The 57,001-nt window shown below is 63.2% G+C and carries 50 protein-coding genes and 3 pseudogenes (2 of these 53 running past the window's edge); 27 read left to right on the top strand and 26 right to left on the bottom strand.

What is annotated here, in order from left to right; translation table 11 throughout:
• Both IPM06_09825 and IPM06_09820 read left to right on the top strand, forming a co-directional pair.
• Positions 1-702, top strand: partial view of an ABC transporter ATP-binding protein gene (locus IPM06_09825; GenBank protein ID MBK8770712.1) — the 3' portion only. 231 nt of this gene lie to the left of the window's left edge; the window shows 702 of its 933 coding nt (coding positions 232-933); the start codon falls outside the window, past its left edge; its stop codon occupies positions 700-702.
• A gap of 10 nt (positions 703-712) precedes the next feature.
• The gene (locus IPM06_09820) at positions 713-1,840 is read left to right on the top strand and encodes an ABC transporter permease (protein MBK8770711.1); all 1,128 of its coding nucleotides are present in this window, start codon (positions 713-715) and stop codon (positions 1,838-1,840) included.
• A 10-nt stretch (positions 1,841-1,850) separates the two neighbouring features.
• Here the strand turns inward: IPM06_09820 and IPM06_09815 are convergent, their stop codons facing one another.
• Positions 1,851-2,921 (bottom strand): radical SAM protein, encoded by a 1,071-nt coding sequence (locus tag IPM06_09815; GenBank protein ID MBK8770710.1) that lies wholly within the window; start codon positions 2,919-2,921, stop codon positions 1,851-1,853.
• A gap of 104 nt (positions 2,922-3,025) precedes the next feature.
• Between IPM06_09815 and IPM06_09810 the strand changes: the two genes are divergently transcribed.
• The 5 genes from IPM06_09810 (at position 3,026) to IPM06_09790 (ending at position 7,152) form a co-directional block, all read left to right on the top strand.
• Entirely contained in the window at positions 3,026-3,478 is a 453-nt protein-coding gene (locus tag IPM06_09810; protein ID MBK8770709.1) for an Rrf2 family transcriptional regulator, read from the top strand.
• 111 nt (positions 3,479-3,589) lie between these two features.
• On the top strand, positions 3,590-4,621 hold the full coding sequence (locus IPM06_09805) for a sulfate ABC transporter substrate-binding protein (protein ID MBK8770708.1): 1,032 nt from the start codon (positions 3,590-3,592) through the stop codon (positions 4,619-4,621).
• Positions 4,536-5,489: a sulfate ABC transporter permease subunit CysT gene (cysT, locus tag IPM06_09800; protein MBK8770707.1), complete on the top strand. Its 954-nt coding sequence runs from the start codon at positions 4,536-4,538 to the stop codon at positions 5,487-5,489. Before IPM06_09805 ends, cysT begins: the two co-directional genes overlap by 86 nt.
• Positions 5,482-6,348 carry a sulfate ABC transporter permease subunit CysW gene (cysW, locus tag IPM06_09795; GenBank protein ID MBK8770706.1) on the top strand — a complete coding sequence of 289 codons (867 nt, stop codon included), beginning with the start codon at positions 5,482-5,484 and terminating at the stop codon, positions 6,346-6,348. The genes cysT and cysW overlap by 8 nt, the downstream gene beginning before the upstream one ends.
• Before the next feature lie 9 nt (positions 6,349-6,357).
• Complete coding sequence (locus tag IPM06_09790) at positions 6,358-7,152, top strand: ATP-binding cassette domain-containing protein (protein MBK8770705.1); 795 nt, start codon at positions 6,358-6,360, stop codon at positions 7,150-7,152.
• Positions 7,153-7,154: 2 nt separating this feature from the next.
• Here IPM06_09790 and IPM06_09785 read toward each other — a convergent pair whose 3' ends face one another.
• Positions 7,155-8,429 (bottom strand): DUF2130 domain-containing protein, encoded by a 1,275-nt coding sequence (locus tag IPM06_09785; GenBank protein MBK8770704.1) that lies wholly within the window; start codon positions 8,427-8,429, stop codon positions 7,155-7,157.
• 150 nt (positions 8,430-8,579) lie between these two features.
• Here IPM06_09785 and cadA point away from each other — a divergent pair, with 150 nt between their 5' ends.
• Positions 8,580-10,790 (top strand): cadmium-translocating P-type ATPase, encoded by a 2,211-nt coding sequence (gene cadA / locus IPM06_09780; protein ID MBK8770703.1) that lies wholly within the window; start codon positions 8,580-8,582, stop codon positions 10,788-10,790.
• Positions 10,791-10,867: 77 nt separating this feature from the next.
• Here the strand turns inward: cadA and groL are convergent.
• From groL to IPM06_09760, 4 genes and pseudogenes are all read right to left on the bottom strand, one after another.
• A pseudogene (groL, locus tag IPM06_09775) lies at positions 10,868-12,511 on the bottom strand (chaperonin GroEL).
• An 85-nt stretch (positions 12,512-12,596) separates the two neighbouring features.
• Positions 12,597-12,887, bottom strand: coding sequence for a co-chaperone GroES (locus IPM06_09770; protein ID MBK8770702.1), 291 nt, complete (start codon positions 12,885-12,887; stop codon positions 12,597-12,599).
• A gap of 338 nt (positions 12,888-13,225) precedes the next feature.
• Positions 13,226-13,393 (bottom strand): hypothetical protein, encoded by a 168-nt coding sequence (locus tag IPM06_09765; protein MBK8770701.1) that lies wholly within the window; start codon positions 13,391-13,393, stop codon positions 13,226-13,228.
• A gap of 10 nt (positions 13,394-13,403) precedes the next feature.
• On the bottom strand, positions 13,404-14,069 hold the full coding sequence (locus IPM06_09760) for a hypothetical protein (protein MBK8770700.1): 666 nt from the start codon (positions 14,067-14,069) through the stop codon (positions 13,404-13,406).
• A 142-nt stretch (positions 14,070-14,211) separates the two neighbouring features.
• Here IPM06_09760 and IPM06_09755 point away from each other — a divergent pair, with 142 nt between their 5' ends.
• From IPM06_09755 to IPM06_09740, 4 genes and pseudogenes are all read left to right on the top strand, one after another.
• Positions 14,212-14,907, top strand: coding sequence for a M15 family metallopeptidase (locus IPM06_09755; protein MBK8770699.1), 696 nt, complete (start codon positions 14,212-14,214; stop codon positions 14,905-14,907).
• Positions 14,908-14,943: 36 nt separating this feature from the next.
• Positions 14,944-15,483, top strand: a pseudogene (locus IPM06_09750) (biotin/lipoyl-binding protein).
• Between the two features lie 211 nt (positions 15,484-15,694).
• Positions 15,695-16,198: an efflux RND transporter periplasmic adaptor subunit gene (locus IPM06_09745; GenBank protein MBK8770698.1), complete on the top strand. Its 504-nt coding sequence runs from the start codon at positions 15,695-15,697 to the stop codon at positions 16,196-16,198.
• Positions 16,199-16,202: 4 nt separating this feature from the next.
• Positions 16,203-19,197, top strand: a pseudogene (locus tag IPM06_09740) (efflux RND transporter permease subunit).
• A 62-nt stretch (positions 19,198-19,259) separates the two neighbouring features.
• On the opposite strand, the gene IPM06_09735 reads toward IPM06_09740, so the two are convergent.
• From IPM06_09735 to IPM06_09720, 4 genes are all read right to left on the bottom strand, one after another.
• Positions 19,260-20,120: a CarD family transcriptional regulator gene (locus IPM06_09735; GenBank protein MBK8770697.1), complete on the bottom strand. Its 861-nt coding sequence runs from the start codon at positions 20,118-20,120 to the stop codon at positions 19,260-19,262.
• Positions 20,121-20,397: 277 nt separating this feature from the next.
• Complete coding sequence (locus IPM06_09730; protein ID MBK8770696.1) at positions 20,398-20,733, bottom strand: ferredoxin family protein; 336 nt, start codon at positions 20,731-20,733, stop codon at positions 20,398-20,400.
• Positions 20,734-20,774: 41 nt separating this feature from the next.
• Positions 20,775-21,044 (bottom strand): RNA-binding S4 domain-containing protein, encoded by a 270-nt coding sequence (locus tag IPM06_09725; GenBank protein MBK8770695.1) that lies wholly within the window; start codon positions 21,042-21,044, stop codon positions 20,775-20,777.
• Between the two features lie 38 nt (positions 21,045-21,082).
• Positions 21,083-24,145, bottom strand: coding sequence for a hypothetical protein (locus IPM06_09720; protein MBK8770694.1), 3,063 nt, complete (start codon positions 24,143-24,145; stop codon positions 21,083-21,085).
• 651 nt (positions 24,146-24,796) lie between these two features.
• Between IPM06_09720 and rpmB the strand changes: the two genes are divergently transcribed.
• The 3 genes from rpmB (at position 24,797) to IPM06_09705 (ending at position 26,264) form a co-directional block, all read left to right on the top strand.
• Entirely contained in the window at positions 24,797-25,093 is a 297-nt protein-coding gene (gene rpmB / locus IPM06_09715) for a 50S ribosomal protein L28 (protein ID MBK8770693.1), read from the top strand.
• 66 nt (positions 25,094-25,159) lie between these two features.
• Complete coding sequence (locus tag IPM06_09710) at positions 25,160-25,810, top strand: antibiotic acetyltransferase (protein ID MBK8770692.1); 651 nt, start codon at positions 25,160-25,162, stop codon at positions 25,808-25,810.
• Positions 25,800-26,264, top strand: a complete 465-nt coding sequence (locus IPM06_09705; GenBank protein ID MBK8770691.1) for an MmcB family DNA repair protein — start codon at positions 25,800-25,802, stop codon at positions 26,262-26,264. Before IPM06_09710 ends, IPM06_09705 begins: the two co-directional genes overlap by 11 nt.
• Before the next feature lie 2 nt (positions 26,265-26,266).
• Here the strand turns inward: IPM06_09705 and IPM06_09700 are convergent, their stop codons facing one another.
• Genes IPM06_09700 through IPM06_09690 form a run of 3 tightly spaced genes read right to left on the bottom strand, consistent with a single transcriptional unit; the run spans position 26,267 to position 28,978 of the window.
• Positions 26,267-26,818 carry an ActR/PrrA/RegA family redox response regulator transcription factor gene (locus IPM06_09700; GenBank protein MBK8770690.1) on the bottom strand — a complete coding sequence of 184 codons (552 nt, stop codon included), beginning with the start codon at positions 26,816-26,818 and terminating at the stop codon, positions 26,267-26,269.
• Between the two features lie 37 nt (positions 26,819-26,855).
• The gene (locus IPM06_09695) at positions 26,856-28,202 is read right to left on the bottom strand and encodes an ActS/PrrB/RegB family redox-sensitive histidine kinase (protein ID MBK8770689.1); all 1,347 of its coding nucleotides are present in this window, start codon (positions 28,200-28,202) and stop codon (positions 26,856-26,858) included.
• Between the two features lie 20 nt (positions 28,203-28,222).
• The gene (locus IPM06_09690) at positions 28,223-28,978 is read right to left on the bottom strand and encodes a type 1 glutamine amidotransferase (protein MBK8770688.1); all 756 of its coding nucleotides are present in this window, start codon (positions 28,976-28,978) and stop codon (positions 28,223-28,225) included.
• 105 nt (positions 28,979-29,083) lie between these two features.
• Between IPM06_09690 and IPM06_09685 the strand changes: the two genes are divergently transcribed.
• Genes IPM06_09685 through IPM06_09670 form a run of 4 tightly spaced genes read left to right on the top strand, consistent with a single transcriptional unit; the run spans position 29,084 to position 32,915 of the window.
• Positions 29,084-29,932: a sugar phosphate isomerase/epimerase gene (locus IPM06_09685; GenBank protein MBK8770687.1), complete on the top strand. Its 849-nt coding sequence runs from the start codon at positions 29,084-29,086 to the stop codon at positions 29,930-29,932.
• Positions 29,848-31,143, top strand: coding sequence for a Tm-1-like ATP-binding domain-containing protein (locus tag IPM06_09680; GenBank protein MBK8770686.1), 1,296 nt, complete (start codon positions 29,848-29,850; stop codon positions 31,141-31,143). The genes IPM06_09685 and IPM06_09680 overlap by 85 nt, the downstream gene beginning before the upstream one ends.
• Positions 31,140-31,970, top strand: coding sequence for a phosphoenolpyruvate hydrolase family protein (locus IPM06_09675; protein MBK8770685.1), 831 nt, complete (start codon positions 31,140-31,142; stop codon positions 31,968-31,970). The genes IPM06_09680 and IPM06_09675 overlap by 4 nt, the downstream gene beginning before the upstream one ends.
• Positions 31,971-31,979: 9 nt before the next feature.
• The gene (locus tag IPM06_09670) at positions 31,980-32,915 is read left to right on the top strand and encodes an SRPBCC family protein (protein MBK8770684.1); all 936 of its coding nucleotides are present in this window, start codon (positions 31,980-31,982) and stop codon (positions 32,913-32,915) included.
• On the opposite strand, the gene IPM06_09665 is transcribed toward IPM06_09670, so the two are convergent.
• Together IPM06_09665 and IPM06_09660 are read right to left on the bottom strand one after the other, a co-directional pair.
• Positions 32,907-34,514, bottom strand: a complete 1,608-nt coding sequence (locus IPM06_09665; GenBank protein MBK8770683.1) for a L,D-transpeptidase family protein — start codon at positions 34,512-34,514, stop codon at positions 32,907-32,909. The genes IPM06_09670 and IPM06_09665 overlap by 9 nt on opposite strands.
• Before the next feature lie 48 nt (positions 34,515-34,562).
• Positions 34,563-35,912: a glutamine synthetase gene (locus IPM06_09660; GenBank protein ID MBK8770682.1), complete on the bottom strand. Its 1,350-nt coding sequence runs from the start codon at positions 35,910-35,912 to the stop codon at positions 34,563-34,565.
• Between the two features lie 84 nt (positions 35,913-35,996).
• On the opposite strand from IPM06_09660, the gene IPM06_09655 reads away from it, so the two are divergent.
• Together IPM06_09655 and IPM06_09650 are read left to right on the top strand one after the other, a co-directional pair.
• The gene (locus tag IPM06_09655) at positions 35,997-37,274 is read left to right on the top strand and encodes an FAD-binding oxidoreductase (protein MBK8770681.1); all 1,278 of its coding nucleotides are present in this window, start codon (positions 35,997-35,999) and stop codon (positions 37,272-37,274) included.
• Between the two features lie 168 nt (positions 37,275-37,442).
• Positions 37,443-40,409, top strand: a complete 2,967-nt coding sequence (locus tag IPM06_09650; GenBank protein MBK8770680.1) for a phosphoglycerate dehydrogenase — start codon at positions 37,443-37,445, stop codon at positions 40,407-40,409.
• Positions 40,410-40,459: 50 nt separating this feature from the next.
• Here the strand turns inward: IPM06_09650 and IPM06_09645 are convergent, their stop codons facing one another.
• Positions 40,460-41,416 carry a rubrerythrin gene (locus IPM06_09645; GenBank protein MBK8770679.1) on the bottom strand — a complete coding sequence of 319 codons (957 nt, stop codon included), beginning with the start codon at positions 41,414-41,416 and terminating at the stop codon, positions 40,460-40,462.
• 86 nt (positions 41,417-41,502) lie between these two features.
• Here IPM06_09645 and IPM06_09640 point away from each other — a divergent pair, with 86 nt between their 5' ends.
• Entirely contained in the window at positions 41,503-42,591 is a 1,089-nt protein-coding gene (locus tag IPM06_09640) for a phosphatase PAP2 family protein (protein MBK8770678.1), read from the top strand.
• Between the two features lie 3 nt (positions 42,592-42,594).
• Here IPM06_09640 and secA read toward each other — a convergent pair whose 3' ends face one another.
• Positions 42,595-45,333, bottom strand: a complete 2,739-nt coding sequence (gene secA, locus IPM06_09635; protein MBK8770677.1) for a preprotein translocase subunit SecA — start codon at positions 45,331-45,333, stop codon at positions 42,595-42,597.
• A 57-nt stretch (positions 45,334-45,390) separates the two neighbouring features.
• On the opposite strand from secA, the gene IPM06_09630 reads away from it, so the two are divergent.
• The 4 genes from IPM06_09630 to mutT are packed head-to-tail and all read left to right on the top strand — an operon-like array spanning position 45,391 to position 48,328.
• Entirely contained in the window at positions 45,391-45,636 is a 246-nt protein-coding gene (locus IPM06_09630; GenBank protein ID MBK8770676.1) for a hypothetical protein, read from the top strand.
• Positions 45,637-45,651: 15 nt separating this feature from the next.
• A complete protein-coding gene (locus IPM06_09625; protein ID MBK8770675.1) occupies positions 45,652-46,665 on the top strand; it encodes a peptidylprolyl isomerase in 1,014 nt (337 codons plus the stop codon).
• 29 nt (positions 46,666-46,694) lie between these two features.
• Positions 46,695-47,930, top strand: a complete 1,236-nt coding sequence (gene argJ / locus IPM06_09620) for a bifunctional glutamate N-acetyltransferase/amino-acid acetyltransferase ArgJ (GenBank protein ID MBK8770674.1) — start codon at positions 46,695-46,697, stop codon at positions 47,928-47,930.
• Positions 47,930-48,328, top strand: coding sequence for an 8-oxo-dGTP diphosphatase MutT (mutT, locus tag IPM06_09615; protein MBK8770673.1), 399 nt, complete (start codon positions 47,930-47,932; stop codon positions 48,326-48,328). The genes argJ and mutT overlap by 1 nt, the downstream gene beginning before the upstream one ends.
• 32 nt (positions 48,329-48,360) lie before the next feature.
• Here the strand turns inward: mutT and IPM06_09610 are convergent, their stop codons facing one another.
• Together IPM06_09610 and IPM06_09605 are read right to left on the bottom strand one after the other, a co-directional pair.
• Entirely contained in the window at positions 48,361-49,278 is a 918-nt protein-coding gene (locus IPM06_09610) for a c-type cytochrome (protein ID MBK8770672.1), read from the bottom strand.
• 1 nt (position 49,279) lies between these two features.
• On the bottom strand, positions 49,280-49,729 hold the full coding sequence (locus IPM06_09605; GenBank protein MBK8770671.1) for a cytochrome c: 450 nt from the start codon (positions 49,727-49,729) through the stop codon (positions 49,280-49,282).
• Positions 49,730-49,967: 238 nt separating this feature from the next.
• Here IPM06_09605 and IPM06_09600 point away from each other — a divergent pair, with 238 nt between their 5' ends.
• Positions 49,968-50,126: a hypothetical protein gene (locus tag IPM06_09600; protein ID MBK8770670.1), complete on the top strand. Its 159-nt coding sequence runs from the start codon at positions 49,968-49,970 to the stop codon at positions 50,124-50,126.
• A gap of 96 nt (positions 50,127-50,222) precedes the next feature.
• Here the strand turns inward: IPM06_09600 and IPM06_09595 are convergent, their stop codons facing one another.
• From IPM06_09595 to ffh, 7 genes are all read right to left on the bottom strand, one after another.
• Positions 50,223-51,014, bottom strand: a complete 792-nt coding sequence (locus IPM06_09595) for a response regulator (GenBank protein ID MBK8770669.1) — start codon at positions 51,012-51,014, stop codon at positions 50,223-50,225.
• Positions 51,015-51,117: 103 nt separating this feature from the next.
• Positions 51,118-51,765, bottom strand: coding sequence for a uracil phosphoribosyltransferase (gene upp / locus IPM06_09590; protein MBK8770668.1), 648 nt, complete (start codon positions 51,763-51,765; stop codon positions 51,118-51,120).
• A gap of 140 nt (positions 51,766-51,905) precedes the next feature.
• A complete protein-coding gene (locus tag IPM06_09585; GenBank protein MBK8770667.1) occupies positions 51,906-53,132 on the bottom strand; it encodes an EAL domain-containing protein in 1,227 nt (408 codons plus the stop codon).
• On the bottom strand, positions 53,029-53,868 hold the full coding sequence (locus IPM06_09580; protein MBK8770666.1) for a hypothetical protein: 840 nt from the start codon (positions 53,866-53,868) through the stop codon (positions 53,029-53,031). Before IPM06_09580 ends, IPM06_09585 begins: the two co-directional genes overlap by 104 nt.
• Before the next feature lie 100 nt (positions 53,869-53,968).
• Positions 53,969-55,066 (bottom strand): pyridoxal phosphate-dependent aminotransferase, encoded by a 1,098-nt coding sequence (locus IPM06_09575; GenBank protein MBK8770665.1) that lies wholly within the window; start codon positions 55,064-55,066, stop codon positions 53,969-53,971.
• A 114-nt stretch (positions 55,067-55,180) separates the two neighbouring features.
• The gene (rpsP, locus tag IPM06_09570; GenBank protein ID MBK8770664.1) at positions 55,181-55,561 is read right to left on the bottom strand and encodes a 30S ribosomal protein S16; all 381 of its coding nucleotides are present in this window, start codon (positions 55,559-55,561) and stop codon (positions 55,181-55,183) included.
• Between the two features lie 34 nt (positions 55,562-55,595).
• A protein-coding gene (gene ffh, locus IPM06_09565) for a signal recognition particle protein (protein MBK8770663.1) crosses the window boundary here: on the bottom strand, positions 55,596-57,001 show its 3' portion. Its footprint extends 193 nt past the window's final position; the window shows 1,406 of its 1,599 coding nt (coding positions 194-1,599); the start codon falls outside the window, past its right edge — the gene reads right to left on this strand; it ends in the stop codon at positions 55,596-55,598.

Raw genomic sequence — 57,001 nt, 5'->3', positions numbered from 1 at the left:
CGGCAAACGGGCTACATGACGCAGCGCTTCGGACTCTACGAAGACCTCACCATCCGCGAGAACCTGGAATTCGTGGCGCAGGTCTATGGCCTTCCCCGCGTTGCGGAGAAGGTGACGGAGGCCCTTGCGCGCCTTGGCCTGGAGAGCCGCCAGCACCAACTCACCGGGTCACTCTCCGGCGGATGGAAGCAACGTCTGGCGCTGGCGGCCTGTGTGCTGCACACGCCGAAAATCCTGCTGCTCGATGAACCGACGGCGGGTGTCGATCCCAAGGCGCGGCGCGGCTTCTGGGACGAAATCCATGCGCTTGCGGCGGAGGGCATCACGGTGCTGGTCTCGACGCACTACATGGACGAGGCCGAGCGCTGTCACGAGATTGCCTACATCGCCTATGGCAAGCTGATGGCGCGCGGCACCGCCCGTGACATCATCACCCAATCCGGTCTTCATGCCATGGTGGTGACAGGCCCCGGTGCCGACAGGTTGGCGCCCGCGCTGCGCGATGCCGAGGGCATCACCGCTGCGGCGGCCTTCGGCACGGCGCTGCATGTGTGCAGCCCCGACGAGGCAGCGCTGCGCCAGGCGGTCTCTGGCATCGTCTCGGCGCATGAGGGATTGGCCGCCGCACCGGCCGAGCCAACGCTGGAGGATGTGTTCATCCACCTGATGGGCCAGGCCACCGACAATGCGGAAGCGGCGTGAGGTGACATCAATGGGATTCTTCCGCCGCTTGTGGGCCATCATGGTGAAGGAGGCGCGGCAGTTGCGGCGCGACCGCCTGACCTTCGCCATGATGTTTGTGATCCCCATCGCACAGCTCATCCTCTTTGGCTTCGCCATCAACACCGATCCCAAGGGGTTGCCCGCGGCCATTCTTGCCTATGACCATTCGCCCCTGTCGCGCGCCCTCATCAGCGGCATTGGACAGACCGGCTATTTCGCTTTCGTTGCCGAACCCCGGACGGAGGCGGAGTCAGATGCCCTGCTGCAGCGGGGCGAGGTCCAGTTTGTCATCACCATCCCCGACCGCCTGACACGGCGCGTGGTGCGGGGCGAAACGGCTGCCGTGCTGGTGGAGGCTGATGCCACCGACCCCGCGACCATCGCCCCCGCGCTGGCCGCGGTGAATGGCGCGGTGTCACAGACGCTGGCGCGTGAACTGAACGGCGTGCTGTCGCGGCATCAGGCCAACACACCTGCGGTCGATGTGCGGCTGCACCGCCGCTACAATCCCGAGGGCATCACCCGCTACAACATCGTGCCAGGGCTTCTGGGCATCATCCTCACCATGACCATGGTGATGATGACGGCACTTGCCGTCACGCGCGAATATGAGCGCGGCACCATGGAAAACCTGCTCGCCATGCCGGTGCGGCCCTTGGAGGTGATGGCGGGCAAGATCGCGCCCTACATCATCATCGGCACCATGCAGGTGATCGTCGTGCTGGTGGCGGCGCGCATCCTGTTCGACGTTCCCTTCGAGGGAAGCCCGGTGCTGTTCACGCTTTCGACGATGCTGTTCATCACCGTCAACCTCGCCATCGGCTTCACCTTCTCGACGGTGGCGCGCAACCAGTTGCAGGCGGTGCAGATGTCGTTCTTCTTCCTCATGCCGGCGATCCTGCTCACCGGCTTCGCCTTCCCATTCCGCGGCATGCCCGGCTGGGCGCAGGCCATCGGTGAGGCGCTGCCCGCGACACATTTCATCCGCATCGTGCGTGGTGTCATGCTCAAGGGCGCGACACCTGCGCAAGTCGCGGGCGAAATCGCGGTGCTCGCATTCATGCTGGTGCTGGTGGCGACACTTGCGGTGAGCCGTTACCGCGTGACACTGGACTGACTCTGGTGGTTCAAACCGGTGCCCAGGATTGCGCTGAGGCCTTTTCAAAATCGAGGCGGAAGTCATTGCCGGCGATGGTGCTGGCTTCGCGGCGCACGCTGTGGCTGATGCCGCAGACCTGATTGCAGTGGCGCATGCGCTCCCGCACATCATCCGAGCCGGTCCACAGGGCGGCGAGGTCGCCCGTTTTCTGCCAGACCTTGCCGGGGAACTGCGAGGAAAAACACAGCCGCGCCATGCCGAAATTGTCGACCATGATGTTGCGGTCGTGGCTGTTGCAGATGTGCTCGTCGGTGCCCGCCTTCATGCCCCAGCCGCGGCCCCGGTCCTCGCGCGCCCGCAGCGAACGAAAATACATGCCGACCTGCTCCATCCACACGGGGCTCAGTCCCAGTCCAAAGCGTGCGTCGCTGCTCTTCAGTTGCGCCAGCAGCACATCCGGATCGACGTTGCCCTCGGCGGCATAGAAATCGTCCACTTCCCCGGCCTGACCGAAGGAGGGCTGGATGAAGTTGAGCTTCAGTTTGTCGGCGCCCACGTCGTTCAGGACGAAGTCGTAGAACGCCTCGATCATGGTGTGGTTCGAACCGAAGACCAGCCCCATGACGATGATCTTTGTATCGGGTGTGCCCCACTTGTCGCGCGCCGCGATGAGGAGGCGGAGCGCCCGCACAGCCTTCGCATGCGATCCCACAACGCCGCGCGTCTTGTCGTGCAGCGCCGGGTCGTGGCTGTTGAGGGAAATCGAGATTTCGTGCGGGCCTTCAAGAATCATCCGCTTCGCCATCTCGGCGCTGCGGATCCGGGTGCCATTGACCACGGAAAGGCAACGGAGGCCCTGGGCGCGCGCTGCTTGGGCGACGCCGAAATAGGTATCCAGTGCCAACATCGGCTCACCACCGCAGATCACCAGGCGGCCCTGCGGGCTGAGGCGGGCATATTCCTCGATCAGCTCCACACGCTGCGGAAGCGTCAGGTAGCGCTCGGTGGCCTCGTCGCGCTTCCAGAAGAAACAATGGGCACAGCGGAGATTGCAGGCGAGGTTCACGTCCATGAACAGGAAACGCGGGGGCATGAGCATGCTGCCATCATATGCCCCTGCTTGCGCACTGCAACACGCGCTGCAGTTGATTTCTCCCGGCCTGCCCATTGCAAGGGAAGCTCTTCAAATCTACATACTTACTCATGATTTCCCAGCGCGCCCGTTACGCCTTCAAGGCGCTCGTCGCCCTCGCCAGGGCCGAGCCGGGCCGGGGAATGAACATCCGCGAACTCTGTGAACAGGAGAAACTGCCGCGCAAGTTCATCGAGCAGATCCTGTCCACGCTGCGCAGTGCCGGATATATTTCCAGCCGCCGGGGGCGCGATGGCGGTTATGAATTGCTTCGGCCCGCAGACGACATCCATATCGGCGCCCTGTTGCGCCTGCTGGATGGACCGATTGCGCCGCTCTCCTGCCTGTCGCGCACGGCCTACCGCAAATGCAGCGACTGCCGGTCCGAATCGGAGTGTGAATTGCGCCGCGCCTTCGACCGTCCCTATGCCGAATATCTCGAGCGGCTTGAGGGGACGACACTCGCAGACATCCTCTCCCCACAGGGCCAGGGCCCCGCGGCCCAGATGAAGATCAACCTGTAAGCTATTGAAATAGCATGAAACAAACAGGATGTTCGCTAAACAGAACACTTTCTGCTTGAATCCATACTAATCCTGTGTAGATTTAGGTTATTCAATCGAAAGGAGCTTCCCATGACCCACACTGCCCGCCGTACTTTCCTTGGAGCCGCGACCGGCATCGCCGTCGCCCTGGCCCTGGGTGTCACGCCCGCGTTGGCTGACAAGACCCTGCTCAACGTCAGCTATGACCCGACTCGCGAACTCTACAAAGAGATCAACGAGGCCTTTGCTGCCGACTGGGCGGCCAGGCACGGGGGTGAGGTCATCACCATCAACCAGTCGCACGGCGGTTCGGGCAAGCAAGCCCGCGCGGTGATCGACGGTCTCAAGGCCGATGTGGTGACGCTGGCACTGGCCGGCGACATCGATGCCATCGCCAGCAAGAGCAAGCTGCTGCCGGCCGACTGGGCCACGCGCCTGCCGCACAACGCGGTCCCCTACTCATCGACCATCGTGTTTCTGGTGAAGAAGGGAAACCCCAAGGGCATCAAGGATTGGGGCGACCTCGCCCAATCCGGCTTGCAAGTGATCACGCCCAATCCGAAGACCTCCGGCGGTGCCCGCTGGAACTACCTCGCGGCCTGGGCCTGGGCGAACAAGAGCTTCGGCGGTGACGAGGCCAAGGTGAAGGACTTCATCGCCGACCTCTATCGCAACGTTCCGGTGCTCGATACGGGAGCGCGCGGCTCCACGACAACCTTCGCCGAACGCGGCATCGGCGACGTGCTGATCTCGTGGGAAAGCGATGCCTTCCTGGCGCTCGATGAATTCGGCGCGGACAAGTTCGACATCGTCGTGCCGTCGCTCTCCATTGCCGCTGCAACGCCTGTCGCCCTCGTCGATGAAAATGCCAAGGCCAACGGCAACGAAGAGGTGGCCAAGGCCTATCTCGATTTCCTCTATGGTCCGGTGGCGCAGAAGATTGCGGCGCATCACCACTACCGCCCGAGTGATCCATCCGCTGCCGATCCGGCAGATCTCGCCAAGTTGCCGACGCTTGAACTCGTGAGCATCGACGATGCCTTTGGCGGATGGAAGACGGCGCAGGCCACGCATTTTGCCGAGGGCGCGCTGTTCGACCAACTTTACAAGCCCACCAACTGAGGCATGCGGCGTGGCTTATTCCTTCCTGGCCCACGCCCGTGCCTTGCGGCAGCCAAGCGTCATCCCTGGATTGGGGTTGACGCTTGGCGTTGCCGTTGCGGTGCTGGGCCTCGTGGTGCTGCTGCCGCTGGCCGCCCTGATGCTGAAGGCGATGAGCATCGGCCCTGCGGGCTTCATCGCGGTCATGACGGACGCGCGCGTCCTCGCCGCACTGCGCCTCTCATTCGGTGCGGCCTTCATTGCGGCACTTGTGAACGCTGTGTTCGGTCTCCTGGTGGCGTGGGTTCTGGTGCGCTATGACTTTCCGGGCCGGCGCGTGCTGGATGCGGTGGTGGATCTGCCCTTCGCCCTTCCCACGGCCGTGGCCGGCATTGCCCTTGCCGCCATCTACGCGCCGAATGGACCGATGGGCGCGCTTGCGGCCCGCTTCGGCCTCAAGATTGCCTTCACGCCACTCGGTGTCGTGCTCGCACTTGTGTTTATCGGTCTTCCCTTCGTGGTGCGCACGGTGCAGCCTGTTCTCGCAGATGTGGAGCGTGACGTCGAAGAGGCTGCAACGCTACTCGGTGCGTCGCGCCTGCGCATCGTTTTCCAGGTCATCCTGCCCCATGTCTTCCCCGCCCTGCTCACGGGCGTTGCGCTCGCCTTCGCGCGGGCGGTCGGCGAATACGGGTCGGTCATCTTCATCGCCGGAAACATTCCGATGGTCTCGGAAATCGCGCCACTTCTCATCGTCATCAAGCTGGAGGAGTTCGACTATGCCGGCGCCACCGTGGTGGCGACACTCATGCTGGCCCTCTCGTTCGGACTGCTCCTCGTCATCAACACGCTGCAATCGTGGCAGCAACGGAGGCACGGCCATGGCTGATGCTGTGCAGGCATTTCCCCAATCCCGTCCCCGCATCGGCGAGACATCGCTGGTGCGGGGCGCGCTGATCCTCGTGGCAACCATGTTTCTCGCGGCGGTCCTGCTGTTTCCGCTGGCGATCGTCTTCCTTGAAGCCTTCGGCAAGGGATGGCGTGTCTTTGTGGACGCCTTCCTGCAGCCCGACACGCTTGCCGCCATCCGCCTCACCCTGCTGGTGGCGGCCTTCACGGTGCCGTTCAATGTTGTCTTCGGCCTGTGCGCCAGCTGGGCCATCAGCAAGTTCAACTTTGCCGGAAAGAACCTGCTTCTTTCGCTGATCGACTTGCCATTTTCCGTATCGCCGGTGATTGCGGGCCTCATCTATGTGTTGCTGTTCGGTGCGCAAGGGTGGTTTGGCCCCATGCTCAAGGACTGGAATGTGCAGGTGATCTTTGCCGTGCCCGGCATCGTGCTCGCCTCCGTATTCGTCACCTTCCCCTTTGTTGCGCGCGAACTCATTCCGCTCATGCAGTCGCAAGGCACGTCCGAGGAGGAAGCGGCGCTGTCGCTTGGTGCTTCCGGCTGGCACACATTCACGCGGGTGACCCTGCCCAACGTGAAGTGGGCGTTGCTCTACGGCGTGCTCCTTTGCAACGCCCGCACCATGGGCGAATTCGGCGCCGTCTCGGTGGTGTCCGGACATATTCGCGGCCTCACCAACACGATGCCGCTGCACATCGAGATTCTCTACAACGAGTACGATTTCACCGGTGCCTTCGCCGTCGCCACACTGCTCGCCGGCCTTGCCCTCATCACCCTCCTGCTCAAGTCGCTGCTGGAATGGCGTCATGCCGGCGAACTTGCGGCAGGGCGCAACTAGGAGAGTGCCATGACTGTTTCTGTTTCCATCCGCGCTGCTGCCAAGAGCTTCAGCACCTATCCGGCCCTGAAAGGCGTTTCGCTGGAGGTCGCTCCGGGAGAACTGGTGGCACTGCTCGGCCCTTCGGGTTCCGGCAAGACGACGCTGCTCCGGGCGGTGGCGGGACTCGAATGTCTCGATGCGGGCGATGTCTTCTTCGGCGATGCCAATGCTTCGGGACTGTCGCTGCGCGAGCGACGCATCGGCTTTGTCTTCCAGCACTACGCGCTGTTCCGGCACATGAGCGTGATGGACAACATCGCCTTCGGCCTCCGCGCCCGGCCGCGCGGGTCACGGCCGGGGGAAGGTGACATTCGTGCGCGCGTGTTTGAACTGTTGTCGCTGGTGCAGCTGGCGGGACTCGAGTCGCGCTACCCGGCGCAACTCTCCGGCGGCCAGCGGCAGCGGGTGGCACTGGCCCGCGCGCTTGCCATCGAACCGCGCGTGCTCCTGCTGGACGAACCCTTCGGGGCGCTCGATGCCAAGGTACGAAAGGATCTGCGCCGCTGGTTGCGGAGCCTGCATGAGAAGACCGGCCACACCACCCTTTTCGTCACCCACGACCAGGACGAGGCCTTCGAACTCGCCGACCGCATCGCCATCCTCAACAGGGGTGCTATCGAACAAGTGGGAACGCCGGCCGATATTCTCTCACGCCCGGCCACGCCCTTCGTGCGTGACTTCATCGCCGATGTCAGCCCCGCCGCGTTACGAAAACCCAATCTCACCTGGCTGCGGGACGTGCGGGCATCAGCGGCGCAGTAATCTCAGAGCGCGTCTTCCTCGTCATCGAGGTGATCGAGTGCCGCGATCGCGGCCATGCCGCTTCCGGCAATCCCCTGCATGTCGCCATACATGCCGGATGTTGCTTCCAGCACGTTGAAGATGTGTTTCTCGCGCTTTGCCCATTGCCGCAGCATGAAGGTCTTTTCCTTTTCCAGGTCTTTCTGCTGGGCGCGGAAGTTTTCGATGATGGCATCGACCCGGTGTTTGAAGTGCGGCCCGGTGAGGTAGTCGTACATCTGCTCCATCTTGCCCGATTGACCGGCCTGCTGCTGGCGCACACGGGCGATGTCGAGCAGGTGGGCGCGCAGCACGGTGGCCAGCGCCAGTGCCTCGCGGGGATGGACGACATGCACCGTCTCAACCACGTCGAGGCGTTCGACGCCCTTGGGCAAGGCCGCCGACACCAGCACCGCCATGTCGGCGGGCAGGTTGCGCTGGTCATCGCGCAACTTGGGCAGCCAGCCATCGCTCCAGTTCCGGGCGCGCTTCAGTTCCCAGATGATGACACCGGCGACCTGCCCGCTTTGCGTCGTCACCTCCTGCACCAGGTCGGCGCCGATCTCGCCCTTGGGCACGGGGGCCACGCGGTCCATGGGGAAGCGGTGCTGCAGTTGCTGCTCGAAATCGAGTTCGAGCACTTCACCCTGCAACTGTTGCGAACCCTGCTCGGCGCGGCGCTTCAGGTCTTCGATCTGGCGTTGCATGCCGGCGATTGTTTCTTCCTTTTCGGAAACCTTGAGGCGCATGGCCTGCTCGGCCTCGGCCTGGGCCTTGGCGCGGATCGCCGCACTGTCGGCCTCGACGCGCCGGGCCACCGTCAGTTCCAGTTCGCGCTTCTGATCTTCCAGGGCGCGCTCCTTCGCCATGAATGCGGCCTGCTGTTTCTGCGCCTCTGCGAGCTTCTGCTCGCGCAGTTGCAAAAGGCCTTTCAGTTCCGCCATCGCTTCGGCCTGCTGCTTCATCTCGAAGTCGAGGGTGGAGCGGATGCGCTTCTGCTCCATCGCCACCAGCGCCGCCTTCTGCTCCTCCAGGCGCGCGGCCACCTGCTCCTCCACATGGGCCTGGGCATGGGCGAGCTTCGATTGCTGCTGCTGCAACTCGGCCTTGTCCCGCGCCAGCATGTCGGCCTGTGCCTGCATGCGCTTTTCATAGTCAGCCCGCGTGGCGGCCAGCAGAGGCGCTGCCAACGACTCCGTGAGCTTCACCTCGGACTTGCAATTGGGACAAATGATCTGCGGTTCATTGTGCTGGGTCATGGTGCGAGGATAGCTGATTCGCCGTGCCGCCTCATGGCCGCCACCGTCCACCCTGAGCTTGCAGCGCCCGCCCCTCCTGAAAAATTCCATGGATGGGGTGCGGATTTGCTAGAGTGTCCCCACATGGCAAATTCTGGATGAGGACCTGGAATGGCAGAGGCACCCGTGACGACGCGCTTCTTCGTGAAGGGCATGGATTGCGCGTCCTGCGTGAGCAAGATCGAGACGGCGGTGCGCCGCATTCCCGGCGCTTCCGATGTGCGTGTGGGTTTACAATCTGAAACGCTCAGCGTGCAGCTGCAGTCGGAAGAGGCGAAGCAGGCGGTGAGGGCAGCGGTGCGTTCACTGGGCTATGATGTCTCCGACGTAAGCCCCGGTGGAGTGCCGCCCGCGCCATCGGCTCATCACCACCCTGACGGCGATGGCCATGACCATCGCGATCACGACCATGGCGCTGCTGATCATGCCGATGATGCTGCTGGGCATTCCGATCATGGTGAGGCCATCGAAGGGGCGTGGTGGAGATCGCAGCGGGGGCTGCTCGTTCTCGCTACGGGGGCGTTGATCGGTTTGGCTTATGCGGCGAACACCGCCGCACCGCGCGCGGGCATGGCGCTCTTCCTGCTGGCGTGTGCCGTGGGCACGGCGCCGGTGGCACTGCGCGCTCTCACCGCGCTCCGCTATGGTTCCGTCTTCACCATCGAGATGCTGATGACCATCGCCGTGGCGGGCGCCCTGTGGCTTGGGGCGGTGGAGGAAGCGGCAATCGTCGTGGCGCTGTTCGCAGTGGGTGAATTGCTGGAGGGCGTTGCCGCAGGCCGGGCCCGCTCCGGCATCAAGGCGCTGGCTACCCTGGCACCGAACACGGCGCTGGTGGAAACGGTACAAGGTGTCACGGAACAGCCGATCTCCGGGATTGCCATCGGCAGCATCATTGTCGTGCGACCCGGAGACCGGATTGCGGCGGACGGCACCATTGTGTCGGGTACGTCTTCCGTCGATCAATCTGCGCTGACGGGTGAATCGCTTCCGCTCACCCGCGGGCCGGGCGAAGCTGTCTTCGCGGGCTCGATCAATGCCGAGGCCGTCCTGCGGGTGCGTGTGGACAAGCCGGCGCAGGACACACTCATCGCGCGGGTTGCGCGCCTTGTCGAGGAAGCCGCCGATGCCAAGGCGCCATCGCAGCGCTTCATCGACCAGTTTGCCAAATGGTACATGCCGCTCATCTGTATCCTGGCGCTCGCCGTGGCGGTGCTGCCGCCGCTGGGCTGGGGCGAGGCCTGGCCCACGTGGATCTATCGCGGCCTCACGCTCCTTCTCATCGGCTGTCCTTGCGCGCTGGTGATCTCCACGCCTGCCTCGATTGCGTCCTCCCTTGCGGCTGGGGCGCGGCGGGGCCTGCTGGTGAAGGGTGGTGGCGTGCTGGAGGCCATCGGCAAAGTTCAGCAGATTGCCTTCGACAAGACCGGCACGTTGACGCGCGGCACGCCGGTCGTGACAGACGTCGTGACCCTCGCAGGTGACAGCGAGAAGGACATCCTGCGCCTCGCCGCCACGGTGGAATCCGCCTCGTCGCATCCGCTTGCGGTGGCGATCGTGGCTCGGGCCCGGGACACAGGCATTGTGTTTGACACCATCCCGTCCGTTGCCGTTCCCGGCAAGGGCATTTCCGCAACGGTTGAGGGCAAGAACGTGATGATCGGCGCAGCCGCCCGCATCGGCATCACGGCTCCGGACATCCTCGCGCGCGCCGCCGCGCTGGAAGCCGGGGGCAAGAGTGTTTCCGCAATTCTCGTGAACGGCACGGCCGTGGGCTTGATTGCGCTGCGCGATGAGCCACGGGAGGATGCTGTGGAGGGCATCCGCCGGATCAGGGCGCTGGGCCTTCGCCCTGTCATGCTCACCGGTGACAATCGCGCCAATGCAGAGGCCGTCGGCGCCCTGCTCGGCATGGAAGTGAGGGCCGAATTGTTGCCGGAAGACAAGCTCGCCGTGATCCGGGAACGTGCCGCGCTGGGCGGCATTGCCAAGGTGGGCGACGGCATCAACGATGCGCCCGCCCTCGCTGCCGCCACCGTGGGCATTGCCATGGGCTCCGGCACCGACGTGGCACTGGAAGCCGCTGACGCCGCCGTGCTCAACAACCGCGTGGGCGATGTGGCGACGCTCATCTCGCTGTCGCGCCAGACCATGTCCGTCATCCGCCAGAACGTGGCGCTGGCGCTGGGGCTGAAGGGCCTGTTCCTGGTGACAACGGTGATCGGCGCCACGGGCCTGTGGATCGCCATCCTCGCCGACACCGGCGCCACTGTGCTGGTCACATTGAATGCGCTCCGCCTGTTGCGGATGCGCATTCCGTAACGTCCCTCCCCAACAAAAAACCCCGGGATTTCTCCCGGGGTTCATTCGTTTCAGCGATTTGCCGAGCGTTGGACTTCTTAGAAGTCCATGCCGCCCATGCCGCCGCCCATGCCGCCGCCGCCGGGCATGGCGGGGGGAGCGTTCTTGGGCTTTTCGGCGATCATGGCTTCCGTGGTGATCAGCAGCGAGGACACAGAGGCCGCGTCCTGGAGCGCCACGCGCACGACCTTCGCCGGGTCGATGATGCCCTTCTCGATCATGTCGCCATATTCTTCGTTCTGCGCGTCGAAGCCGAAGCTGCCGGACTTCTCCAGCACCTTGCCCACGACGATCGAGCCTTCAACGCCGGCGTTCTCGGCGATCTGGCGGATCGGAGCTTCAAGGGCCTTGGAGACGATCTTGATGCCGGCCTGGATGTCGGCGTTGGACGAGGTGAGCGCGTCCACGGCCTTCTTGGCGCGCAGCAGGGCAACACCGCCGCCCGGAACCACGCCTTCTTCAACGGCTGCACGCGTGGCGTTCAGCGCGTCGTCGACGCGGTCCTTGCGCTCCTTGACCTCAATTTCAGTAGATCCTCCGACGTTGATCACGGCAACGCCGCCCACGAGCTTGGCGAGACGCTCCTGGAGCTTCTCCTTGTCGTAGTCGCTGGTCGTTTCCTCGATCTGGGCCTTGATCTGGCCGCAGCGAGCGTTGATGTCGGCCTTCTTGCCGGCACCGTCGACGATCGTGGAGTTCTCCTTCTCGACCTTCACGCGCTTGGCACGGCCGAGCATGTTGATCGAGACGTTCTCCAGCTTGATGCCGAGGTCTTCGGAAATGACCTGACCGCCCGTGAGGATGGCGATATCTTCCAGCATGGCCTTGCGGCGGTCGCCGAAGCCCGGCGCCTTGACGGCGCGACCTTGAGGCCGCCGCGCAGACGGTTGACCACGAGGGTCGCCAGCGCTTCGCCTTCGATGTCCTCGGCGATGATGAGCAGCGGCTTCGAGGTCTGGACGACGGCTTCGAGGATCGGCAGCATCGGCTGCAGCGAAGAGAGCTTCTTCTCGTGCAGGAGGATGTAGGGCTCTTCGAGTTCCGCCACCATCTTGTCGGCGTTGGTGATGAAGTATGGGCGAGAGGTAGCCGCGATCGAACTGCATGCCTTCGACGATGTCGAGTTCCGTGTCGGCCGTCTTGGCTTCTTCAACCGTGATGACGCCTTCGTTGCCGACCTTCTGCATGGCCTTGGCGATCATGTCGCCGATTTCCTTTTCGCCATTGGCGGAAATCGTGCCGACCTGGGCCACTTCGTCGGAACCCTTGACCTTCTTGGAACGCTTCTTGAGATCCTCGATGGCCACCGCAACGGCCATGTCGATGCCGCGCTTCAGGTCCATCGGGTTCATGCCGGCGGCCACGTTCTTGGCGCCTTCGCGGACGATGGCCTGGGCGAGAACGGTCGCGGTGGTGGTGCCGTCGCCGGCGACGTCGTTGGTCTTGGAGGCGACTTCGCGCACCATCTGGGCGCCCATGTTCTCGAACTTGTCCTCGAGCTCGATTTCCTTGGCGACGGTGACGCCGTCCTTGGTCGTGCGGGGGGCGCCGAAGCTCTTGTCGATGACGACGTTGCGGCCCTTGGGACCGAGCGTGACCTTCACCGCATTTGCGAGGATGTCGACGCCGCGGAGCATCTTCTCGCGGGCTTCAGCGCCGAAGCGGACTTCTTTAGCAGCCATGTGCTTAATTCCTCTGTGTACTGATGAAATGGTGTTTGGAAAAGCCCGCCTGAACGGGAAGGGGTGGGGCCGGGGCCCCGCCGCATCACTTCTCCATCACGCCCATGATGTCGGATTCCTTCATGATCAGGAGCTCCTGACCGTCGATCTTCACTTCGGTGCCGGACCATTTGCCGAACAGCACCCGGTCGCCCTTCTTGAGGTCGAGCGGGATCAGCTTGCCGCTCTCGTCGCGGCCACCGGGGCCGACGGCGATGATCTCGCCCTGCATCGGCTTCTCCTGGGCGGTTTCCGGGATGATGATGCCACCCTTGGTCTTGGTGTCTTCGTCGACGCGCTTGACGACGACGCGGTCGTGCAACGGACGGAACTTCATGCGAAACGCTCCTGGAATATTGTTTTCGTTTGGAAAACGGGCAAACCTTCTTGGTTTCATCCCGCCCTGTTAGCACTCACCTATGGAGAGTGCCAGCAGCTGGCCGGGGAGATAAGACGGCGCCCGCCGCCGTCAAGAGTTCTGACGCAGGAAAGATTCACCATAAAATTCAAATGGTTAATTGTGGTGCGCCGCAGCATCGCCCGGTTGTTGAAAGAAAGCCGCCGGACTCGGCCCGGTGAAAAACAGTCAGGGACAAACCGGCGATCCTTTCGCGGGCTTGTCCCTGACACCATGCGTTGCGCCTGAGGGGTGGGCCCCAGGCCGCAGCCTGTGGTCTAGGCGATCAGGATATCCCCTGCCGTCAGTGCACTGTGGTTGCCGAGGGTCGCAATCACCTGGGCCGCAGCGGCACCCGTGCCGTCGGCGTCATAGGAGAGGTTGCCGGTCACGACATCGTAGATGAAGGATGCTTCTGCAAGCAGGGCCGAGGTGCCATTGATCATGTTGACGCCATCAACCAACGGTCCGTGCAGGGCAAAGCCGGTGGCCGACATTGCGAGATGATCGGCGCCGTGGGTGAAGTCGAGCACCGTATCGGTCCCTTTGGTTGAGACCATCGAAGTAGAACTGGTCAGCGCCCGCGCCACCCGTCAACTTGTCCTTGCCCAGACCGCCGAACAGATGGTCATCGCCTGCGTCACCGAAGAGGTTGTCGTTGCCCTTGCCGCCATCCAGCATGTCATTGCCGTTGCCGCCGCGCATCAGATCGTTTCCGGCACCCCCAGACATCGTGTCGCTGCCGTTGAGGCCGGACATGCGGTCGGCCACATCGGATCCGGTCATCGCGTCGTTGCCACTCATCAGGTAGTTGAACGCCTTGAGGCTGTTGGGCGCGCGGCTGTTGAGGTTGTCGAGGAACGGCTTTGCGGGAAGATTCACGGTCGCCGACTGCAGAAGATCAGAGCCACTGAAGTGATCCCACCCCACGATATTCTGGACAATGGCACCCGAGGCATCAAGCGAGGCCGTGGTGTGGATGACGAACATGGTGCCATCAGTGTTGGCGGAGTAATAGTTCAGATAGGGCCCCACCCGCTTTGCTGTGATGGCCGTGATGTCGAAGGTGGACTGGGGCAATGCGACTGTCGCGTTGCCAGGGAAGTATTGGATGTTTGCCATGATGCACTCCGGAATAAGTTGCTGCCGTGTCCGATGCCATGACTATGGAGGCCATGCTGATGGCTGGCTGACAAAGACGGAGCGGAACTTGCATAGATTGTCGCGGGCCTGCGGACGGCAACGCCAAATTGCATCGGGCGGCGTGGCAATTGGCGCGGCGGCAGGGGCGATCATCCGTGTGCTGAGTTTCCTTGCGGCTGCCTTTCTGGTCCTCCCGGTCCCCTGTGCATCTGCGCAAGATGCGACCACGGCAACGATCTCCGCCATCCCCGATGCGGTGTGGGCGGACATGCAGGGCAAGTCCTACAATCCGCGCATCAAGGGTTGTGCGCAGCGGAAGGACTTGCGTTTGCTCACCCTCCCCTATCGTGATTTCGCGGGCATGACGCACAAGGGCCAGATGATCGTTCACCGTCGCGTTGCGGCCGATGTGCGGGACGTGTTCGTCACACTGTTCCGCACCAAATCCTTCGCGATCGACAAGATGGTTCCGGTCGATGCCTACGGCGGTGATGATGACGCCTCCATGGCGGACAACAACACTTCGGGATACAATTGCCGGAAGGCCTCCGGCTCATCTCGCCTGTCGTCGCATGCACGCGGCATCGCCATTGACGTCAACCCGCTCATCAACCCCTATGTCTGGCGGAAGGGCACGTCGCCGCCCGGGGGCCACGCCTGGGATGAGCCGGCAGAGCGCGTGGCCCAGCGCGGGCAGGCCGGCCTCATCCTGCCGGACAGCGCCATCGTCGGCGCCTTCAAGGCAAAGGGCTGGGTGTGGGGCGGAACATGGACGTCGTCCAAGGACTATCAGCATTTCTCCGCCGACGGACGGTGAGGCCACCTGCTTTCTCAGGGGAACCCTGTTACCCGAATGTCATTTGCTTTCGTATCCCTTCACAGTGAAAAAGAAGGGGCGGGCGACGGAATCAACCCGCCCATCCGTCTCAACGGAGTGAAGGAAGAAATCCGCATGCGGAAACGGTACGTGTTGAGCGGTCTGGTCGTGCTGGCCCTGGTGGCCGCCTTCGGGTTGCAGGCAACAGGACGGTGGAACTCCGCCTATGGCTGGCTGGCCTCGCACGTGCCCGGCTTGTCTTCCAAGGCTGCACCGCAGGCCGAAGCGCAGGGTGGACGCAAGTCCGGTCAATCGCCCGCGTCGCCGGGCGGCGGTGGCCGTGGGCCCACGCCCGTGGAAGTCTCTCAGGCGGAGGCGCAGACCCTTCAGGACAGCATCTCCGCCATTGGCAGCCTTGCGGCGCAGGAGTCGGTCACCGTGGCGGCGGATACGGCAGGCCGCATCGTGTCCGTGTCAGCGGACGATGGTGCGGCGGTGAAGGCCGGGGATGAACTTTTCCGCCTCGATGGTGCGCTTCTGGACGCAGAGAGCAAGGACGCAGAGGCCCGCCTGGCGCTGGCTGAAACCAATCATGCGCGCAACCAGACGCTGGCCAAAACCCGCAACATTCCGCAGAGCAGTGTCGATCAGTCAAAGGCGGAGCTGGACCTTGCCCGCAGCGCCATGGACCTCGCCAGGGAAAAGCAGAACCGGCTCATCGTGCGCGCGCCTTTCGACGGGCAGTTGGGTTTCCGCCAGGTCTCCGTCGGCGCCTATGACGGCGGGCATGCCGCTTGTCGCGCTGAACCAGATCGCCCGGCTCAAGGTCAGCCTCAGCGTGCCCGAGCGCTATTTCACCGCCCTCTCCGTGGGGCAAGAGGTGGATGTCACCGCCGATGCGGTACCGGGTTCCACTTTCAAGGCCACGATCACCGCCATCAATCCCGTGATCGACGTGAACGGCCGGGCCCTGCAGGTGCAGGCCACGCTCGACAACAGTGCGCTGGCGCTTCGGCCCGGCATGCTGGTGCGCGCCGCCGTGCTGGGCGCCAGCCGCAACAGCGTCACCGTCACCGAGGCGGCCATCGTGCCGCAGGGCAAGGATGCGGTGGTCTTCGCCGTGCAGGATGGAAAGGCGTCGCGCCGCGTGGTCATCACCGGCCAGCGCCGCGATGGCTGGGTCGAGATCACCTCAGGGCTGGATGCCGGAACGCAGGTCGTCTCCGCTGGCGCCACGCGCCTGGCGGATGGTGCAGCTGTGAAAGTCGCGGCCCCCGCGACGGCGGAGTGAGCCCATGTCGCTCCCCGAGCTTTGCATCCGCCGCCCGGTCTTCGCCACTGTGCTCAGCCTCATTCTCGTGCTGCTCGGCCTCATGGCCTACAGCCGCCTCACCATCCGCGAATATCCCAACATCGACGAACCTCAGGTATCGGTGCAGACCAATTATTCCGGCGCCTCGGCGGAGATCATCGAAAGCCAGGTGACGCAGGTGCTGGAAGGTTCGCTTGCCGGCATCGAGGGCATCGATACAATCGAGTCGTCGTCACGGTCCGAGATCGAGCCGCATCACCATCCGCTTCCGCGCCGGTGTCGCAATCGACAGCGCCACCAGCGATGTGCGCGACCGCGTGAGCCGCGTGCGGCGCTCGCTCCCCGATGACATCAGCGAACCGGTGATCTCGAAGGTGGAGGCGGATGCGCAGCCGATCATCTTCCTCATCGTCCGTTCCTCCACCATGGATGCATTGACGCTGACGGACTACGTGGACCGTTTTGTGAGTGACCGCTTCAAGAACCTCGATGGTGTTGCCGACGTCAGCGTCAACGGCGAGCGCCGCTATGCCATGCGGATCTGGATCGACCATCAGGCGCTCTCGGGCGTGGGCCTCACCGTACAGGATGTGGAGAATGCCATCCGCGCCCAGAATGCCGAAATTCCGGCGGGCCGCGTGGAAGGGGGCGGAACGGGAGTTCACCATCCTGTCCCGCACATCGCTGGGAACGGCGGAAGAGTTCGCGAAGATCAAGTTGAAGAACGCCGGCGGCTTGCAGGTGACACTGGGTGACGTCGCCAAGGTCGAACTGGCCACGGCCGATGTGCGCCGTGAGAGCCGCTACGACGGCAATCCTTCCATCTCAATCGGCATCGTTCGTCTTCATCGAACGCTCCATCCACAACGTCTTCACCACCATCCTCGAAGCCGTGGTTCTCGTGACGCTCATCATCCTCGTCTTCCTGCATTCCTTCCGCGCCGCCATCATCCCGGTCGTCACCATCCCCGTGTCGCTCGTCACGGCCTTTTGCGATCATGTATCTCGCAGGTCTTTCCGTGAATACGCTGACGCTGCTCGCCTTCGTGCTGGCGATCGGCCTCGTGGTCGACGATGCCATCGTCATGCTCGAGAACATCTACCGGCACATCGAAGAAGGCATGAAGCCCTTTGAGGCGGCGCTCAAGGGGGCGCGCGAGATTGCCTTCGCCATCGTCGCCATGACGCTGACACTTGCGGCCGTCTATGCGCCCATCGCCTTCACGCCGGGGCGCACGGGACGGCTGTTCCTGGAATTTGCGGTCACGCTGGCGGGCGCCGTGGTCGTTTCGGGTTTCGTGGCGCTTACCCTCACGCCCATGATGTGTTCGAAATTCCTCAAGCACAACAACCGGCCCAATGTGCTGATGCGCGGTGTGGAGCGAGCGCTGGCCCTGCTTGAGCGGGTCTACCGTGCCGGACTGTCGGCTGCGCTGGCGGCGCGGTGGCTGGTGCTTCTCGTTGCCCTCGGCGTTGCCGCCACGGGTGGTTGGATCTTCACGCAGATGAAATCGGAATTGTCGCCGGTCGAGGACCGCGGCACCGTGATGGTGACGGCCAGCGCGCCTGAGGGCGCAAGCTACGCCTACACGTTGCGCTATGCCGACGACCTTGAGGCCATTCTCAAGAGCGTGCCGGAGTTGCGCTCGGCCCTGATGATCGTCGGTGCAGGCGACGTGACCCGCATCATGTCGTTTGCGCGGCTGGAAGACTGGGAGAACCGCAGCCGCAGCCAGCAATCCATCGTGCAGGAGATTTCACCAAAGCTGCGTGCCATTCCGGGCGTACAGGCCTCGGCCAGCAATCCGCCATCGCTGGGCAACCGCGGCTTCGGCAAGCCGTTCCAGTTCGTGCTGCAATCCTCATCGTCGTACGAAGAACTGAACGCCGTCGCCGGCAAGCTGGTGGACAGGCTGCAGGACAACCCGGGCTTCGCCGACCTCGACACTGACCTTCGGCTCAACAAGCCGCAGATCGAAGTGCAGATGGACCGTGTGCGCGCCGCCGATGCGGGCGTGGATATTTCCGTCGTGGGGCGCACGCTTGAGACACTGATGAGCGGCCGCAATGTCACCACCTTCGAAATCGACGGCGAACAGTATGACGTGACGGTCGCCCTGCCGCTGGCCGAACGCACCTCGCCAGACATTCTCTCGCAGATCTACGTGCGCGGCAGCAACAACACGATGGTGCAGCTTTCCAGCCTCGTCACCTATAAGGAGAGCGTGGCGCCGCGTGAATTGCGCCGCTTCAACCAGCTGCGCGCCGTCACCATCGAGGGCAACCTGGCGCCCGGCTTCGCGCTGGGCGAGGCCATCGCTGCCGTGACGGCCGCGGCCAACGACGTGCTGCCCGACAATGTGGTGAGCGACCTCACCGGGCAATCGCGCGAGTTCCGGGATTCCAGTTCCAACATCGCCTTCATCTTCCTGCTGGCGCTCGCCTTCATCTATCTTGTGCTGTCGGCGCAGTTCGAGAGCTTCCGCGATCCCATCATGATCATGCTGAGCGTGCCGCTCTCGCTCACCGGGGCCCTGGCGGCGCTGTGGTGGAGCGGCGGCACCCTCAATGTCTATTCGCAGATCGGGCTGGTGACGCTCATCGGCCTCATCACCAAGCACGGCATCCTCATCGTGGAATTTGGCAACCGACTGCAGGAAGAGGGCCTCGACCGCCGCAAGGCCGTTGTCGAGGCCGCTGTCCTGCGCCTGCGTCCGATCCTGATGACGACGGCCGCCATGGTGCTGGGCGCCGTGCCGCTGGTGCTGGCGACGGGGGCCGGTGCGGAAAGCCGCATGCAGATCGGCTGGGTGATCGTGGGCGGCATGAGTGTCGGCACGCTCCTCACACTCTTCGTGGTGCCTTGCGTCTATGTCATCATGGGGCGGCGCCACGTGTCAGCCGCAGCCCCCGGCGCCGATGCGCCATTGCCACCCGCAGCCGCGAAGGATGAGCCGCTCAAGATTGCGGCGGAGTAATTCCCCATGCAAAAAGGGCGCCGGAAACCGGCGCCCTTTGAAATCGACTGCAATGGCCGCGATTATGCGGCTTCGTCGGCGGCTTCGTCTTCCGCCTTTTCGCCGGTTGCGGCGCCACGCTTGGCGTTGCGGGCGAGATAGTCCTCCAGTTCCTTCACGCACTGGTCTTCATCGACCTTGCGCACCGCCGCGAGTTCGCGGGCGAAGCGGGCGAGAGCCTGCTCGAAAAGCTGGCGTTCGGAATAGGACTGCTCGGGCTGGCGTTCGGAGCGGTAAAGATCGCGGATCACCTCGGCGACGGCGATCATGTCACCGGAGTTGATCTTTGCATCATATTCCTGGGCACGGCGCGACCACATGGTCCGCTTGATGCGGGCGCGGCCACGGATGACCTTCATCGCGGTCTCGATCATCACGCGGTCGGCGAGGTGGCGCATGCCCTTCTGCTCGGCGCGGTTGGTCGGAACTTTGAGGCGGAGCTTTTCCTTCTCGAAGTCCACGATGTAGAGTTCGAGCTTAACGCCGGCGATTTCCTGTTCCTCGACATTGGTGATCCGGCCAACGCCATGGGCGGGGTAGACCACCAGTTCACCGACCTTGAAGATCTGCTTCTTGGCCGCAGGGGCCGCGGCAGGCTTGGCCGGTGCCGCAGCCACGGGCTTGTGGGCGGCAACGGGAGCCGCAGCAGGCTTGGCCGCAGCAGGCTTCACGGCGGGCGCGGGCTTGGCCGCAGCCGGCTTCACCGCAACCTTGGCGGCGGGTTTGGCGGCGGCCTTCGGCGCCACCTTCGCGGCGGCCTTGGGCGCGGGCTTCACAACAGCCTTCGGCTTGGCCTTCACCGCAGCCTTCGCCACCGGCTTGTGCGCGGCCTTGGCAACCGGCTTAGCCTTTGTCTTCACTGCCGTTTTCTTTTTCGTGACCATTTCTGCCTGACCCTTTGCTATTCTTGGCGGTTCCGCCCCCTGGCAGGGCGGAAAATCGCAATTCCGTGGAACGGGCGCAAAAAAATCCGAGCTCCCCGCCCGGATGTTCCTGCTTCATTCCCCATTTTGGCTACATGGGGACCCTATAGCATAATTTTAAGGGAAATTAAAGCCAGAGTGCTCCGTGTACGGCGCAATTCTGACCTTCGCCCGGCAACATGGTTAATGCCGGTACAGCGTTGTGGCACAATTCGGCGCGCAGGGTGCCCCGGGGCGCTCAGTCGCCCGTGCCCGGATTGGGAGAGAACAACGTCAGCTTGCCGGGCTTGCCGTCCTGCTCCTTGGCGTCGGCAGGCGGATCACGCTTCACGGTGATGTTCGGCCACTTGGTGGCGTATTCGGTGTTGAGCTTCAGCCACTTTTCGAGGCCTGGCTCGGTGTCGGGCTTGATCGCCTCGGCGGGGCACTCGGGTTCGCACACGCCGCAATCGATGCATTCGTCGGGGTGGATCACCAGCATGTTCTCACCCTCGTAGAAGCAGTCCACCGGGCAGACCTCCACGCAGTCCATGTACTTACACTTGATGCAGTTCTCGACGACAATATAGGTCATAAGCTCGGCCTGACAGTAGCTGACGTTTTTCCGGCGCCGCTCTAGCAGACAGGGGGCGGGGTTGCATCCTGTTTTTGCGCCGCACCCTCATGCGCAAGACCGCTGACAGTTTCGTAAAGCTGGCGGGCCGCAGCAGGCGGTCCGCGGCGTTCGGCCTCGGCCACAACCCTGACGGCAGACACATGACCATGCACAGCAATGGTGAGCACGTCATTTGCCCTGACGGCGTGGCTTCCCTTGAGCACCCGCACGCGGTTCACCCGCACGCCGCCTCCTTCCACCAGCGCTTGCGCATCAGAACGATGCTTCACGAAGCGGGCATAGACCAACCACTTGTCGAGGCGCTGGCTCAGGTCTTTTCCTTTTCGAACTGGGCTTTCAATGCTCCCAGAACGGCGAAGGGCGAATTTGGATCCGCAGGACGATCGGGACGGCGCGGCCGCTGATCGCGCTCGGGGCGATTGCGCTCGCGGTCGTCGCGCTTGCGCTCGGGCTTGCCGCCACGGCCATCGCTGCGCCCTTCACCCCGGTTGGGGCGATCCCCACGCTCGCCCTGGCCGGGCTTGCCGTGATGACGCTTGCCGCCCTCGCGTTCGGGGCGACCATCGGACGGGCGGTCAGCCTGGCGATCCGGCCGGCGTTCGGGCTTGTGACGCTGCTGACGGAAAGGTCCCATGTCCTTCGGCCACCAGACATTGGTTTCCACCAGGTCCCGGGCTGCGGCTTCCGCAACAGGAGCTGCGGCTGGTTCCTCTCCGGCTGTGGTTGCTTCCGTGGCGGGGGGCTCGCTTGCAGCCGCTTCCGCTACCGGTTCTGTCGGGACCTCAGGTTCAGCTCCTGTTCCAACCGGTTCCGGTTCCGCTGGCGGGGCTGCGGCCTCTTCCACTGGCGCGTCTTCGGCTGCGGGAGCCAAGGCTGCTGGTGCATTTTGGCCCTTCGCACCTGGCGCCACTGGTTTCGGCAGCATGCGGGTTTGCGAGCGGAAGCCGAGGTTCAGCAGGATGGCATCGAACTCTTCGCCGGAACAACCGACGAGGGACATCATGTCCGGGACAACCGTGAAGCCGCCGCCTTCAATGGCGCCTTGCGGACGCTGGTCTTCGGGGAAGCGTGGCTTCCAGAAAACGCGCTCGCGGATGAGGTCGGAGAGGCGCTCCAGCATGTCCACGCGCACCGCGCGGCTGCCGCACACGCGATAGCCGCACATGCGGTAGAACCCTTCGGGCTTGGCAGGATCAACCGCCGAGGAGGTGAGGCCGTTGGCGGGGGCTGCGGGCACGTCGCCCGAAACCGCGCCGGACTTCTGCTGTTCCAGCCACCAGAGGACAAGGCGCGCATCCGTCGCCGCGGGCTTCAGCAGCACCGGCAGGAACAGGGTGAAGGCACCGAAGCGCACGCCCAGCGCGCGCAGCTTGGCGCGGTCATCCTGGCTCAACTGCTTCACATCCTCGCTCACGCCATCGCGCGAGAGCACGCCGAAATTTTCGGCGAGACGATAGGCGATGCCGCGCGTCATGCCTTCGAGGCCTTCAGCCTCCTCCAGCTTCATGAGCGGGCCAACAAGGGCGGCGAGGTGACGTTCGGTGAATTTCTGCAGGCGCTCGCGCACCTGTTCGCGCTCCGCCGGAGCCAGCACATCATCGGCGATCACTTCAGCGCGCGGACGGAAGCGGGCGTCGGATGCCACGAGGCGGCCGACGGCGTGGCCCTGCCACTCGATCAGGCCGAAACGCGACAGCCTCAATTCCGTATCGGCCGTCACGGCGAGCGACTTGGCGCGGGCGGTGACTTCCGCTGCAAGGGCCTGTACGGCGGCTGTCCTGAGCAGGCTTGTTCCGCCGTTGGCGACAGCAGGGTCGGGAATGAAACTCAGCCCTGCAATGCGGCCGACCGCTTCGCCTTCAACAGCGATCACACCATCTTCTTCTACGCTCGACATCAAACCTTCCTTTTTGGCCAGCCGCCGCATCAATACACTGGTTTTGCGGTCAATGAAACGATGTGTGAGACGTTCGTGCAAGACATCGGAGAGCCGGTCCTCGATCTCCTTGGTGCGGCCCTGCCAATACAAGGGCGCCTCAAGCCAGCCCGAACGGTTGGCAATGAAGGTCCAGGTGCGCACATGCGAAATGCGGGTGGAGAGCGTATCGATGCCGCCCTCGGTGTTGTCGCAGTGTGACAATTGCTGGGAAAACCAGTCCTCGGGAATGTGTCCCCTGCCCGTTTGCAGGAAGGTGATCACGCGGCCAACGAGGTGGGCATGCTCGGCGGGCGAGATGTTGCGATAGTCCGGAATCTGGCAGGCTTCCCAGACGCGTTCCACATCGGCGGCGGTTGCGACAAGATTGCGCACGCTCTCATCCCGGCAGATGAACTCGAGGGCGTCCACATCAGGGGCATTCTGGGCGCGCGTCAGGCCCTCCTTGCGGGGGAAGTGGCCGAGGCTCTTGCGCAGGGTATCGAGCGAGCGGAAGTCAAGGTCGCGGTTCCGCCATTGCAGCACGCGAACGGAGTCGAAGTTGTGGTTTTCGAGGCGGTCGATCACCTCCTGCTCGAAGGGTTCGGCTTCACCCGACACACCGAAGGTGCCGTCATTCAAATGCCGGCCGGCGCGGCCCGCCACCTGGCCGAGTTCCGCCGGCGTGAGCGAGCGGTACTGGAAACCATCGAACTTGCGGGTGGAGGCGAAGGCCACATGGTCCACGTCCATGTTGAGGCCCATGCCGATCGCATCGGTGGCTACGAGATAGTCCACGTCGCCGGACTGATAGAGCGCCACCTGGGCATTGCGGGTGCGGGGCGACAGGGCGCCCATCACCACTGCGGCACCGCCCTGCTGGCGGCGGATCAATTCGGCCACGGTGTAAACCATCTCGGCCGAGAAGGCGACGATGGCTGAGCGGCGTGGCAATCGCGACAGCTTCTTCTGTCCGGCGTAGGTGAGCTTCGAGAGGCGCGGACGGTTGACGAAGGTCGTGCGCGGGAGAAGTTTTTCGAGGATGCCGCGCATGGTCGAGGCACCGAGCAGCATGGTTTCGTCGATGCCGCGGCGGTGCAGGATGCGGTCGGTGAAGATGTGGCCGCGTTCCAGATCGTTGGCCAACTGGATTTCATCGATGGCGAGGAACGGCACATCGATATCCGGCGGCATGGCTTCCACGGTGCAGACCCAATAGCGGGGCTGAACGGGAATGATCTTCTCCTCGCCCGTGACCAGCGCCACGGCATGATCTCCTGCCCTCAGCCGCACGCGGTCGTAGATCTCGCGGGCGAGCAGGCGCAGGGGCAAGCCGATCATGCCGCCGCCATGAGCCAGCATGCGCTCGACGGCGTAATGGGTCTTGCCTGTGTTAGTGGGGCCAAGGACAGCAGTCACATGACTGTTGCGCTGGCTGGCGCGGGAGGAATTCATAACTTGCTGAAATTTAGGACGTCCCGGCCGAATGACAACTCCCGTGAGGCGGTTTTGAGACTGCATTTGGCACAGGCCGTTAACTTCCGGATTCAAGCGCGAACAGACCGCGCCCGAATCGGTTAAAGCCCCGGTTTCTCTTTTTGTTCCAAGGATTTTGAGCGATTGCCGAAAGGTCTGGCGGTCCCGCAGCCACCGGAATTCCCACCTTTCCGTTCGCCGGCCTTAAGACTTGGCCGGCATTTCTTACCCGGATGTAAACAATATGGATGGCATTCGAGGGACCGCCTTAACAAAGCGTTCCCGGGCGGAACAGATGGCGACCGAATCGCTGAACTGTGGATTTTCAGGTTTTGTTCACGCCATCTGTAGGGGGTGAGGTACTGAATTTCCACCAGGGCGAATGGAAATCAAAGGTTTCAGGCTCCGGTTGCGGGGACATTTGCGCGTTCACGTTAACCACTTGTCCCAAAATGGGACGCACCGTTCGCGGTGTTGAATCCGGACCCGCAGCGGTCCAGAGTGCCCTTATCCACGGGCGGAGATCGGCTCTGTGCTTGACCTCCCGGGGCCACACCGCTAAGGAGCCTTCAAATTCGTGCCGGGAACGGGAGTTTCCGGCTTTCTTACGTTGAGATCACGGAGAGTATCATGTCGCGCCGCTGCGAATTCACAGGCAAGGGTTGGCTTTCGGGCAACCAGGTGAGCCACGCCAACAACAAGACCAAGACGCGCTTCATGCCCAACCTGTGCGACGTCACGCTCATGTCGGATGCGCTGGGCAACTCGTATTCGTTCCGCATCAGCGCCCATGCGCTGAAGACGGTGGAACACCGCGGCGGTCTCGACTCTTACCTGCTCAAGGCGAAGAACGACGAACTGTCCGCCAAGGCCCTCAAGCTGAAGCGCGCCATCGCCAAGAAGGTCGACGGCCAGAAGGCCGCCTGATCCTTCCGCACCCATTCCTGAGAAAGCCGCTCCGCAGGGGGCGGCTTTTTTGTTAGTCTGCCGCCCATGGATTCCACCCGCCAGCCCCAGCGTCATTCTCCGCAGGCCACGCGCGACGGACGCCCGCGCGTCCACGCCACGGCGCAGGTGCGTGCCTGCGAACTCGGACGCTTCACCGACGTGGCGGAGCGGGCCGTGCTCGCCGAATGTACCATCGGCGACTACTCGTACGTGGAGCGGGGCGTTGAGGCGATCTACAGTGACATCGGCAAGTTCTGCGCCATCGCCGCCAATGCACGGCTGAACGCACTCGACCATCCGCTTGATCGCATCTCGCAACACAAGATCACCTACCGCCCCAACGAATATTTTCTGGGCGCGCGCATCGACAAGGAATTCCGGGCGCAAAGGCAGGCGCGCCGCGTTTCGGTCGGTCATGACGTCTGGGTCGGCCATGGCGCCATCATCATGCCGGGGATTTCGATCGGCCATGGTGCCGTGGTGGCGGCGGGTGCGGTGGTGACGAAGGACGTGCCGCCCTACGCCGTTGTCGGTGGCGTTGCCGCCAATCTCATCCGCTGGCGCTTTGAAGAACCCATCCGTACACGGATCATTGCGCTGGGCTGGTGGGACTGGGACCACGACCGCCTGGCACAGGCCGTGGACGATATGCGCACCCTCAGCGTGGAGGCGTTCCTGGACAAGCATGACACATAGCAGCCTCATCCTTCCCGTTGACGGCCGGCAATCGGAAACGGCGCTTTCGGTGCAGCGTGGCGTCTGCCGTCTCATGCGCGAGCACGGCTTTGCCGTGATCACCGAGTTCTCGCTTGCAAGCGGGCGGAGGGCCGATGTCTTCGGCATCCGGCAGGACGGCTTCATCTGGATCGCCGAGATCAAGTCGTGCCCCGAAGATTACAAGGCGGACCAGAAATGGCCGGAATACCGCGACTATTGCGACCGGTTCTCCTTCGCCATTCCGCTGGCAATGGATGCAGCCATCATTCCGTTGGAAGCGGGGCTTGTGGTGGCGGATCACTATGGTGCGGAAATCATCCGCCTGACGGAAGACCACCCCCTGCACGCCTCGCGCCGCAAGGCCGTCACGCTCCAGTTCGGCCGCGCCGCCGCCCAGCGGCTGCACGGGCTATACGATCCGCTGGAGATGTAGAACTACTTCGGGGCGCGTTTGGCGAGGATGCGTTGCAGGGTGCGGCGGTGCATGTTGAGGCGGCGGGCTGTTTCCGAGACGTTGCGGTTGCACAATTCGAAAACGCGCTGGATGTGTTCCCAGCGCACGCGATCAGCCGACATGGGATTTTCGGGCAGCGCCTGGCGGTGATCCTTGTCGTCGGACATCAGCGCGCCATAGACGGCATCGGCATCGGCTGGCTTGGCGAGATAATCAATGGCACCCAGCTTCACCGCCGTCACAGCGGTGGCGATGTTGCCGTAACCCGTGAGCACCACCACGCGGGCATCGGGGCGGGCCGTGTGCAGCGCTTCGATCACATCGAGGCCATTGCCGTCGGCGAGGCGGAGATCGACCACGGCATAGCCGGGCGCGAGTTTCTTCACTTCGGCGATGCCTTCCGCCACGGTGTCGGCCATGCGCACGGCGAAACCACGGGCTTCCATGGCGCGGCCAAGGCGTGTGAGAAACGGCTTGTCGTCATCCACGAGCAGGAGCGTCTTGTCGCCCGGCAAATTTTCTGTCTGGGTCATGTTCGGGATACGTCAATGGCCCGTACGGCGGATTGGGTCAAGGGCCATGCAACGGCGTTGGACCAATGTCGACGACGGTGCGCGGCCAGTTCAGGGTAATCCGGGCGCCCTCCGCCGGTGGCCGCTGGTTGGCCAGCGTCACCGTTGCACCGGACCGTTCGAGCAGCGTCTTGGCGATGAAAAGGCCAAGCCCCATGCCCTCGTGGGTGCCGTCGGCCTCGCGGGATTCCGTATAGCCGGGGCGTGTGGTGACATAGGGATCGCCCAGCCGGTCGAAGATCTGCTGGTCGAAGCCGGGTCCATCGTCGCTCACCACGAGATGGACATGCGACTTGTTCCATGAGGCATCGACCGTCACCTGCGACTTGGCGAAATCGATGGCGTTCTCGAGGATATTGCCCAACCCATAGGCAATGGCGGGATTGCGCTGGAACACAGGTTCAGGCGACACGGCCACGCGCGCCTCGGCCTTGCAGTGAATGCGGATTTCAACGTCAGAGCCGCGCAAGGGCGCGACGAGGTCCTCGATCATGGAGGAGAGTTTCACCTGGCCGAACATCTCGTCGGCTGCCTGGTCGCGGTTGGAGAGGCGCGCCAGGATTTCGCGGCAACGGGCTGTCTGGCTGATCAGCAGATCAATGTCTTCGCTGTGCGGGGAGACCGGCGGCATTTCGCGCTTCAATTCCTTGGCAACGAGCGCAATGGTTGCCAGCGGTGTGCCAAGTTCATGGGCCGCCGCGGCGGCGAGGCCATCCAGGGCGGAGAGGCGCTGTTCGCGGGCCAGCACCAGTTCGGTCGCGCCCAGGGCGGCGGACATCTGGCGCGCTTCCTCGGCGATGCGGCGGGCGTAGATTGCGGAAAAGACCGTGCCGCAGACAATGGCCACCCACAGGCCTGCGAGATAATTGGGATGAATGTCGAGTGGAACCCCCGGCGGCCAGGGCAGCGGCAAATGATAGAAGGCCAAGGCCGTGGCGCAGCCGAAGCTCAGCGTGCCCAGCGCCAGTGTGGACCGGAGCGGCAGGGACGTGGCTGATACTGTGACGGGCACGAGGAAAAGGAAGGCAAAGGGATTCTGCAGACCTCCCGTGAGATAAAGAAGTCCGGCAAGCTGCACGGTATCATAGGCGAGCAGCAGCCCGGCCATGCGCGATGACAGGCGAAGGCTGCCGTGCCAGCGGATGCTGAGGAAGATATTGAGCCATGCCGAGAGTGCGATGAGGGCAAAGCACGGCCCCAGCGGCATGGGATAGCCCAGATAGAGCGCCACGATCAGCACCGCGGCGGACTGCCCGATCACCGCCAGCCAGCGCAGCCGCACCAAGGTGCGCAGGCGCAGGAGATTGGCCCCGGAACTCCGGGGCTCGTCGATGGTGTCGTTCAGAGGTCTCAAGATGCCTTGTGTTACACCTTCACCAACTGCTTGACGAGGGCATCCACCATGCGCGGAAGGTCGTAGGGGAAGCGCGCCGTGATGAGGTTGCCATCGACCACGCAGGGTTCGTCCAGCACCGTGGCACCGGCGTTCTCCAGGTCGATCTGGATATTCCACACCGCCGTGGCGCGCTTGCCTTTCAGGATCCTGGCGCTGACCATGACCCACTGGCCGTGGCAGATGGCGCAGGTGGGCTTGCCCGATGCGTGCATGTCGCGCACGAAGGTCCGGGCGTTCTCGTCCATGCGGAGCGCATCGGGATTCCAGCAGCCGCCGGGGAGGATGACGGCGTCATAGTCGGCGGCCCTGGCCTCGTCGGTGTAGCGGTCGATCTTGATCCAGCCGGCATTCTCCATCAGGCGGATGGCCAGGACATGGGTGCCGCACACGGGCGGAAAGCGGAGGCCAAGAGTGGGGTCGAACTCGCCGATGCGCGGCGACACCACATGGACCGTTGCGCCATGCTCGGTCAGCCACTTCATCGCACCCATGATTTCCACCTCTTCCACCCCGTTGGTGCAACAGATGGCGACGCGCTTGCCCTTCAGGAGGTTCGTATCTCCCGGCGGATTGAAGAGGAAAGCATTCAGTTCGCGGTTCAGCTCGCCGTCGGCGGTGGACAGCAATTCGGTCGAGATCGACGGCACCGGCGACTGCGTCATCAGTTGCTGCATGCGCTGGAAGGCGGCGGCCTGCAAAGGCGTTGCGGACAGAGGCTTGTTCATGCTCGTTACTCCCAAAAATCTGGTGACCGCGCGCTTTCATTGCATGAGCGCAATTGACACCGCTTGTGTTTGTGCAAAACTGTTATATCAGTTTGGGAGAGCCGAATGAAGTACGGATTTAACCTGCTCCTGTGGACAGGCCATGTGACGGAAGAGCATCTGCCGATCTTCAAGGCGCTCAAGAAGGCGGGCTATGACGGCGTCGAGTTTCCGCTGTTTGACGGTACGCCCGATCACTACGCGCGGCTTGGCGAACACCTGGACAAGCTGGGGTTGGAACGGTCCACCGTGAGTGTGCTCGGTTCGGGCCACAACCCCTTGTCGCCAGACAAGGCGCAGCAACAGGCGGCCCTGGAACGGGCGAAGTGGGCGGTGGATTGCACGGCAGCACTGGGCGGGACAATTCTGGCCGGTCCCATGCACTCCGAACTCGGCTACTTCTCTGGCGGGCCCGCCACCAAGCAGGAGCATCAGCGCGGTGTTTCCTTCCACCGCCGGGCGGGTGATCACGCGGCCAAGAAAAACGTGCGCTTTGCCGTGGAGGCACTGAACCGCTTCGAATGCTATTTCCTCAACACCATGGAACAGCTTTGCGAGCATCTCGATGCCGTGGACCATCCGCATGTGAAGGCGATGTACGACACCTTCCACAGCAACATCGAGGAAAAGGACCCGGTGGCTGCGGTCAAAGCGATCAAGAAGCACATGATCCATGTGCACGTCTCGGAAAACGACCGGGGCACGCCGGGCAAGGGCCATGTGCCCTGGGCCGAGACCTTCAAGGCGATCAAGGCGGCCAAGTATGATGGCTGGATGACGATCGAGGCCTTTGGCCGTGCCATTCCGGCACTTGCTGCAGCCACGCGCGTATGGCGCGATTTCTTCCCCAACAAGGAGGAGGTTTACAAGGTGGGCCTGAAGACCATGAAGCAGGGCATGGCCCGGGCGCGCTGACCATGGCTTCCGGAACCGTCTACGTCATCGGCACGCTCGATACCAAGGGCGAGGAGTTGCACTATGCGGCGCGGCTGGTGCACAGCGCGGGCGCACGGGCGCGGCTGGTCGATGTCTCCACCACGGCCCATGACGGTAATGCCGACGTCAGCGCTGCTGCCGTCGCCGCCCATCATCCGGGCGGGGAACGTGCGGTGCTGGGCCTCACCGACCGTGGCGCCGCCGTCACCGCCATGGCCGAGGCGTTGACGCATTTCCTGCTGGCGCAACGGGACGTGGGCGCGGTGCTGGGGCTGGGTGGATCGGGCAATACGGCGATTGTGACCACGGCGATGCGCGCCCTGCCCGTCGGCATTCCGAAGATCATGGTATCGACGCTTGCCTCCGGAAATGTCGCGCCCTTCGTCGGCGCCAGCGACATCATGATGATGCATGCGGTGGCCGATGTGGCCGGGCTGAACAGCGTCACCCGCATGGTGATCGGCAATGCGGCCCATGCCGCTGCGGGCATGGTGCTGAACGATATTCCCCTCACCGACAGCGCCAGGCCCGCAGTGGGGCTCACCATGTTCGGCGTCACCACGGCGGCCATCACGCAAATCAGGGCCGAACTGGAACAGACGCACGACTGCTTCGTGTTTCACGCCACGGGCACGGGCGGCCAGTGCTTCGAGAAACTCATTGATTCCGGCCTCCTGACGGGAGCACTGGACATCACCACGACGGAGGTGGCGGACTTCCTCGTGGGCGGCGTTCTTCCGTGTACGGAGGACCGTTTTGGCGCGATTATCCGCCGCCGCATTCCCTATGTGGGGTCAGTCGGGGCCTGCGACATGGTGAATTTCGGCGCACGCGAGACGGTGCCGGCCAAGTTCGAGGGGCGGCAGTTCTATATCCACAATCCCTTCGTCACGCTGATGCGCACGACACCTGCTGAAAACGCCGCCATCGGTCACTGGATTGCGGCGCGGCTCAACCGCATGGAAGGCCCGGTGCGGTTCCTGCTGCCGCTCAGGGGCATCTCCGCCATCGATGCGGATGGCAAGCCCTTCCATGACGTCGCGGCCGATGCCGCACTCTTCCAGGCAATCGAAAGCACCTTCGTACCTTCACCGATCCGCAAGCTCATCCGGCTTGACGCCCACATAAACGATCCCGCCTTTGCCGCTGCTGGCGTCGCGGCCTTCCGGGACATCCAGGAGACAGCATGACACGTCATTCGCGCAAGGATCTGCTTGCGAAATTCCACAGCATGATCGAGCAGAAGACGCCGATCATCGGCGGGGGCGCCGGCACCGGACTCTCGGCGCGCTGCGAAGAGGCGGGTGGCATCGACCTCATCGTCATCTACAATTCCGGACGCTACCGGATGGCGGGCCGCGGCTCGCTGGCAGGTTTGCTGGCCTATGGCAACGCCAACGAGATCGTGAAAGAGATGGGCCGCGAGGTGCTGCCGGTGGTCAAGCACACGCCGGTGCTCGCCGGCGTCAACGGCACGGACCCGTTCATGCTGCGCGAGCATTTCCTGGATGAACTGAAGGCCATGGGCTTCGCCGGCATCCAGAATTTCCCGACCGTGGGCCTCTTCGACGGGACGTTCCGCAAGAATCTCGAGGAAACGGGCATGGGCTACGGCCTGGAGGTGGACCTCGTGGCGGCGGCGCATGCGAAAGACATGCTCACCACCCCCTATGTCTTCTCGTCCGATGAAGCGACCGCCATGACCAAGGCCGGTGCCGACATCGTGGTGGTGCACATGGGCCTGACCACCGGCGGCAACATCGGCGCCGAGACGGCACTCAAACTTGCCGACTGCCCCGGCTCCATATCGGAGATGGCGGAGGCGGCGCGCAAGGTGCGCAAGGACGTGATTGTCCTCTGCCACGGCGGTCCCATCTCGTCGCCTGAAGATGCCGCCTTCATCCTGCGCAACACCCAGGGCATCCACGGATTCTATGGAGCGAGTTCCATGGAACGCCTGCCCACGGAACGGGCGCTCACGCAACAGACCCGCGATTTCAAGTCCATTCGTTTCTGAGGAACAGTCATGGCCCGAGCCTATGCCAGCATCATACTCAATGCGCCCGTGGAAGCGGTGTGGCCGCTGGTGCGCGACTTCAACGCGCTGCCCAAATGGGCACCCGCCATCGCGCGCTCCAAGATCGAAGGTGGCCTTGCCTCCGACGTGGTGGGCTGCGTGCGTTCGTTTTACACCCACGACGGAAGCCACATCCGCGAACGCCTGTTGATGCTCGATGATGCCCGCTATTGCTTCACCTACAATTTCGAGAAGCCTGCCTTTCCCGTGCGGAATTACATCGCGACACTACGGCTTCATCCGGTTACGCAAACGAACCAGACCTTCGCGGAGTGGGAGGCGACGTTCGATGAAGGGCCGGGCGATGAAGGCAAGTTCGAAAGGCTGATCTCGAAAGAGGTGTTCACCACAAACCTCAAGAACCTGTCCGCCATCATCAGGCGCGACAAGCCGCAGGCGCCTGAGGGTGCCGTGCGCTGGAAGGCGGGACAGCCCAACAAGGTGTGGACCTCGCGCGCCATCAAGGCACCGGTGGACAAGGTGTGGGCCATCATGCGCGATTTCGCCGGCATGGGCGGCTGGCATGGCGACATCACGAGGATGCACATGCTGAAGAAAGTACGCTCCGACAAGGTCTCCGGCGTGCGCGATTTCTACTTCGGTGATGGTCACCTGAACGAGGAGCTGCTCCACCTCTGCGACCTGACGCGCAGCTTCAGCTACCGCATCACCAAGTGCGAGATTCCGTGGATCAACTACGTTTCAGGCCCGCGCCTGTGGCCCGTGACAATTGATGACACCACCTTCGGTGTCTGGACGGGTGACTGGCAGGCGTCGCCGCAGGACGACCTCGTGCTCATTCCGCGCACCGAGCAGAACGTTTATCAGCGCGGTTTTGCCGAACTGGAGAAGAACTTCTTCGGCAAGCCGAAACGGTCAGCTTGACGGACGCCCGAACAGGGCCGCTTCCAGCTTGCGGTCGCGGCCATAGACATCCGGCCGGAACTCGATGCCGCGCGCCGTGGCAAAGGCCGTGGCGTAGACGATGTGGATCGGGATCTTCTGCGGCAGCACCACCTTCTTGGTTTGCTGCGTGGCCCAGATACTGTCGATCAGGCTCTTGCTCATGTTAAGCTTTTCACCAAGCAGCTCATAGGCCAGATCGTCGGGCCGCGAGAGGCGGATACAGCCGTGGCTGAAGGCGCGCGTGGAGTTGGCGAACTTGTCCTTGGCGGGCGTGTCGTGAAGATAGATGTTGTGCGGGTTCGGCAGCATGAACTTCACCTTGCCGAGCGCGTTCTTGGGCCCGGGCTTCTGCCGGAAGGTGAAGGGGAAATTGCCGGAACCATAGGCCGCCCAATTGACACTGCCCCAGTTCGCAAGCTTGCCGTTCACGAACAGCTCGAATTCCTCGGCATACTGGTAGGGGTTGGCCTTCAGCTTGGGCAGCATTTCCTTGGTGGCGATGGTGTAGGGCACCGTCCACGTGGGATTGAGTTCGACATATTCCAGTTGGTGTGAGAACTCCGGGGTCTGCGTGGCGACGGCACCGACGACGACGCCCATGCGTTCCCGTTCAACCTTGCCCTGCACCCACTCCAGTTCGAAGCCGGCGATGTTGACGAGGAAATGCTCGTCGCCCAACTGGTCCGGCATCCAGCGCCAGCGCTCCATGTTGAGGATGATCTGGCGCTGCCGTTCGGCCGGCTTGACGTTCATCGCCGTCACGGTCTGCTTGCCGAGCAGGCCCTTGGCTTCAAGGCCGTGGCGCAACTGGAACTTCTTCACCGCTTCGAAGAGCGTGGCGTCATACTTGGCTGACGCCGAGTCCGGCCCTTCGTAGTCGCCGGTGAAAGAAAGGAGTTCGCGGATCTTTGGCACGCGCGCGTCGCTGCCGCCCGGCTTCAGGCTGTCGCCCTGGCCGATCACGGGCCATTCGAAGCCTTCGTTGATGACGCGTGTGTAGGCCTTCAGCATGCGCTTCAGTGTCTGGTAGTGATTGTTGCGCGGCTCGAACAGCGAGAGTGCCTTGCCCGCGTCCTGCTGCTTCTGCATCTCGGTCAACACCCGCAGCGCATCGATGGTCTTGCGGTTGCGGAAGAGATTGGGATCGACCTTCTGCGGCGCGACGCGGCCGATCTTCAGGTCGGCGGCGTAGGCGATGAAGAAAGCGGAATAGTAGAGTTCGGCCTTGGCACCTTCAGCGGCACCGCCCGATTGCGCGGCAGAGGCGAGGTCACGCAAGGCATCGATGGGATAGGCATTGGGATCAAGGCCATCCAGCGTGGCGTTCTGCAAGCGCTGCAGGAACTGCTGCATGTGGCCCGTGCCCACCCAATAGGGCGCCGCCCTGCCTTTCACATAGAAGGCACTGAGGGCACTTCGCACCCGCTCGATGGGGAGCGGCATGCGGGCCCCGCCGGAGAGCGTATCGCCCACGGCGGACTGCACTGCGGAAGCGGGCGCTGCCGCTTCTGCCGCAAAGGGTGCAGCCAGCACCAGACCTGCCAACAGAATGCTTCGCTGCAACCACTTCAGCATCATGCCGCAACTCCTGTCCCCGGGTTCAGAATCAAAGTGATAGCATGACACTCAGACGTTGAGGAGAAGATATTCCCGTTCCCACGAGCTGATGACGCGGCGGTAGTGTTGCATTTCCTCGAACTTGACGTCCTGGTAAGCCTCCACGAACTTTTCACCCAGCACCTGCTTCAGGGCCTTGGTGTAGTTCAGCTTGTCCAGCGCTTCCTCAAGGTTGATGGGCAGTGTGTGGGCGTAGCGGTAGGCCGAGCCTTCCACCGGTTCCGAGGGCTTGATGCGTTCGACCATGCCGAGATAGCCGCAGGCCAGCGACGCGGCGAAAGCAAGGTAAGGATTGGCATCCGCCCCCGACACGCGATTTTCCAAGCGGAGATTGCTGGGATCGGACGAGGGCACGCGCAAGCTCACCGTGCGGTTGTCGAAGCCCCAGTGCACGTTGGTGGGCGCATCGGAATCCGGCACGAGGCGGCGGTAGGAATTCACGTTTGGCGCACACATGGGCAGTGCCGCCGCAAGATAGCGCTGCAGGCCGCCGATGTGATTGAGGAAGAACTTGGAAGGCTTGCCATCCTTGCCCGAGAAGATGTTCTTGCCTGAGCGCAGGTCCAGCACCGACTGGTGGATGTGCATGGAAGAGCCCGGTTCGTTGGCGTGGGGCTTGGCCATGAAGGTGGCATACATGTCGTGCTTCAGGGCCGCCTGACGCACCGTGCGCTTGAAGAGGAACACCTGGTCGGCGAGGTCCAGCGGATCACCGTGGTTGAAGTTGATCTCCAGCTGTGCCGGCCCGCTCTCGTGCGAGAGTGTGTCGACGTCCAGCTCCTGCGCCTCGCAGTAGTCGTAAATGTCCTCGACGATCGGATCGAAATCGTTGGCAGCGTCGATGCCGTAGGCCTGGCCACCCGGCTCCTTGCGGCCCGAACGCCCGACGGCGGCCTCCAGCGGATAGTCAGCGTCGGGGTTGCGCTTCACCAGGTAGAATTCCAGTTCAGGCGCCACCACGGGCCGCCAGCCCTTTTCCTTGTAGAGCTGCAGCACGCGCTTCAGCACATGGCGGGGCGCGATGGAGACGGGTTCATCGTTGAGGTGGAAGACATCGCAGATCACCTGTGCGGTGGGCTCAGTGTACCACGGCACCACACGCACGGTATCCACGTCCGGCTCCATGTAGACGTCGATGGCGCTGGCGCTCACCGCTTGCGTTTCCTGCACGTAGCGGCCGTTGATGGTGAGCGTGAAGATTTCTTCGGGAATGCGGAGACCGCGATTGCGCTGGCCCTTGAGGAATTTCTTGGGCGGCAAAATCTTGCCGCGCGCCGTGCCGGACATGTCGGCCACCAGGCACTCCACCTCGCTGATGCGGTTGCTGGTGATGTATTCCTCGAACTTCGGATGACTCATGATTGTTCGCTATGCTATTGATTTCCGGACAATAATGCCCGCTTTCCGCGCGTTCCGGAAGGGGGAGCCTAGAGCGTTGAAAGCATGAGACAATCCCTGATTGCCGAGAGTTACTACCAGGCGACGGCCAAGCTGAGCGACGCCTATCCCGCACTGGCGGGCGACGTTGCCTGCGATGCCGTTGTCGTGGGTGGCGGCTTCACCGGACTTTCGGCAGCGCTTGAACTGGCGGAGGCAGGATTGTCGGTCATCGTGCTGGAGGCGGGCCGCATCGGTGCGGGCGCATCGGGCCGCAACGGCGGCCAGATCTGCACCGGTTTCTCGCCGGGGCAGGCACGCCTTGAAACGCAGGTCAGCAAGGCCGATGCGCAGAGATGTTTCGCCCTCGCCGAAGAGGCCAAGGCGCTGATCGAGTCACGCATTGCGCGCCACAAGATCGACTGTGACCTGACATGGGGCTACCTGCATTGCATTCCCAAGCCAACGCAGATGGACATGCTGCGCGAATGGGCGGAGGAGTATGCGGCGCTCGGCTATTCCGGCTGCACGGTTCTCGACAAGCAGGCGCTGCAGGCCAAGCTGGGCTCGACGCTCTATCACGGCGCCATGCGCGAACCGCGCGCAGGACATTTCCATACCCTGAACTATCTCGCAGGCCTCGCTGCTGCGGCGGTTAGGGCGGGTGTGCGCATTCACGAAAATTCCCGCGTGCTGGAGGTCGATACCGGTTCTGCACCCTTCGCCCGCACGGCGGCGGGCAAGGTGACGGCGAAGTTCTTGGTGATTGGCGGCAACGCCTATCTGGGCAAGACGGTCCCCGCCCTCTCGGGCCGGGTGATGCCGGTCACCAGCTACATCATCACCACTGAACCGCTTGGTGAGGCACGGGCGAAGAGCCTCATCATGGACAACGAGGCGGTGGCGGACAGCAATTTCATCGTCGACTATTTCCGCCGCACGCCGGACCACCGCCTGCTCTTCGGCGGGCGCGCCAGCTATTCGACGCTGGAACCTTCCGACCTCGGCGCCTACATGCGGCCGCGCATGCTCAAGGTCTTTCCGCAATTGGCGGATGTGAAGATCGCCCATGCCTGGGGTGGCTATATCGCCATCACCTCCAACCGCATTCCCGATTGCGGGCGGTTGTCGGCCACCACCTACTATGCCCACGGCTATTCCGGTCAGGGCGTGGCGCTGGCGCAAATGTATGGAAAGCTGATGGCAGAGGCTATCCGCGGCACGGCGGAACGCTTCGACCTCCTTGCCCGCTTCCGCCACCTCCCCTTCCCCGGCGGTCCCATCCGCACGCCGCTCCTTGCGGCAGCCATGCTGTACTACCGGATCAAGGACGCGCTGAGCTGAGGCTTTCGTCGCGGGCGGCGCAATGATGTGCGTCCGTCATCTCGGGTCATGTCGGAAAATGATGCTGGGTTGGCGGCAGCGGGCGGGTGCGTCGCCGAAAGACTGCGCAGGAAGGATCATCAAGAAGACCGCCGCGCAACAGCGCCTCACCCGTGCAGGAAACCGCCCATGTCCAATCTCGACAGCCTGAAGCAGCAACACGCCGCGACCCTCGCCGCCACGGCGGGCGGCCCGCCGGCGCGGACGAGCAACCCCTTCTTCGGCGTCGGCCCCATCACCGATGCGGCGGCAGACGAGACCGAGGCACGGCGCAACCGCTTCGCGTTCGAGCGCTGGCTGGAACAGAACTATCGCAAGCTCGACGACACCGGCAAGGACATCGGCCCCTTCACGGTGGCAGAAATCAGCCGCTCCATGCATCGCGGCTATCCCGCCGACAAGTTCATCCTCGACATGATGCGGGAGATTCACACCTACTTCGGTTTCCCGAAGTCGAACCGCATGGCGGTGGGCCTGGGCGGCGGTCATTCGGGCTTCACCGTGGCGGCGCTGCACCTGATCGGCGGCGATACCGCGCAGCAAATCTACATCGACACACCGCGCCCCGAGAGCGAAGCCGCCAGCGCGGGCGGGTTCTTCCGCCAGTCCTGGGGCGCCCAGATCATTGAACTGATGCGCCTCTCCAAGGGTGGCGATGAAGCGCGCCTGCATTTCGCCGAGAACGAAGGCAGCATCCCGTCTCCCTCGGTGTTGCAGGGCAAGGGCGTGAAGCTCGTCTTCGGCGTCGGTCACGAAACGACGGGGGCCACCACCTATACCAAGGCCGAAATCCAGAACCTCCTCGCCTGGATCGACAGCAATCCGGGCGAACACCACGCCATGCTCGACGCAACGTCGCTTCTCGGTTCGATGCCGTGGGGCGATGACCTGGTGAAGCAGGTGACGGAGAAGTGCTGCTTCTTCATGCCGTTCCAGAAGGCAATCGGCGGCATCTCCGGCTATTTCGTCATTTCCTTCACACCGCAGGCGCTGGCCCTGGTGGAGCGGAATGCCAAGGCGCCGCTCGCGGCCATTCCCCGCCAGCTCAAACTTGCCACACCGCTGGACCAGAAGAAGCCCCTCTCGGGCGAGCGCAGCGTCAACATCGGTCCGTTCTACGACCCCGTTGGCGACAAGATGCTGGGTGGCGTCATCAACACCTTCTCGACGCTCGCCTTCGCCGAGACAACTTTCGGCCTGCAGCGCGTGGCCAAGATGATCGGTCCCGTCGCAACCATGAATGCGCGCTCGGTTGCCAACCGCGCGGCGCTTAACAGCTGGATTGCCGGACAGTCGCTGCTGCAGCTGGGCGTGACCGAGGCCGAGCGCCGCGGCGCTGCCGTGACGCTGCTCCGCGTCAATGATGCGGACATCAGCGATGCCGGCATTCACGCCCGCATCATCGCGCGCTCGAAGCAGCTGCTCGGCGTTGAAGGCCTCACCCATCCCAATGGCACGCGCGAAGCGGGTCTCGACGTCGCCCGCTATGTCAACGCCTTCCCCGGCACGCCCGGTGATTATCGCGCCTGGATCGGCGGCATTCGCGAGGCATCCGACATCACGGCCCTCGCCGAAAACCTGGCCTATGCCTATCTGCGCGCCAAGGCTCTGGTGCTCGAAGAAGAAATGGAAAAGCTGGGCCACCGCATTCCCGCGCCGAAGAAGCAGGCGGCACTTCCCCGCGTCGATGACCCCAGGCGCGCCTACAAGGTGCTGATCGCCGATCTCATCGGACTGCGCTTCGACAGGAAGGGCAAGCCCGATCCGGCTGATGTGAAAGCCCACATTGAAAGCCGCGGCGGCAATTTCCACCTCGGTCCGCAGTCGGCCAGGAAGGCCTATGCGCCGGGCATTCACTTCTTCTACATGCCAGACCTTTCGACCGAAGCAGAAATCCTGCCGCTCACCAACAAGGGCCAGTATGACGCGGTGATTGCCGCGGCAACCTTCCTGCCGAAAGATGCACAGTTCCCGCTGGGTGGCGTGCGCATCGGCGCCGGCACCGGCAACATGGCGTGCGGCTCGTGGGGTGGCGGCAATGGCGCGGGCGGTGTGGCACCGCTCATGAACACCCCGAGCTTCAACAGCCGCGCCACGGCGCAGATGACCATGAAGGCGCTGCTCAAGGTGATGCCCGATCTCGACGTGGAGACGCTGCACAAGCGCTCTGCCGCGGGCAAGTTCGACACCGGCAAGGACCTGAAGGACTTCCCGACGGAGAAGCTGGAAGGCAAGACCATGGCGATCATCGGCTATGGCAACATTGGCCGCGAAGTGGCTCATCTTGCAGCAATTTTCGGAATGCATGTGAAGGTTCACGCGCGCCCGCGCCACAAGGTTTGGATCGAGTCGGAAGGCTTCACCTTCGCGCCGACGGCGGAAGATGCGGCGACCGGCGCCGACGTCATCAGCGTCCACACGGGCCTTGGGCCCCTGGATGCGAAGACGAAGACCTTCGCCAACGCCGGCGTCATCAGTGCGGCAATCCTCGGCAAGCTCAACAGGAACGCCATCCTGCTCAACTATGATCGCGGCGAATGCGTTGACGTGAAGGCGCTCGACAAGGCGATGAAGAGCGGACAGGTGCGCTACGCCGCCATCGATGCCGATCTCTTCAAGTCGGGTGCCAAGCTGTCGGGACCGCTCGTCCCCTACTTGCCGCTGGCGAAAAAGTACAAGGGCCGCATCGAACTGCTGCCACATGCGGCCGCCGATACCGAGCACGTCTCACGTGTCGAAGGGGCCAAGCAGGCTGTTGACCAGATCATCGACGTCATTCAGTTCAAGCGCGTGCGCAACCTGAAGGGCGACCTGCCGGAAGGCTTCGTCAATGCCGGTCCGTCGACGGTGAGCGGCGTGGGCCGCGTCACCCGCAACGACCTTGCGGCGGCGGTGGCGAACAAGCGGGCGCTGGCCGATGTCCGTGGCCTCGCGGAGGAAGTGGCCGCCATTCTCGCTGGTCTCGATTCAACGTCGCAGGCCGACATGACGAAGCTGCAGATGGAACGTCACGGCGCGGCCCTGCTGAAAGCCTCGAACGCCTTGCAGACGAAGATGCGCGCGCTCGGACTTGAAGGTCCGTTCTACGGCGACTGAGGGCGGCATCACACTCCACTCTCCAGCCGAAGCATGGAGAGTGAACGTGGCTACGCGCTGCCGATGAGGATCCCTGTCAGAAACACCAGGAAGCCGCCGACGGCGATCTGGAAGGCGGCCTTGAGGAAGGGCGTGTCCATGTACTTGTAGCGGATCCACGAGATGGCCCAGAGTTCGCAGAACACCACGGCGACGGAGAGCCAGGTGGCGATGGTGAAATCCGGAATGAGGTAAGGCAGCGCATGCCCCATGCCGCCCACCGCCGTCATGATGCCCGCCGCCAAGCCTCGGATCAGGGGGTGGCCGCGGCCCGTCAGCTTGCCATCATCCGAAAGGCCTTCGGCCAATCCCATGGAGATGCCCGCCCCCAGTGACGCGGCGGTGCCGACGAGAAAGGTCTCCCAGGTGTTGCCCGTGGCGAAGGCCGCTGCAAAGAGCGGAGCGAGGGTGGAGACCGAGCCATCCATCAGGCCCACAAGGCCCGGCTGCACCACCTGCAACAGGAAAAGGCGGCGTTCGGCCTCCTTCTCGTCGATCTTGGCGTCTTCCGTCACGTGCTTGAGGCCGAGTTTGCCCGCCAGCGACTCGTGACCCTTTTCGGCGGCGGCCAGGGTTTGCAGCAGTTTGCGCACCTGCGGATCGGTGCTTTGCTCGGCGGCCTGCATGTAAAAGCGGTAGTTCTCCAGTTCGACCACTTCGGCCCGCTGGCGCATCGCTTCAATGCCCAGCTTGGAGAGCGTCCACGCCGGCTTGTGACGCACGAAGCCGTTGATGTCGCTGCGCCGGATGAGGGGAATGAATTCGCCGAACTTCTTGCGATAAAGATCGGTCAGGGCGCGGCGGTGGTCGTGCTCTTCTTCCGCCATCTCGATGAAGACCTTGGCGGAGGCCGGGTAGGTGTCCATCAAGGCGTTTGCAAAGCCCATGTAGGCGCGGGCGTCGTCGTCCTCGCTGGAGATGGCGAGGGCGAGGATTTCCTGTTCTGTGAGGTCCGAGAAACTCTTCATGGCTGCTTTCTAGAACGATTCTAACGCTTGTCCAGTTCACTCCGCGGCGAAACCCGTCCTTAAGGCAATCCAGGATAGGAGGAGCCATGTCCAGCCAGACCCTCGTCCTGCCGCCCTCCCGGCCTTGGGCCGTGCTCGAAGCCGTGCTGCACGGCTTCCGCCGCCACGCCCTGCTCTATGGCTTCGCCGCGATCGTCATGGTGGCGGCCCTCGGCGAGGCGTGGGTGCTCGATCTTCCGTTTGATTTCCAGATGGTGAAGCTGTTCACGGGTCCGGTGCTGCTGATCCTGGGCGTCATGATCCTGCTTGGACTGGTGGGCGAAATCATCCGCCATGCCCGCAGCGGCAACACGGGCAGCGTGACACTGGCCCTGTGGCACAAGCTCCGTGACGACTATCTGGCGCCGATGCGCGTGAGCAACGCGGTGCACGCCTTCCTGTTCATGAGCGCCTACATGGTGGGCTACACCTTCATCAAGAAGGCCATTCCCGCCGCACACCCGTTTTCCTGGGACGGATCCTTCGCGCAGTGGGATCAGGCTGTTCACTTCGGCGCGCAGCCTTACACATGGCTGGCGTTCCTCAACGTACCGCTTGTCACCTTCATCCTGAACGTGAACTACAACATCTGGTTCTTCGTCATGTTCACGCTGTGGTTCTGGCAGGGCTTCAGCGGACAGGACTCGCGGCTTCGCCTGCATTTCCTGCTCGGCTTCACATTGACGTGGTTTCTGGGCACCTGCGTTCTGGGAACGGTCTTCTCGTCCGTCGGCCCCTGCTTCTATGGCCGGCTCCTGCCCGGTGCAGATCCTTACACACTGGCGATGGCCTGGCTTGCGACCGCCAACCAGACCTATCCCATCTGGTCACTCAATGTGATGAACGAGTTGTGGAAGACCTATGAGACGGGCACCGGACTGGTGAACGGTATCTCCGCCATGCCATCGATGCACGTGGGCACGTCGGTGCTCTTTGCGGTGCTCGGCTTTGCCTCGGGCAAGCGCTGGCTCGGCCTCATGCTCTCCGCCTTTGCGGCGATGATCTTCCTGGGCTCGGTGCACCTCGCCTGGCATTACGCCATCGACGGTTACGCCGGAGCGCTGATCGCCATCGCCGGCTGGAAACTGGCAGGCCGCCTCATCGATTGGGCAAGGCCGGAGCTTCGCGCCGGCTGACGCCTAAACAAACGCGCCGTGGCAGTGCTTGTAGCGTTTGCCGGAGCCGCAGGGGCATGGGTCGTTGCGGGCGACGTCGCCCCAGGTTTCGGGTTTCTTGGGGTCGCGCTTGCGTTCGGCGTTGCGGGGCGGTGGCGAGGCCAGCGCCAGGCCTGCGCCCTCGCCCACGTCGTCCTCGCCAGAGGTGAGGTCCATGTGATGGGCGGCCATGTCGGGCAGTTCGTCCTCGTCCGGCAGCATGTCATCTTCACCGGCGGCACGGGTCTGCACCTCGATCCGCATCATCTGGCCCGTCACCATCTGCTTCAGCTGCGAGAGCAAGGCCGAAAACAGGTTGAAAGCTTCGGTCTTGTATTCGTTCAGCGGGTCACGCTGGCCATAGCCGCGCAGGTGGATGACCTGGCGCAGGTAATCGACGGTGACGATGTGGTCGCGCCACAGACGATCAAGCGTCTGCAGCAGAACCGCCTTTTCCACCTGGTCCATGATGGACTTGCCGTACTTCTCGCGCTTCTGGCCGTAGTAGTCGTTGGCAGCGGTCAGCACGCGTTCCTTGATTTCCTCGTCGGCGATGCCTTCTTCCTTCACCCAGTCCTCGACGGGGAAGTCGATGGCGACGTGCTGGCGCAAGTCTTCGCGCAGGCCCGGCGCATCCCACTGCTCGGCGTAGGCGTTCTCGGGGATGTGGCGGGCGATGGCTTCGTTCACGACGTCCTGGCGCATGTCGTCGATCGTCTCGGCGATCTCCTCGCCGCGCATCAGGCCGATGCGCTGCTCGAAGATGACCTTGCGCTGGTCGTTCATCACGTTGTCGTATTTGAGGATGTTCTTGCGAATGTCGAAGTTGCGGGCTTCGACCTTCTGCTGGGCCTTCTCCAGGGCCTTGTTGATCCACGGATGGATGATGGCCTCACCATCCTTGAGGCCGAGCTTGGTCAGCATGCCGTCGAGACGGTCGGAGCCGAAGATGCGCATCAGGTCATCTTCCAGCGACAGGTAGAAGCGCGAACGGCCGGGGTCGCCCTGGCGGCCGGAACGGCCACGCAGCTGGTTGTCGATGCGGCGGCTTTCATGGCGCTCGGTGCCGATGACGAAGAGGCCACCGGCGGCGATGACCTTCTGCTTGTTGACTTCGATCTCGTCCTTGATGCGGGCGATGGCGGCATCGCGCTGCGCACCCGGCTGAATTCCCTCAAGTTCGGTGGCAATCCGCATGTCGAGGTTGCCGCCCAGCTTGATGTCGGTGCCGCGGCCCGCCATGTTGGTGGCGATGGTGACGGCCCCCGGGGCGCCGGCCTGGGCAATGATGCTGGCTTCCTGCTCGTGGTAACGGGCGTTCAGCACGTTGTGGTCGAAGCCTTGCGCCTTCAGGAGGCCGGAGAGCACTTCCGACTTCTCGATAGAGGTTGTGCCCACCAGCACGGGCTGGCCGCGTTCGCGTGCCTCCCGAATGGTGGCGGCGATGGCCTCGTATTTTTCCTTGGCGGTGCGATAGACCTCATCGTCTTCGTCGAGACGCGCCACGTCGACGTTGGTGGGAATTTCCACCACATCGAGATTGTAGATGTCCATGAATTCTTCGGCTTCCGTCGCGGCCGTGCCGGTCATGCCCGAGAGCTTGCCATAGAGGCGGAAGTAGTTCTGGAAGGTGATCGAGGCGAGCGTCACGTTTTCCGGCTGCACGGCCACGTGTTCCTTGGCTTCCAGCGCCTGGTGCAAGCCTTCCGAATAGCGGCGGCCCTGCATCATGCGGCCGGTGAATTCGTCGATGATGATGACCTGACCATCCTTGACGATGTAGTCCTTGTCCTTCTGGAACAGCTTGTGGGCGCGGAGCGCCTGCTGCATGTGATGGACGATCGTCACGTTGGCAGCGTCGTAGAGGTTCTCCCCCTTCAGCATGCCGGCGGCGGACAGAATGCGCTCAAGGTGTTCGTTGCCTGCTTCGGTCAGCGAGATGGAGCGCTGCTTTTCGTCCAGCTCGTAATCTTCCGCCGTCAATTCCGGAATGAAGCGGTCGAGGGCGTTGTACAGGTCGGACTTGTCGTCGACGGGTCCGGAAATGATGAGCGGCGTGCGCGCTTCATCGACGAGGATCGAGTCCACTTCGTCGACGATGGCATAGGAATGGCCGCGCTGGACCATCTCTTCGAGATGGTACTTCATGTTGTCGCGGAGATAGTCGAAGCCCAGTTCGTTGTTGGTACCGTAAGTGACGTCGCAGGCATAGGCGGCGTGACGTTCGCGGTCGTCCAGTCCGTGCACGATCACGCCCGTGGTCAGTCCGAGAGCGGCATAGACCTGGCCCATCCAGGCGGAGTCGCGCTTGGCGAGGTAATCGTTCACGGTGACGACATGGACACCCTTGCCCGCGAGCGCATTCAGATAGACCGGGAGCGTGGCGACAAGCGTCTTGCCTTCGCCCGTCTTCATTTCGGCGATCTTGCCTTCATGCAGCACCATGCCGCCGATCATCTGGACGTCGAAATGGCGGAGCCCGAGGGTGCGCTTGGAGGCTTCGCGGACGGCGGCGAAGGCGGGGGTCATGAGGTCGTCGAGGGACTTGCCGCCAGCGAGTTCGGCACGGAATTTCCCGGTCAGGCCTTTCAGTTCCGCATCCGAAAGCTGGGCAAACTCCGCTTCCATGGCGTTGATGGCGGGAACCCGCTTTGCATAGGCCTGGACCTTCCGGTCGTTGGTCGTGCCAAACACGGCCTGTGCCAGCTTTTTCAGTCCGAACATGTGATTCGCATCCTTTTGCGGGCATTAAGCCGCCATTCCGAGGCACGTCTAGCCAAGTTGGCCGCCAAGAACAATTGGCAGACCCGCACTGCCGCCGGAGATGGGCTATCGGAAAAGGGATTTCAACCTGTTGCAATGCCGCAACAGGTTGCAGGCGACATGCAGAAGCCCTTGCAAGTCCTTGATCTCAAGCCCAATGTCGCGCCGAGCAGGGACGGCTCTCAGGAGGCAGGAAAGGTGTGCGCCGAGCACATTGTCGCCTTTTTTCCTCGCCATGAGCGGCTCGCCCGTTCCCCGTTTTGAACAGTTGGACCTTCCATGTTGCGCAATCGCTTCTCGATCACTTCCGCCCTCGCCGGCGCTGCCCTTGTGCTTTTGAGCACACTTCCCGCCCGCGCCCAGGACGAGGCGGTTGCCTTGCAAGGTGAAGACAAGGTGGTGGCCACGGTCAACGGCTACGAAATCAAGGCCTCCGAAGTGCGCATGGCCTTCGACGACGTGATCGGCCAGCTGCCCAACCTGCCGAAGAAGCTGCGCTACCCCTTCGTGGTGCAGTTCCTGGTGGAACGCCACCTCCTCGCCCAGCTCGCCAACAAGGACGGGCTTGCCGAAACGGATGATTACAAGCGCCGCCTCGCCGCCTACCAGGCCAAGGCCCTGCGCGACAGCTACCTCGCCCAGAAGATCGCTCCGCAGGTGACGGAAGAGCAGGTCCGCAAGGTCTATGACGAAGAGGCCAAGAAGGTCACGGAAACCGAGCGCGTGCGCGCCCGCCACATCCTTGTCGCCAGCGAGAAGGAAGCCAACAGCATCGTCGAGAAACTGAAGGCCGGCGAGAAGTTCGAAGACCTGGCGAAGCAGTACAGCCTCGACGGATCGAAGGATTACGGTGGTGACCTCGGCTACTTCACCGCGCCGGAAATGGTGCCGGAGTTCTCCAAGGCCGCCTTCGCCCTGAAGAAGGGTGAACTTTCCAAGCCCGTGAAGACGGACTTCGGCTGGCACGTGATCAAGCTCGAAGACCGCAAGATGGGTGCAGCCCAGCCTTACGACCAGGTGAAGGGCGCCATCCGCAATGCCCTCGTGCGCCAGAAGGTGCAGGAGACGCTGACGAGCCTCCACGACGTCGCCAAGGTTGAGATCCTCGACGAGGACCTGAAGAAGGTGGCGGCGGAAGCGGAAGCCCAGCGCCGCGCCCTTCAGGAGAAGGCCAAGAAGGCCAATGTCGGCACCACAGGTGGTGACACGCCACCGGCTGCAGATGGTGGCGATGGCGGTGACACGACCGGCAAGGGCGACCTTCTCATCCCCGAAGATTCCACGGGCAACTGATCAGACTTCCAACGGCGGGATACTCTACCATGGCGCATGTCGTTTCACCCCTGGCGCCGGCGGAAACTCCGCGCCTTCCCTCCATTTCCGGCGTGAAGCTGGCGGCGGCTGCCACGGGCATTCGCTACAAGGGCCGGCCCGATGTGCTGCTGGCGCTCATGGCCGAGGGCACCACGGCGGCGGGTTGCCTGACGCGCTCCAAGTCCAGTTCGGCACCGGTGGACTGGTGCAAGGCCGCCCTCAAGCTCGGCAAGGCGCGCGCCCTTCTGGTCAATGCGGGCAATGCCAATGCGTTTACCGGCAAGGCGGGAACGGCTACCGTGAAGGCCGTGGCCTCCGCCGCGGCGAAAGCCTTCAAGTCAAAGCCTGAGACCATCTACCAAGCCTCGACCGGCGTGATCGGCGAGCCGCTTGATCCCTCCTTCATCGTCAATGCCATCGGCGGGCTGGCCTCGGCCGCCGTCGAAGACGGCTGGAATGATGCCGCGCGCGCCATCATGACCACGGACACCTTCGCCAAGGTTTCGACGCGCACGGTGAAACTCGACGGCAAGCCCGTCACCATCAACGGCATTGCCAAGGGCTCGGGCATGATCGCGCCGGACATGGCGACGATGCTGAGCTTCATCTTCACCGATGCCGCCATTCCCGCCAAGGTGTTGCAGGCCCTCCTCTCCGCCAGCGTGGCCAAGACCTTCAACTGCGTGACGGTGGATGGAGATACCTCGACTTCAGACACGGTGCTGCTGTTCGCCACGGGTGCTGCCGGACCGGTCAAGGGACTGAAGACGGCATCTGATGCCCGGCTCAAGGGCTTCGCCAAGGCGTTGCATGAGGTGTGCCATGACCTTGCGCTTCAGGTCGCCAAGGATGGCGAAGGGGCGGAGAAGCTGATCGATATCACTGTGACGGGTGCGGAGAGCGACACGGCCGCGCACCGCATTGCCATGAGTATCGCCAATTCGCCGCTGGTGAAAACAGCGATTGCCGGCGAAGACGCCAACTGGGGCCGCATCGTCATGGCGATCGGCAAGGCTGGCGAGAAGGCCATCCGCGACAAGATCCGCATCCGCATCGGCGGCGTGCAGGTGGCGGTAAAGGGCATGCGCGATGCTGCCTACAAGGAAGCGGAGATCATGCCGCACATGAAGGGCCGCGACATCAAGATCGCGGCGGACGTTGGCGTCGGCAAGGGCAAGGCGCAGGTGTGGACCTGCGACCTGACGCACCGCTACATCGACATCAACGGCTCCTACCGCAGCTGATGCGGCTGCTCCTCGTCGCCGCCGTAGCGCTTGTCGATGCCGACGGGCGCGTGCTCATCTCGCAGCGTCCCGAAGGCAAGACGCTTGCAGGCTTGTGGGAATTTCCCGGCGGCAAGATTGAAACGGGTGAACGGCCTGAGGCGGCACTCATTCGCGAGTTGAAGGAAGAACTTGCAATCGACGTGGCGGAGTCCTGCCTCGCACCCCTCACCTTCGCCAGCCACGCCTATGCGGATTTCCACCTGCTGATGCCGCTCTACGTCTGCCGCCGCTGGAAGGGGCAGGTTGCGGCGCAGGAAGGGCAGACACTGAAATGGGTGTGGCCGAAGGCAATGCGCGAATACCCGATGCCGCCCGCCGATATTCCGCTCATTCCACATCTGGAAGAATTGCTGTGACGAGGAATGGCCCGCACGAGGCGGGCCAACCGTTATTTGAGGCTGGCGATGTATTCCGCAATCGCAGCGACGTCGGCGTCAGGGAGTTTCGCCATGTTGCTCTGGACCTTGCCCATGCCGCCGGATGAGAGCTTGTCGTAGCCGAGCAGTTCACCGTTCTGCAGCGCCAGCTTGATGTCGTTCGCATCCTTGTAGCGGCCACGTTCGATGAGACCACGCAGGCTCGGCACCTTGCCCTCGCCTTCGGGATGCGGACCACCGGCGAGATAGCGTGAGAAATCACTGGTCATGATCACGGTGCGCGGCGTGTGGCACTCGTTGCAATGGCCTGCGCCGTTGACGATGTAGCGTCCGCGATTCCAGGTCTCGGATTGCGCCGGGTCCGGGGCCGTCACCGCCGTGTCCAGGCCCATGCGCTTCCACAGGCCAATGCCGCGCCGAACGATGGGCTGGAACGCCACGTCCTGTGGCTTGGCGGGATTCTTCACGGCCGGCAGCGATGCGAGATAGGCGCGGATGTCGAGCACGTCCTCACGCGTCATGTGTGCATAGGATGTGTAGGGAAAGGCCGGAATGAGATGGCCTCCGGACTTTCCGATGCCGCGCTGGACGGCATTGACGAATTCGAGGTCCGTCCACTGGCCAAGACCCGTCTCGGGATCGGGCGTGAGATTGGGCGGATAGAAGGTGCCCACAGGTGTCTTGAGCGGCGCACCACCGGCAGGCAGGGCCGCATCGACGCCCACGGCATCGGGGCCCGGCAGATGGCAGGAGTGACAGCCGGAAGCATTGTAGAGGCGCTCACCGTTGGCGACGTCGCCCGTGTGGGCCGGAAGTTCGGCGGCCGTCAGCGGTTGCGGGGCAGAGAGTGCCCAGAAGCTGGCGAGTCCCAGCGCTGCAAGCAGCGCCAGGACGGAGAGGTTACGTTTTGAGAAAAGCCTGGAAATGATCTTATTCCTTCGGACGGCGGAACTTCTCGTGGCAGCCCTTGCAGGTGCCGCCGAATTCGCCGAACGCGGTCTTGAAGCTGGCTTCGTCCGTCGTTCCCTTCAGCGCGCCAAAGGCCTTGCCATAGGCAGCGCCTGCCGCTTCGAAGCCGGCCTTGTCAGTCCAGATTTCGGCCTTGGCCCAGGTTTCGGCGGTTTCGCCCTTCTGGCTGTTCTCGCCCCACCAGTTGGCCCAGCCAGCGCAGGCTGCTTCAGCCTTGCCCAACGCATCGCCAACGGCGGCCGCGTCATAGGGCTTTTCGCCCTTGATCATCGGCACCATGGCGCCCATCGCAGCGCCATTGGCCTTCATGCAGCCCTGTCGGCCCTGAATGGCATCATCAGCAGGTCCGGCGAGTGCCGCCGTTGCCGTGATCATCATGCCTGCCGCCGCGGCAAGAAGGGTTCTGGTCATCACGTTCATTCTGTTCTCCTGTCCTGGACTGTGCTCGTGAGCAACTGTAGTGCTGCCACAGGAATTGTTACAGATTGAGTGCGGGCCTCAAACTCACGATTCTGTGTTCAAGCCTGCCCTAGCAACTGCTTCCTGATGAATTGCTGATGAACGGATCGTTGCGGCCCAATTCAGGCAGCGGCGCTTAGTTTCTCCTTAAGTTCGACGCAATAAACTGCGACCAACAGGGAATTCAGTGATGACACAGACCACCATGACACCGTCCGAACCGCAAAAGAAAATCGTGATGCCCAAGCGTCCGCGCCGCATCAGCCCCGACTTCGCCGAAGTCCTTCACATGCTGGCCGCCTTCGATGCCAAGCCGGATGCCGGTTCCTCCACGCCCGAGAAGGCGTAAGCACACATACCGTTCGGGCCTGCTCCGCGCAGGCTGCAAAAAAGGCCGCTGTTGACAGCGGCCCTTTTCGTCTGACGCTCTTCTTGTTTTATTCGTTCAATGCAGGAGATGGCTGCGGCGCCACTCTTCTATCAGGGCAAATACCGCCGACATGTTGAGGCCGCGCGGCGCTTCCCGCGTCGCTGTGATCATCTGGTCGAGTTCGGTGATGCCGAAATTGCGGGCAAGCCCGGCAAGGGCGTGACGGTAATGGCGGAGGTGTTCGATCTCGCCCGCCTCACGCGCCGCCGACAGCGCCAGGGCGAGGTGGTTCATCTCGTCGCTGGCCGACAGCACAAGGGCGGTCAGGCTGCGGGCCGGCATGATCTCGCGGATCGAGTCCCAGATATTGGCGGCAGGTTTCTGTTCCAGAACGGCAGTGACGGCGCAAGGCCGTTCGCCTGCCGTGTGACTGGCAATGGCGCGGGCCATGGCTCGCTGCAGCTCGTTGCTGTTGGCGGGCTTCGGCACGGCGGTATCGAAGGCGTTGCGCCAATCGGACTGTTCAGTCGAATCGGCGAGGAAGGCCGAAAGCGCCAGAATGGGTGTGTTGCGGTGGCTGTCGATCTCGCCGCGGATGATGCGGGCGGCAGTAACGCCATCCATCACGGGCATTTCAATGTCGAGCAGGATGATGTCGTACAAGCCCTCGCGGGCCTTCTCGACGGCCACTTCGCCATCGTCCACGGCTTCCACTTCAAAGCCCATCTTTTCCAGCATGGCCTTGGTGACGACACGCGACGAAACCTGGTCTTCGGCGTAGAGCACGCGGCGCGGCGCACCGTCGGCCTTGCGCGCAAGGCTGGAAGCCGGAAGATCGACGGAAAGTGCGGTTGCGCCAGCTGACATGTCTTGCCCAATTCGTGTTGCGACAAAACTACCCGCCAGAGACCTGCAAGATCGTAACCAGAGTCTGAACACTTGGCCGCATGATTAACGGCTGGTGAAACTCCTACTTGGTGCCGAACATGCGGTCGCCGGCATCGCCGAGGCCGGGGACGATATAACCGTGGCTGTTCAAGTGGCTGTCCACCGCGGCGGTGAAAACCGGAACGTCCGGATGCTCCTCATGGAAGTGCATGATGCCTTCCGGTGCCGAAAGCAGGGTGACGAGGCGGATGTCGCGGGCGCCCTTTTCCTTCAGCCGCTTCACGGCGGCGGAGACGGAGTTGCCGGTGGCCAGCATGGGGTCAACCACGATGGTGCGCCGCTCGGCAATGTCCTCGGGAACCTTGAGGTAGTATTCCACGGGCTGCAGCGTCTCCGGATCGCGGTACAGGCCGATGTGGCCGACACGGGCCGAAGGAATGAGGGAGAGCATGCCCTCCAGCAGGCCGTTGCCGGCGCGTAGCACCGAGACAATCACCAGCTTCTTTCCCTTGAGGATCGGCGCTTCCATTTCGGCGAGTGGCGTCTCGATGGTCTGCGTGGTGATGGGAAGGTCGCGGCAGACTTCATAGGCGAGGAGATGGCTGATCTCGTGGAGAAGCTGGCGGAAAACAGCCGAGGGCGTGTGTTTGTCCCGCATGAGGGTGAGCTTGTGCAGCACCAGCGGATGGTCGACGACGGTGAGATTGTGCGGCTTCTTGAAGGCGGTCATGGCAGCGGTCTCCTTGGCGTCTACATGCTGCAACGGGCGGGCGGCGACAAGCGGGGCCATCGCCCCATCCACCGCTTTGATGACGCAAGCTGGAGGTCAGGCCGCAAACACCTGATCTTGTAGCATTATTCCTTGTGCCGTCAGCCGTGCACGGGCAGTTCCACGGCCATGACCGGGCGCTGGAGGAGTTCGGTCACGTCGCGGGCCGCAACCGGGCGGCCGTACAGGAAGCCTTGCGCGAGGATGCAGCCCTTGCGGGCCAACTGGTCGGCCTGGTCCTGGGTCTCCACGCCTTCGGCCACGCAGACCATGCCAAGGTTGTCGCAAAGGTCGATCACCGTCTTCACGACGCTTGCGGCCTTGGGAGACTTGCTCATGTCGCCCACGAACTTGCGGTCGATCTTGATCTTGTCGAGTGGCAACTGGTGAACATGGCTGAGGCTGGAATAGCCGGTGCCGAAATCATCAAGCGCGATGCGGGCGCCGAGATTTCGCAACATCAGCAGTGAACGCTGGGCCGCTTCGAAGTCGATCATCAAGGCCGTTTCAGTGACTTCGAATTCCAGGCGATGCGGCTGGATGCCGCTGCGCTGGATGTGGCCCAGCATCTGGGTCATGGAATCGGGCGAGGCCAGCGTGCGGGCCGAGAGGTTGAACGAGGCCGTCATATTCTCGGGCCACAGGCGTAGATCGTTCAGGAGCTTGCGAAGCAGCACCAGGGTAACGCGGTTGATGAGCGAGCTCTTCTCGGCGGCTGCGATGAACTGCGCCGGGCCGATGCTGCCGAGGCTGGCATTGCGCCAGCGGGCCAACGCTTCCACAGTCACGACATGGCCGGTCTTGGTGTTGATGACGGGCTGGTACACGAGGGCCAGTTCACCATCGAGATCGGCATTGCGGAGCGCCTGGTCAATCTGATGGACGCGGCGGAGATTGGCGCGGTGGTCGGCGGAGAAGACGACGGTGTGACCGCCCGCCTTGTCCTTCGCCTGATAGAGAGCGTAATCGGCGTTTTCGAAGAGGTCGTGGGTCGAGGGGCTCTCGGTGCCGAATTCCGCGAAGCCGCAGGAGGATGTGACTTCCGCCGTGACATCATCCAGTTCGTAGGGCTGGCGGAGGATTTCGCAGAGTGTGCGGCCAAAAGCGACGAGGTCCACGCTCTCGCCTGCAATGATGCCGAATTCGTCACCACCGAGGCGGGCGAAGACAATATCCGTGCCGGCAATGTCCGACATGCGGCGGCTTGCTTCCACCAGAAGCGCGTCACCGGTGGCGTGGCCATACAAATCGTTGACGGCCTTGAAGCCATCGAGGTCCACGATTCCGAGCGCGAACTTGCGGCCTGCTCCAGACAGGTGGGCCGACACGTGCCTCCGCCTCTTCGATGAAGCTGCGGCGGTTGGGCAGGCCAGTCAGACTGTCGTGATGGGCGAGCTTGCGGTTGGCATCGCTGAGGCGCTGGGTCTCGCGATTCACTTTTTCCAGATGGTCGCTCTGGGTGATCATCAGGGCAAAGTCTCTGGAGTGCCGGGTGAGAATGTAGAGCATGGCACCCGTCACCATGGCCATGTTGCCGGCAATCGCTGCCAGCACCGCTTCTCCCTGCATGCTGAAGAACAGGACAAAGGGAATGATGACAACGGCGGAGAGCACATAGGCAGCCGCGCGCAAATGCATGAGGCAGAAGACGCAGGCAATCATGGTGAGCGCCATGTAGAAGACCACATGCGAGCGCGCGTAGGCATCGCCATAGGGAAAGAGCGAGATGCCCCAGGCGGTGAAGGCCAATCCCAGTGCAACCGACAAGAAGACGGTGGATGACAGGCGGCGGGCCGCTTCGGCGTGGGTTGGAATGACGCGGCTCATCCGCCGCCACCCCAGGAGACGGGCCGCAGCCAGCATCGAGAAACAGGCCGGCAGGATGACCGTCAGGAACAGCGGCGCGATACGGTAGTGGGTGACGGACACAAAGAACGTGTTGGCGAGAAGAATACCGTAGAGGACGGGAATCTGCTGGGAGAAGGCGCGGGACTGCGCCTGCACGAGCGCCGGATTGCTCGTGTCGACCTGAAACAGCCCCAGCATGGTCTTGAATTTGAACACACGTCTTCCCCTGAAGCGTGACAAATAGGCAGGGGGAATTAACCGCGCGTTGCAGAATGCCCTCCCTTTGCAGAGTTTTCCCGGAAGAGTTGTGAAGGGGTTAACGAAGTGTTGCCAGTACGCGCGGGAGAGCGGCTTCAAGGGCTTGCATCTCTCCCGCGCCGCCGCACGAGATGCGGATGCAGCGGTTGAGGGGAGCCACGCCCGGCATGCGGATGAATATGCCGTGGGTGAGAAGGCCATCGACAATGGCGCGGGCGAAGGCGCCATCGCGACCGCAATCAATGGTGACGAAATTCGTGGCGGATGGAAGGGCGGTCAATCCGTTGGTTGCGGCAATCGCCTGGAGGCGGTGGCGCGCGGCCGCAACCTCCTCCGTCACATGGGCGATCCATGCGGTGTCGGCCAGCGCGGCAATGGCCCCCGCCTGCGAGATGCGGCTGATGCCGAAATGATTGCGGATCTTGTCGAAGGCGGCAATCAGATGCGCCTCGCCGATCACATAGCCCACGCGAATGCCCGCCATCCCGTGTGCCTTGGAGAAGGTGCGGAAACGCAGCAGGTTGCGGCGCGCGGTGTCGAAGCGGGGCGCCGTGCCGTCGGGGGCAAACTCGACATAGGCTTCATCAAGCAGCAGCAGGCAATCATCCGGCGTGGCGGAAATCAGGCGGTCCACATCGGCTGCGGGCCAATGGCTGCCCATGGGATTGTCCGGATTGGCGAAGTAGAGGAGCTTGGCCTTTTCCGCCCGCGCCAAGCCGAGGAGTGACTGCGGGTCTTCGCGGTCGTTGACGTAGGGCGTGGTGACAAGTCTTCCACCTGCTGCCGCGACGTGAAAGTTGAAGGTCGGGTAAGCGCCGAGCGAGGTTGCCACGGTATCGCCCGGGGATATGAAGAGGCGCACGACAAGGCCGAGCAGACCATCGATGCCGCCACCACAGGCAATGCTTTCCGGCCCGACCCCGAGAGAGCGGGCGATGGCAGACTTCAGGTCATGGTGCTCGGGATCGCCATACATCCAGCTTTCCGACGCCGCGGCCTGCATGGCGGCAATCGCCTTCGGGCTGGGACCGAAAACATTCTCGTTGGCGCCGATGCGCGCGGTGATCTTCGCGCCATTGCGCCGCTCGAGCGCTTCAGGACCAACGAAGGGAACGGTCGATGGCAGCTTTTCGACAATGGGGGTGAAGTACGGCATTCCCCAACCATAGGCGAGGCAACGCAGGATTCAATCGGTCCGGCGCGGGCGTTCCACAACATGCGAAGGCCGCCCCGCAGGGCGGGACGGCCTTGGTCATCCGTGCAGTCGTTATTACGAGGCTGCGCCTTCAGCCGGAGCAGCGGCGGCAGCAGCAGCGGCGGCAGCGGCAGCGGCGGCCTTTTCGCGTTCCTGGCGCTTCTTGCCGGGAAGGGCCTTGTTCGGGTTGTTGCGGGCATCGCGCTTCTTGAGGCCGGCCTTGTCGAGGAAGCGGAGCACGCGATCCGTCGGCTGGGCGCCCTTCTTGAGCCAGTCGGCAGCCTTGGCGGCGTCGAGCTTCACGCGGTTCTCGTCGGTCTTGGCGAGGAGCGGGTTGAAGGAGCCGACGACGTCGATGTACTTGCCGTCACGCGGGCTCGTCGCCGCGGCGACGACGATGTGATAGTAAGGACGCTTCTTCGAGCCAGCGCGCGCGAGGCGGATTTTCAGTGCCATGTTGGTTTCTCCTGTAATGACTGAAAGGGATTGATCACTTTTTCTTTCCAAGGCCGGGAAGGCCCTTGAAGGGATTGCCGCCGAGACCAGGGAGGCCACCGAAGCCGCCGCCCAGTCCGGGGAGTTTCGGGCCGCCGGGGCCCAGAAGTTTCGAGAGGTCGGGCATTTGTCCGGGTACGGACGATCCGCCGCCCGATCCCCCGCCCTGGGCGAGGTCGCGGAGTTCCGGCGGAAGGCTGTTGGGATCCATGCCGGCGAGTTCCTTTTGCATGGCTTCCATTTCGGCTTCGCTCGGCATGCCCTTGCCGCCGAACATCTTGCCGAACATGCCCTTGCCGGAGCCCATCTGCTTCATCATTCCGGACATCTGCAGGTGCATCTTGAGGAGCTTGTTCACCTCCTCCACCTTGGTGCCCGAGCCAGCGGCGATGCGCTTGCGGCGCTTGCCGTCGATGATCTTCGGCGTCATGCGCTCGCGCTTGTTCATGGAACCGATGATGGCGAGCTGGCGCTTGAACACCGTTTTGTCGAGATCGGTTCCCTCCAGCTGCTTCTGCACCTTGCCCATGCCGGGCAGCATCTTCATCACGCCGCCCATGCCGCCCATGCGTTCCAGCTGCTTCAGCTGGTCGGCAAGGTCGTTCATGTCGAAGGCGCCCTTGCGCATCCGCTCGGCGATCTTGCGGGCCTTCTCGTGGTCGATTTCGAGCGCTGCCTTTTCCACGAGCGAGACGACGTCGCCCATGCCAAGGATGCGGCCGGCGATGCGGCTGGGATGGAAATCCTCAAGGCCATCCAGCTTTTCGCCAGTACCCATGAGCTTGATGGGCTTGCCGGTGACGGCACGCATGGACAGGGCCGCACCACCGCGGCCATCGCCGTCGATGCGGGTGAGGACGATGCCCGTGATGCCGATTTTCTCGTCGAAGGCGCGGGCGAGGTTGACGGCGTCCTGGCCGGTCAGCGCATCGGCGACGAGCAGTGTTTCCTTGGGCTTGGCGATGTCGCGCACGGCGGCGGCTTCGGCGAGGAGTTCCTCGTCGATGTGCAGGCGGCCTGCGGTATCGAGCATAACGACGTCATAGGCGCCCTTGCGGGCTTCACCCATGGCGCGCTTGGCGATGGCGACCGGGCTTTCGCCCTTGATGATGGGGAGCGTATCCACCTTCACCTGCTTGCCGAGAATTTCCAGCTGCTCCTGCGCGGCGGGACGGCGCGTGTCGAGCGACGCCATCAGGACCTTGCGCTTCTCTCGCTCCTGCAGGCGCTTGGCGATCTTGGCGGTAGAGGTGGTCTTGCCCGAGCCCTGCAGGCCGACCATGAGAATGGCGACCGGAGGCGAGGCGCGGAGATTGAGAGCGGCCTGGTCCGAGCCCAGGGTTTCGACAAGCTGGTCGTGGACGAGCTTGACGACCATCTGGCCGGGCTTAATCGACTTGA

The organism is Hyphomicrobiales bacterium (assembly GCA_016710435.1).
Lineage (GTDB): Bacteria > Pseudomonadota > Alphaproteobacteria > Rhizobiales > Aestuariivirgaceae > Aestuariivirga.
The sequence above is the reverse complement of the archived record's forward strand: the minus strand, read 5'-3'. Positions and strand labels throughout refer to the sequence as shown.

Coding starts and splice junctions, on each gene's coding strand:
- IPM06_09700 (MBK8770690.1), bottom strand. CDS start 26,818: ATGACCCAGACAGAAAATTTGCCGGGCGACAAGACGCTCCTGCTCGTG.
- rpmB (MBK8770693.1), top strand. CDS start 24,797: ATGTCGCGCCGCTGCGAATTCACAGGCAAGGGTTGGCTTTCGGGCAAC.
- IPM06_09575 (MBK8770665.1), bottom strand. CDS start 55,066: ATGCCGTACTTCACCCCCATTGTCGAAAAGCTGCCATCGACCGTTCCC.
- mutT (MBK8770673.1), top strand. CDS start 47,930: ATGCGGCTGCTCCTCGTCGCCGCCGTAGCGCTTGTCGATGCCGACGGG.
- IPM06_09770 (MBK8770702.1), bottom strand. CDS start 12,887: ATGAAGTTCCGTCCGTTGCACGACCGCGTCGTCGTCAAGCGCGTCGAC.
- IPM06_09600 (MBK8770670.1), top strand. CDS start 49,968: ATGACACAGACCACCATGACACCGTCCGAACCGCAAAAGAAAATCGTG.
- IPM06_09705 (MBK8770691.1), top strand. CDS start 25,800: ATGACACATAGCAGCCTCATCCTTCCCGTTGACGGCCGGCAATCGGAA.
- IPM06_09720 (MBK8770694.1), bottom strand. CDS start 24,145: ATGAATTCCTCCCGCGCCAGCCAGCGCAACAGTCATGTGACTGCTGTC.
- cysW (MBK8770706.1), top strand. CDS start 5,482: ATGGCTGATGCTGTGCAGGCATTTCCCCAATCCCGTCCCCGCATCGGC.
- IPM06_09625 (MBK8770675.1), top strand. CDS start 45,652: ATGTTGCGCAATCGCTTCTCGATCACTTCCGCCCTCGCCGGCGCTGCC.
- IPM06_09765 (MBK8770701.1), bottom strand. CDS start 13,393: ATGATCAATGGCACCTCGGCCCTGCTTGCAGAAGCATCCTTCATCTAC.
- IPM06_09645 (MBK8770679.1), bottom strand. CDS start 41,416: ATGAAGAGTTTCTCGGACCTCACAGAACAGGAAATCCTCGCCCTCGCC.
- secA (MBK8770677.1), bottom strand. CDS start 45,333: ATGTTCGGACTGAAAAAGCTGGCACAGGCCGTGTTTGGCACGACCAAC.
- IPM06_09735 (MBK8770697.1), bottom strand. CDS start 20,120: ATGGTCACGAAAAAGAAAACGGCAGTGAAGACAAAGGCTAAGCCGGTT.
- IPM06_09640 (MBK8770678.1), top strand. CDS start 41,503: ATGTCCAGCCAGACCCTCGTCCTGCCGCCCTCCCGGCCTTGGGCCGTG.
- IPM06_09655 (MBK8770681.1), top strand. CDS start 35,997: ATGAGACAATCCCTGATTGCCGAGAGTTACTACCAGGCGACGGCCAAG.
- IPM06_09710 (MBK8770692.1), top strand. CDS start 25,160: ATGGATTCCACCCGCCAGCCCCAGCGTCATTCTCCGCAGGCCACGCGC.
- IPM06_09745 (MBK8770698.1), top strand. CDS start 15,695: ATGCCGCTTGTCGCGCTGAACCAGATCGCCCGGCTCAAGGTCAGCCTC.
- IPM06_09690 (MBK8770688.1), bottom strand. CDS start 28,978: ATGAACAAGCCTCTGTCCGCAACGCCTTTGCAGGCCGCCGCCTTCCAG.
- IPM06_09660 (MBK8770682.1), bottom strand. CDS start 35,912: ATGAGTCATCCGAAGTTCGAGGAATACATCACCAGCAACCGCATCAGC.
- IPM06_09675 (MBK8770685.1), top strand. CDS start 31,140: ATGACACGTCATTCGCGCAAGGATCTGCTTGCGAAATTCCACAGCATG.
- IPM06_09605 (MBK8770671.1), bottom strand. CDS start 49,729: ATGACCAGAACCCTTCTTGCCGCGGCGGCAGGCATGATGATCACGGCA.
- argJ (MBK8770674.1), top strand. CDS start 46,695: ATGGCGCATGTCGTTTCACCCCTGGCGCCGGCGGAAACTCCGCGCCTT.
- IPM06_09820 (MBK8770711.1), top strand. CDS start 713: ATGGGATTCTTCCGCCGCTTGTGGGCCATCATGGTGAAGGAGGCGCGG.
- IPM06_09760 (MBK8770700.1), bottom strand. CDS start 14,069: ATGGCAAACATCCAATACTTCCCTGGCAACGCGACAGTCGCATTGCCC.
- IPM06_09685 (MBK8770687.1), top strand. CDS start 29,084: ATGAAGTACGGATTTAACCTGCTCCTGTGGACAGGCCATGTGACGGAA.
- rpsP (MBK8770664.1), bottom strand. CDS start 55,561: ATGGCACTGAAAATCCGCCTCGCGCGCGCTGGCTCGAAGAAGCGTCCT.
- IPM06_09680 (MBK8770686.1), top strand. CDS start 29,848: ATGGCGCGATTTCTTCCCCAACAAGGAGGAGGTTTACAAGGTGGGCCT.
- IPM06_09790 (MBK8770705.1), top strand. CDS start 6,358: ATGACTGTTTCTGTTTCCATCCGCGCTGCTGCCAAGAGCTTCAGCACC.
- cysT (MBK8770707.1), top strand. CDS start 4,536: ATGCCTTTGGCGGATGGAAGACGGCGCAGGCCACGCATTTTGCCGAGG.
- IPM06_09810 (MBK8770709.1), top strand. CDS start 3,026: ATGATTTCCCAGCGCGCCCGTTACGCCTTCAAGGCGCTCGTCGCCCTC.
- IPM06_09815 (MBK8770710.1), bottom strand. CDS start 2,921: ATGCTCATGCCCCCGCGTTTCCTGTTCATGGACGTGAACCTCGCCTGC.
- upp (MBK8770668.1), bottom strand. CDS start 51,765: ATGACCGCCTTCAAGAAGCCGCACAATCTCACCGTCGTCGACCATCCG.
- IPM06_09805 (MBK8770708.1), top strand. CDS start 3,590: ATGACCCACACTGCCCGCCGTACTTTCCTTGGAGCCGCGACCGGCATC.
- IPM06_09785 (MBK8770704.1), bottom strand. CDS start 8,429: ATGACCCAGCACAATGAACCGCAGATCATTTGTCCCAATTGCAAGTCC.
- IPM06_09595 (MBK8770669.1), bottom strand. CDS start 51,014: ATGTCAGCTGGCGCAACCGCACTTTCCGTCGATCTTCCGGCTTCCAGC.
- IPM06_09665 (MBK8770683.1), bottom strand. CDS start 34,514: ATGATGCTGAAGTGGTTGCAGCGAAGCATTCTGTTGGCAGGTCTGGTG.
- IPM06_09650 (MBK8770680.1), top strand. CDS start 37,443: ATGTCCAATCTCGACAGCCTGAAGCAGCAACACGCCGCGACCCTCGCC.
- cadA (MBK8770703.1), top strand. CDS start 8,580: ATGGCAGAGGCACCCGTGACGACGCGCTTCTTCGTGAAGGGCATGGAT.
- IPM06_09670 (MBK8770684.1), top strand. CDS start 31,980: ATGGCCCGAGCCTATGCCAGCATCATACTCAATGCGCCCGTGGAAGCG.
- IPM06_09730 (MBK8770696.1), bottom strand. CDS start 20,733: ATGACCTATATTGTCGTCGAGAACTGCATCAAGTGTAAGTACATGGAC.